The 57,336-nt window shown below is 46.7% G+C and carries 64 protein-coding genes, 1 riboswitch and 1 other annotated feature (2 of these 66 cut by a window edge); of the genes, 5 read left to right on the top strand and 59 right to left on the bottom strand.

The features are described 5' to 3' along the window. The 30 genes from ACFQ3W_RS08560 to ACFQ3W_RS08415 all read right to left on the bottom strand — a co-directional run. A protein-coding gene (locus ACFQ3W_RS08560; protein ID WP_379318610.1) for a hypothetical protein crosses the window boundary here: on the bottom strand, positions 1-154 show its 5' portion. 14 nt of this gene lie to the left of the window's left edge; 154 of the gene's 168 nt are visible here — the first part of the coding sequence; its start codon is at positions 152-154; its stop codon lies beyond the left edge, outside the window. 69 nt (positions 155-223) lie between these two features. Continuing rightward, positions 224-1,054: a CheR family methyltransferase gene (locus tag ACFQ3W_RS08555; protein ID WP_379318608.1), complete on the bottom strand. Its 831-nt coding sequence runs from the start codon at positions 1,052-1,054 to the stop codon at positions 224-226. Further along, complete coding sequence (ndk, locus tag ACFQ3W_RS08550; RefSeq protein WP_379318606.1) at positions 1,045-1,488, bottom strand: nucleoside-diphosphate kinase; 444 nt, start codon at positions 1,486-1,488, stop codon at positions 1,045-1,047. Before ndk ends, ACFQ3W_RS08555 begins: the two co-directional genes overlap by 10 nt. 109 nt (positions 1,489-1,597) lie before the next feature. Continuing rightward, entirely contained in the window at positions 1,598-2,572 is a 975-nt protein-coding gene (locus tag ACFQ3W_RS08545) for a polyprenyl synthetase family protein (protein WP_379318603.1), read from the bottom strand. Further along, complete coding sequence (locus ACFQ3W_RS08540; protein WP_379318601.1) at positions 2,569-3,435, bottom strand: menaquinone biosynthetic enzyme MqnA/MqnD family protein; 867 nt, start codon at positions 3,433-3,435, stop codon at positions 2,569-2,571. The genes ACFQ3W_RS08545 and ACFQ3W_RS08540 overlap by 4 nt, the downstream gene beginning before the upstream one ends. Beyond that, positions 3,416-4,036, bottom strand: coding sequence for a UbiX family flavin prenyltransferase (locus ACFQ3W_RS08535; RefSeq protein WP_379318599.1), 621 nt, complete (start codon positions 4,034-4,036; stop codon positions 3,416-3,418). Before ACFQ3W_RS08535 ends, ACFQ3W_RS08540 begins: the two co-directional genes overlap by 20 nt. Next, a complete protein-coding gene (locus ACFQ3W_RS08530; protein WP_379318597.1) occupies positions 4,036-4,908 on the bottom strand; it encodes a UbiA-like polyprenyltransferase in 873 nt (290 codons plus the stop codon). The genes ACFQ3W_RS08535 and ACFQ3W_RS08530 overlap by 1 nt, the downstream gene beginning before the upstream one ends. After that, positions 4,901-5,626 (bottom strand): demethylmenaquinone methyltransferase, encoded by a 726-nt coding sequence (locus ACFQ3W_RS08525; RefSeq protein ID WP_379318595.1) that lies wholly within the window; start codon positions 5,624-5,626, stop codon positions 4,901-4,903. The genes ACFQ3W_RS08530 and ACFQ3W_RS08525 overlap by 8 nt, the downstream gene beginning before the upstream one ends. Before the next feature lie 12 nt (positions 5,627-5,638). Next, complete coding sequence (locus ACFQ3W_RS08520) at positions 5,639-6,487, bottom strand: heptaprenyl diphosphate synthase component 1 (RefSeq protein WP_379318593.1); 849 nt, start codon at positions 6,485-6,487, stop codon at positions 5,639-5,641. A 129-nt stretch (positions 6,488-6,616) separates the two neighbouring features. Next, on the bottom strand, positions 6,617-7,156 hold the full coding sequence (locus ACFQ3W_RS08515) for a hypothetical protein (RefSeq protein WP_379318591.1): 540 nt from the start codon (positions 7,154-7,156) through the stop codon (positions 6,617-6,619). Between the two features lie 106 nt (positions 7,157-7,262). Next, positions 7,263-7,517 carry a trp RNA-binding attenuation protein MtrB gene (gene mtrB / locus ACFQ3W_RS08510; protein ID WP_379318589.1) on the bottom strand — a complete coding sequence of 85 codons (255 nt, stop codon included), beginning with the start codon at positions 7,515-7,517 and terminating at the stop codon, positions 7,263-7,265. A gap of 97 nt (positions 7,518-7,614) precedes the next feature. Then, a complete protein-coding gene (locus ACFQ3W_RS08505) occupies positions 7,615-7,887 on the bottom strand; it encodes an HU family DNA-binding protein (protein ID WP_059043418.1) in 273 nt (90 codons plus the stop codon). A gap of 349 nt (positions 7,888-8,236) precedes the next feature. Further along, positions 8,237-9,715 (bottom strand): stage IV sporulation protein A, encoded by a 1,479-nt coding sequence (gene spoIVA, locus ACFQ3W_RS08500; RefSeq protein WP_379318662.1) that lies wholly within the window; start codon positions 9,713-9,715, stop codon positions 8,237-8,239. A gap of 485 nt (positions 9,716-10,200) precedes the next feature. After that, positions 10,201-10,953 (bottom strand): hypothetical protein, encoded by a 753-nt coding sequence (locus ACFQ3W_RS08495; RefSeq protein ID WP_379318586.1) that lies wholly within the window; start codon positions 10,951-10,953, stop codon positions 10,201-10,203. A gap of 52 nt (positions 10,954-11,005) precedes the next feature. After that, a complete protein-coding gene (locus tag ACFQ3W_RS08490; RefSeq protein WP_379318584.1) occupies positions 11,006-11,353 on the bottom strand; it encodes a 2Fe-2S iron-sulfur cluster-binding protein in 348 nt (115 codons plus the stop codon). 14 nt (positions 11,354-11,367) lie between these two features. After that, positions 11,368-12,006 (bottom strand): hypothetical protein, encoded by a 639-nt coding sequence (locus ACFQ3W_RS08485; RefSeq protein ID WP_379318582.1) that lies wholly within the window; start codon positions 12,004-12,006, stop codon positions 11,368-11,370. Between the two features lie 64 nt (positions 12,007-12,070). After that, positions 12,071-12,250 (bottom strand): DUF2768 family protein, encoded by a 180-nt coding sequence (locus ACFQ3W_RS08480; RefSeq protein WP_379318580.1) that lies wholly within the window; start codon positions 12,248-12,250, stop codon positions 12,071-12,073. Positions 12,251-12,549: 299 nt separating this feature from the next. Further along, on the bottom strand, positions 12,550-12,822 hold the full coding sequence (locus tag ACFQ3W_RS08475) for a stage VI sporulation protein F (RefSeq protein ID WP_379318578.1): 273 nt from the start codon (positions 12,820-12,822) through the stop codon (positions 12,550-12,552). A gap of 81 nt (positions 12,823-12,903) precedes the next feature. Further along, complete coding sequence (locus ACFQ3W_RS08470) at positions 12,904-13,944, bottom strand: NAD(P)H-dependent glycerol-3-phosphate dehydrogenase (protein ID WP_379318576.1); 1,041 nt, start codon at positions 13,942-13,944, stop codon at positions 12,904-12,906. After that, entirely contained in the window at positions 13,937-14,548 is a 612-nt protein-coding gene (gene plsY / locus ACFQ3W_RS08465; protein WP_379318574.1) for a glycerol-3-phosphate 1-O-acyltransferase PlsY, read from the bottom strand. Before plsY ends, ACFQ3W_RS08470 begins: the two co-directional genes overlap by 8 nt. An 11-nt stretch (positions 14,549-14,559) precedes the next feature. Continuing rightward, positions 14,560-15,882 (bottom strand): ribosome biogenesis GTPase Der, encoded by a 1,323-nt coding sequence (gene der / locus ACFQ3W_RS08460; protein ID WP_379318572.1) that lies wholly within the window; start codon positions 15,880-15,882, stop codon positions 14,560-14,562. A gap of 233 nt (positions 15,883-16,115) precedes the next feature. Then, on the bottom strand, positions 16,116-17,351 hold the full coding sequence (gene rpsA / locus ACFQ3W_RS08455) for a 30S ribosomal protein S1 (protein WP_379318570.1): 1,236 nt from the start codon (positions 17,349-17,351) through the stop codon (positions 16,116-16,118). A gap of 130 nt (positions 17,352-17,481) precedes the next feature. Next, entirely contained in the window at positions 17,482-18,063 is a 582-nt protein-coding gene (locus ACFQ3W_RS08450; RefSeq protein WP_379318568.1) for a lysophospholipid acyltransferase family protein, read from the bottom strand. Beyond that, positions 18,060-18,767: a (d)CMP kinase gene (cmk, locus tag ACFQ3W_RS08445; protein WP_379318566.1), complete on the bottom strand. Its 708-nt coding sequence runs from the start codon at positions 18,765-18,767 to the stop codon at positions 18,060-18,062. Before cmk ends, ACFQ3W_RS08450 begins: the two co-directional genes overlap by 4 nt. A gap of 115 nt (positions 18,768-18,882) precedes the next feature. Further along, positions 18,883-19,092: a hypothetical protein gene (locus tag ACFQ3W_RS08440; RefSeq protein WP_379318564.1), complete on the bottom strand. Its 210-nt coding sequence runs from the start codon at positions 19,090-19,092 to the stop codon at positions 18,883-18,885. A gap of 93 nt (positions 19,093-19,185) precedes the next feature. Further along, positions 19,186-19,839, bottom strand: coding sequence for a flagellar brake protein (locus ACFQ3W_RS08435; RefSeq protein WP_379318562.1), 654 nt, complete (start codon positions 19,837-19,839; stop codon positions 19,186-19,188). A 168-nt stretch (positions 19,840-20,007) separates the two neighbouring features. Further along, a complete protein-coding gene (gene ypeB / locus ACFQ3W_RS08430; RefSeq protein ID WP_379318560.1) occupies positions 20,008-21,366 on the bottom strand; it encodes a germination protein YpeB in 1,359 nt (452 codons plus the stop codon). A gap of 300 nt (positions 21,367-21,666) precedes the next feature. After that, positions 21,667-22,356, bottom strand: coding sequence for a glutamic-type intramembrane protease PrsW (gene prsW, locus ACFQ3W_RS08425; protein ID WP_379318558.1), 690 nt, complete (start codon positions 22,354-22,356; stop codon positions 21,667-21,669). Positions 22,357-22,440: 84 nt separating this feature from the next. Next, a complete protein-coding gene (locus ACFQ3W_RS08420; protein ID WP_379318556.1) occupies positions 22,441-23,061 on the bottom strand; it encodes a genetic competence negative regulator in 621 nt (206 codons plus the stop codon). Positions 23,062-23,254: 193 nt separating this feature from the next. After that, the gene (locus ACFQ3W_RS08415; RefSeq protein WP_379318554.1) at positions 23,255-23,641 is read right to left on the bottom strand and encodes a hypothetical protein; all 387 of its coding nucleotides are present in this window, start codon (positions 23,639-23,641) and stop codon (positions 23,255-23,257) included. 96 nt (positions 23,642-23,737) lie between these two features. Here ACFQ3W_RS08415 and ACFQ3W_RS08410 point away from each other — a divergent pair, with 96 nt between their 5' ends. Further along, positions 23,738-24,640: a polysaccharide deacetylase family protein gene (locus ACFQ3W_RS08410; RefSeq protein WP_379318552.1), complete on the top strand. Its 903-nt coding sequence runs from the start codon at positions 23,738-23,740 to the stop codon at positions 24,638-24,640. A 53-nt stretch (positions 24,641-24,693) separates the two neighbouring features. On the opposite strand, the gene ACFQ3W_RS08405 is transcribed toward ACFQ3W_RS08410, so the two are convergent. After that, positions 24,694-25,053, bottom strand: coding sequence for a hypothetical protein (locus ACFQ3W_RS08405; protein ID WP_379318550.1), 360 nt, complete (start codon positions 25,051-25,053; stop codon positions 24,694-24,696). Then, positions 25,050-25,643, bottom strand: a complete 594-nt coding sequence (locus ACFQ3W_RS08400; protein WP_379318548.1) for a CPBP family intramembrane glutamic endopeptidase — start codon at positions 25,641-25,643, stop codon at positions 25,050-25,052. Before ACFQ3W_RS08400 ends, ACFQ3W_RS08405 begins: the two co-directional genes overlap by 4 nt. A 74-nt stretch (positions 25,644-25,717) precedes the next feature. Between ACFQ3W_RS08400 and ACFQ3W_RS08395 the strand changes: the two genes are divergently transcribed. Further along, positions 25,718-26,629, top strand: coding sequence for a hypothetical protein (locus ACFQ3W_RS08395; protein WP_379318546.1), 912 nt, complete (start codon positions 25,718-25,720; stop codon positions 26,627-26,629). A gap of 154 nt (positions 26,630-26,783) precedes the next feature. Next, positions 26,784-27,010 (top strand) — a binding site (T-box leader). A 348-nt stretch (positions 27,011-27,358) separates the two neighbouring features. After that, positions 27,359-28,948 (top strand): phosphoglycerate dehydrogenase, encoded by a 1,590-nt coding sequence (gene serA / locus ACFQ3W_RS08390; protein ID WP_379318544.1) that lies wholly within the window; start codon positions 27,359-27,361, stop codon positions 28,946-28,948. Positions 28,949-29,109: 161 nt separating this feature from the next. Here the strand turns inward: serA and ACFQ3W_RS08385 are convergent, their stop codons facing one another. The 19 genes from ACFQ3W_RS08385 to ACFQ3W_RS08295 form a co-directional block, all read right to left on the bottom strand. Further along, the gene (locus tag ACFQ3W_RS08385; protein ID WP_379318542.1) at positions 29,110-30,549 is read right to left on the bottom strand and encodes an ATP-binding protein; all 1,440 of its coding nucleotides are present in this window, start codon (positions 30,547-30,549) and stop codon (positions 29,110-29,112) included. Position 30,550: 1 nt separating this feature from the next. After that, on the bottom strand, positions 30,551-31,267 hold the full coding sequence (locus tag ACFQ3W_RS08380; RefSeq protein ID WP_379318539.1) for a response regulator transcription factor: 717 nt from the start codon (positions 31,265-31,267) through the stop codon (positions 30,551-30,553). A 61-nt stretch (positions 31,268-31,328) separates the two neighbouring features. Continuing rightward, positions 31,329-32,594, bottom strand: coding sequence for a c-type cytochrome biogenesis protein CcsB (gene ccsB, locus ACFQ3W_RS08375; RefSeq protein WP_379318537.1), 1,266 nt, complete (start codon positions 32,592-32,594; stop codon positions 31,329-31,331). Next, entirely contained in the window at positions 32,591-34,261 is a 1,671-nt protein-coding gene (resB, locus tag ACFQ3W_RS08370; RefSeq protein ID WP_379318535.1) for a cytochrome c biogenesis protein ResB, read from the bottom strand. Before resB ends, ccsB begins: the two co-directional genes overlap by 4 nt. Positions 34,262-34,280: 19 nt before the next feature. Continuing rightward, the gene (locus ACFQ3W_RS08365) at positions 34,281-34,808 is read right to left on the bottom strand and encodes a redoxin domain-containing protein (RefSeq protein ID WP_379318533.1); all 528 of its coding nucleotides are present in this window, start codon (positions 34,806-34,808) and stop codon (positions 34,281-34,283) included. A gap of 321 nt (positions 34,809-35,129) precedes the next feature. Next, on the bottom strand, positions 35,130-35,876 hold the full coding sequence (locus ACFQ3W_RS08360; RefSeq protein ID WP_379318531.1) for a pseudouridine synthase: 747 nt from the start codon (positions 35,874-35,876) through the stop codon (positions 35,130-35,132). Positions 35,877-35,956: 80 nt separating this feature from the next. Continuing rightward, the gene (locus tag ACFQ3W_RS08355) at positions 35,957-36,490 is read right to left on the bottom strand and encodes a spore maturation protein (RefSeq protein WP_379318529.1); all 534 of its coding nucleotides are present in this window, start codon (positions 36,488-36,490) and stop codon (positions 35,957-35,959) included. A gap of 6 nt (positions 36,491-36,496) precedes the next feature. After that, on the bottom strand, positions 36,497-37,126 hold the full coding sequence (locus ACFQ3W_RS08350) for a nucleoside recognition domain-containing protein (protein ID WP_379318527.1): 630 nt from the start codon (positions 37,124-37,126) through the stop codon (positions 36,497-36,499). 47 nt (positions 37,127-37,173) lie between these two features. Then, the gene (locus ACFQ3W_RS08345; protein WP_379318525.1) at positions 37,174-38,403 is read right to left on the bottom strand and encodes a D-alanyl-D-alanine carboxypeptidase family protein; all 1,230 of its coding nucleotides are present in this window, start codon (positions 38,401-38,403) and stop codon (positions 37,174-37,176) included. Positions 38,404-38,533: 130 nt separating this feature from the next. Continuing rightward, positions 38,534-39,025: a GerW family sporulation protein gene (ytfJ, locus tag ACFQ3W_RS08340; RefSeq protein ID WP_379318523.1), complete on the bottom strand. Its 492-nt coding sequence runs from the start codon at positions 39,023-39,025 to the stop codon at positions 38,534-38,536. After that, complete coding sequence (locus tag ACFQ3W_RS08335) at positions 38,998-39,681, bottom strand: DUF2953 domain-containing protein (protein WP_379318521.1); 684 nt, start codon at positions 39,679-39,681, stop codon at positions 38,998-39,000. The genes ytfJ and ACFQ3W_RS08335 overlap by 28 nt, the downstream gene beginning before the upstream one ends. 154 nt (positions 39,682-39,835) lie before the next feature. Then, the gene (gene scpB, locus ACFQ3W_RS08330; protein WP_379318519.1) at positions 39,836-40,465 is read right to left on the bottom strand and encodes an SMC-Scp complex subunit ScpB; all 630 of its coding nucleotides are present in this window, start codon (positions 40,463-40,465) and stop codon (positions 39,836-39,838) included. After that, on the bottom strand, positions 40,434-41,231 hold the full coding sequence (locus ACFQ3W_RS08325) for a segregation and condensation protein A (RefSeq protein ID WP_379318517.1): 798 nt from the start codon (positions 41,229-41,231) through the stop codon (positions 40,434-40,436). Before ACFQ3W_RS08325 ends, scpB begins: the two co-directional genes overlap by 32 nt. 100 nt (positions 41,232-41,331) lie before the next feature. Then, the gene (gene ribH / locus ACFQ3W_RS08320) at positions 41,332-41,799 is read right to left on the bottom strand and encodes a 6,7-dimethyl-8-ribityllumazine synthase (RefSeq protein WP_379318515.1); all 468 of its coding nucleotides are present in this window, start codon (positions 41,797-41,799) and stop codon (positions 41,332-41,334) included. Positions 41,800-41,865: 66 nt separating this feature from the next. Next, entirely contained in the window at positions 41,866-43,104 is a 1,239-nt protein-coding gene (locus ACFQ3W_RS08315) for a bifunctional 3,4-dihydroxy-2-butanone-4-phosphate synthase/GTP cyclohydrolase II (RefSeq protein WP_379318512.1), read from the bottom strand. 24 nt (positions 43,105-43,128) lie between these two features. Next, positions 43,129-43,806: a riboflavin synthase gene (gene ribE / locus ACFQ3W_RS08310; protein ID WP_379318510.1), complete on the bottom strand. Its 678-nt coding sequence runs from the start codon at positions 43,804-43,806 to the stop codon at positions 43,129-43,131. A 21-nt stretch (positions 43,807-43,827) separates the two neighbouring features. Further along, on the bottom strand, positions 43,828-44,937 hold the full coding sequence (gene ribD, locus ACFQ3W_RS08305) for a bifunctional diaminohydroxyphosphoribosylaminopyrimidine deaminase/5-amino-6-(5-phosphoribosylamino)uracil reductase RibD (protein ID WP_379318508.1): 1,110 nt from the start codon (positions 44,935-44,937) through the stop codon (positions 43,828-43,830). A 263-nt stretch (positions 44,938-45,200) separates the two neighbouring features. Further along, a riboswitch (FMN riboswitch) is annotated at positions 45,201-45,390 on the bottom strand. 104 nt (positions 45,391-45,494) lie between these two features. Next, positions 45,495-47,789: a beta-L-arabinofuranosidase domain-containing protein gene (locus tag ACFQ3W_RS08300; protein WP_379318506.1), complete on the bottom strand. Its 2,295-nt coding sequence runs from the start codon at positions 47,787-47,789 to the stop codon at positions 45,495-45,497. Positions 47,790-47,810: 21 nt separating this feature from the next. Beyond that, positions 47,811-49,043, bottom strand: a complete 1,233-nt coding sequence (locus ACFQ3W_RS08295; protein ID WP_379318504.1) for a dicarboxylate/amino acid:cation symporter — start codon at positions 49,041-49,043, stop codon at positions 47,811-47,813. 710 nt (positions 49,044-49,753) lie between these two features. Between ACFQ3W_RS08295 and ACFQ3W_RS08290 the strand changes: the two genes are divergently transcribed. Together ACFQ3W_RS08290 and tlp are read left to right on the top strand one after the other, a co-directional pair. Further along, a complete protein-coding gene (locus tag ACFQ3W_RS08290) occupies positions 49,754-50,236 on the top strand; it encodes a helix-turn-helix domain-containing protein (protein ID WP_379318502.1) in 483 nt (160 codons plus the stop codon). Between the two features lie 68 nt (positions 50,237-50,304). Further along, on the top strand, positions 50,305-50,532 hold the full coding sequence (tlp, locus tag ACFQ3W_RS08285) for a small acid-soluble spore protein Tlp (RefSeq protein WP_379318499.1): 228 nt from the start codon (positions 50,305-50,307) through the stop codon (positions 50,530-50,532). 80 nt (positions 50,533-50,612) lie between these two features. On the opposite strand, the gene ACFQ3W_RS08280 is transcribed toward tlp, so the two are convergent. The 8 genes from ACFQ3W_RS08280 to spoIIAB all read right to left on the bottom strand — a co-directional run. Next, the gene (locus tag ACFQ3W_RS08280) at positions 50,613-51,050 is read right to left on the bottom strand and encodes a peptidylprolyl isomerase (protein ID WP_379318497.1); all 438 of its coding nucleotides are present in this window, start codon (positions 51,048-51,050) and stop codon (positions 50,613-50,615) included. 176 nt (positions 51,051-51,226) lie between these two features. Next, positions 51,227-52,558 carry a diaminopimelate decarboxylase gene (lysA, locus tag ACFQ3W_RS08275; RefSeq protein ID WP_379318495.1) on the bottom strand — a complete coding sequence of 444 codons (1,332 nt, stop codon included), beginning with the start codon at positions 52,556-52,558 and terminating at the stop codon, positions 51,227-51,229. A 112-nt stretch (positions 52,559-52,670) separates the two neighbouring features. Next, a complete protein-coding gene (locus tag ACFQ3W_RS08270) occupies positions 52,671-54,323 on the bottom strand; it encodes a spore germination protein (protein WP_379318660.1) in 1,653 nt (550 codons plus the stop codon). Positions 54,324-54,353: 30 nt separating this feature from the next. Then, positions 54,354-54,779 carry a stage V sporulation protein AB gene (locus ACFQ3W_RS08265; RefSeq protein WP_379318493.1) on the bottom strand — a complete coding sequence of 142 codons (426 nt, stop codon included), beginning with the start codon at positions 54,777-54,779 and terminating at the stop codon, positions 54,354-54,356. Beyond that, a complete protein-coding gene (locus tag ACFQ3W_RS08260; protein ID WP_379318491.1) occupies positions 54,776-55,420 on the bottom strand; it encodes a stage V sporulation protein AA in 645 nt (214 codons plus the stop codon). Before ACFQ3W_RS08260 ends, ACFQ3W_RS08265 begins: the two co-directional genes overlap by 4 nt. Before the next feature lie 228 nt (positions 55,421-55,648). After that, positions 55,649-56,356: a purine-nucleoside phosphorylase gene (gene deoD / locus ACFQ3W_RS08255; protein ID WP_379318488.1), complete on the bottom strand. Its 708-nt coding sequence runs from the start codon at positions 56,354-56,356 to the stop codon at positions 55,649-55,651. Positions 56,357-56,564: 208 nt separating this feature from the next. After that, complete coding sequence (gene sigF, locus ACFQ3W_RS08250; protein WP_379318485.1) at positions 56,565-57,320, bottom strand: RNA polymerase sporulation sigma factor SigF; 756 nt, start codon at positions 57,318-57,320, stop codon at positions 56,565-56,567. Between the two features lie 11 nt (positions 57,321-57,331). Then, positions 57,332-57,336, bottom strand: the end of a protein-coding gene (gene spoIIAB / locus ACFQ3W_RS08245; protein ID WP_379318658.1) for an anti-sigma F factor. 424 nt of this gene lie beyond the right edge of the window; 5 of the gene's 429 nt are visible here — the last part of the coding sequence; its start codon lies off the right edge, out of view — the gene reads right to left on this strand; its stop codon occupies positions 57,332-57,334.

The following is a 57,336-nucleotide window of genomic DNA, read 5'->3' as shown; positions in this document are numbered from 1 at the left end:
GGTGGTTGTCCAATGTAATCGGCCGCCGCGGATCCGAAGGATAATCCTCAAGGATTCGCTTCAAGTGAGAACTTTCGATCCCGAGCACTTGGGCACATTCCTGGGGAGTTAGAAATCCCCGCCGATAAGCTTCGATGACTTTGCGCTTGTCCATAGCCTGACCTCCAAAATGACCCTGATATTCTCAAGTATTGGAAAGGAAAGGAAGGAATATACAGCGTATCTAAGCTTTTTTACGGTAAAAGAACGTCTCCCCAGCCTCAAGTCCGTATTGCCCCGGTGAGAAAATTTGCTCCGTGCTGCCAACGAACAACATACCGCCAGGTCGTAATGCTTTAGAAAATTTGTGATAAAGACTTTGTTTCGCTTCCTCGGTAAAGTAAATCATGACATTCCGGCAGACAATCAGATCAAACCCTTCCTCAAACGTATCGAGCAGCAGGTTTTGTTTCTTGAAGGTTACTGCCTTTTTCAGTTTGGCATCGAACCGATACATCGGACCTTCGGGCGTAAAATAACGCTCAGCCACATCTTTAGGAACATCCTTCAACGAACGTTCCAAATACATCCCTTCCTGCGCCTTGCCCAGAGCTCCGTCATCGATATCCGTTGCCAAAAGGTAAGTATTTTGCAGAAGTCCCTTATCCGCAAGTATCATGGACAGTGTGTACGGCTCTTCGCCCGTTGAACAAGCAGCACTCCACACCTTAAGTTTTGCTTTATCCCGAGATAGCTCGGGAAGGACAACATCCCGCAACACTTCCCAACGATTGGGATTGCGCCAAAATTCGGACACGTTAATCGTCATCTTGTCTAAAAATTCGTAAAATAGCGCTTTGTTGCTCATCATCGCTTTAAAGAACGAATCAAATGTCGGATAACCGTTTTTATTACGCAGCGTCGTCAAACGACGCTTCATTTGTGCTTCCTTATACTGAGCCAAATCAATGCCGGTATTCTTCTTGATGTTTTGGATAAAACCCAGGTAATCAGGATCCGCCGCTTCCTTGGTGTCTCCCTGTGGATTATCCGAGAAAAACGGTTTTAGATCCATGAGCTGACGCTTCTAGTATAGTTAAGTAATTCGTGCTGCGCGAAGAAGTTGGCGATTTCTCGTTCCGCGCTTTCCACTCCATCGGAACCATGGATCAAATTAAAAGGCGTATGGGCTGCAAAATCCCCTCGAATTGTTCCGGGAAGAGCCTCCGTCACTTTCGTCTTGCCAATTACGAGCCGAGACAAGGCGACGATATCGTCCCCTTCCCAAACCATGGCAAATACCGGCCCGGAAGTAATGAAGCCTACCAATTCATCAAAAAAGGGTTTTCCCTCATGCTCCGCATAATGCTTCTTAGCTTGGTCCTCTGTTGCTTGAACCAGCTTGCCGGCGACCAGTTGAAAGCCCTTGTCCTCGAACCGGCTAATAATTCTGCCGACGAGTCCGCGCTGTACCCCGTCCGGCTTAACCATCAAAAACGTTCTTTCCATGGTTCCCCTCCCGAAATTAATCAACATCGACTCATAAAATGATAGAAACACTCCAAAAAAGAAGGCGGTTTCATCTGCATTTTACCAGAAAAATACGAAAAAGGTAAGATCAATACGATCTTTTGTTGACAAAGAGGGCAATTTCTTGCAAATGAGCCCGAGCTTTATTGTCCGGAAGACACTTCAGCGCGTTTAACGCTTTTTGTATGAACCGATCAGCTAGCTCCTCGGCGCGGTGAATTCCGGGACTCGTACGAATCATTTCGATCGCCCGGGTGACGTCACCACTCCCGTCCCCGGCTTGAATGCCACGAATCTCTTTAAGCAGCGGTCCACGCAAGCTTGCCTCCTGCAATGCATATATGACAGGAATCGTAATATTTCCCTGACGCATGTCACTGCCCGGAGGCTTTCCTATGACCTTCTCCGTCCCGAACAGATCTAGCAAGTCGTCGCGGATTTGAAACGCCATTCCGACATTATAGCCATATCGGTAAAGCAAGGAGCTTACCTTAGCAGGAGCCTCGGCTGCCATGGCTCCAAGCTGACAGCTGATGGCGATCAGTAGCGCCGTTTTCCTGCGGATTCGGAGCAAATAATTCCGAACACTCTGTTCCGTATTGAAAAAGTCGCGAATCTGCTCCATTTCACCTATGGACATTTGCACCATAGCTCTAGCCAAAATACGGTGTATGTAAGGATTGTCGAGCTGAGTAACCTGCATGAGCGCCTTGGCATAGATGTAATCACCGGTATACATAGCAATCCGGTTGTCCCATTTTGATTTAACGGTCGGCTTGCCCCGCCGCGTATCTGCGTCGTCGATCACATCATCGTGAACGAGAGACGCCGAATGAATCAATTCCAGCGGCACGGCAATATACTGCAATCGCTGTAAATCGTATACCCCAAACTTTCCTCCAAGCAGCACAAAAATGGGGCGCAGCCTTTTCCCCCCCGCTTTCAATAGATGCAGGGACGTCTCTCCCAGCAGTTCATCATCGCCATCGATGCTCCGGTACAACTGCTGTTCGATAAAGTCCATATCCTTTTTCAAAGCACCGAAAATATCCAATAGTTTCATTCTTTCACCCGTGTCAGCGAATTATGACTCCATACGTTCATCTGTACTGGATGGTCCAAGAGCCCCATCTCATAAGCATATTTAAAGTATAACGCCAAACCTTCCCGGCGTTTATCTCCAAAATCATAACATAAATTATTAAAATAATGGTGCCAATAATCGGACGTCCCGCCGATCTCCCGGCATGCCTCCACAATCAGCGGGGTTAAGTCACTTAAACTTTTCGCCCGGCTCGCTTCAAAAGCGGCAGACACTTCGTCCAAATACTCACCGTGTGTTTCGGCGAATGTCTGCTGAACCGCCCACACCGCAAAGGTCATCCCGTAGCCGGTCCATCTTTTCCAGACTTCCCCCAAATCGGTAACGATATAACCATGATCTCGCCACGATGCCTCAATCGCATGGTCACCTATGAGTAGTGCGGCATCGCTCTCCGCCATCATCGACTCCAGATGAGGCTCACTATCCCAATACGTCGGTTTGCCTCCATAAGCCTTTCCCATAATGATCTTGAGCAGGTTCACCGACGTAGCCGAGGTATTCGTTAACGCAATCACTCCGTCTGCGATTTGTTCAGGCGGCTTTCTGGAGAACAGCAGTATCGAGTTTACCGGGCCATCCGAGCTTATGGACAAGTCGGGCAGGAGTAAAAAGCGTTCCGAACCGCAGCCGAAGGCAAAGGAAGACACCGGAGAAATATCCAGAGCTCCATCAAGCATCTGGCGGTTCAAAACAGCTGGCACCTCAGTCACCAACCGGCTACTCCGCGAAAGGGAGGAAGTATTAAAATGGTAAAAAACAGGCCATACGTTACTATAATTTATTTTTCCGATGAGGATGTCGTCATTCTCCCGGTTGTTCATTGTGATCCCCCCATCTCGTAAACAACGCGTGTTCGATTCCCAGATTGTCCAGCACTTTGCCAACCAAAAAAGAAACCAAGTCATCGATATTTTTCGGACCGAAATAAAAGGCCGGCATAGCCGGGATGATACGAACGCCGAGTCTAGCAAGCTTCAGCATATTCTCCAAATGGATAGCATGCAGTGGTGTTTCGCGAGGAACAAGCACGAGTGGCCTGCCTTCCTTAAGCATAACGTCGGCGGCGCGAGCCATCAGGTTGTCCGACGTTCCGTTCGCGATCGAAGAGAGCGTCCCCATCGAGCAAGGCATGATGATCATGCCTTTAGTAAGGAAAGAACCGCTGGCGATCGAAGCCCCGATATCGGCAACCGGATGATATACGACGGTTCCGGGAAAGCTGCCGAACTTGTCCCGCAGCAACTCCTCACGATCTGACGTACTCCAACCGAGCTCTTCCTTAATGACTCGCCAGCCTGCATTTGAAATCACAAGATGCACTAGGTATTCCATTTGCAGCAGCGTTTCTACTAATTTAATGCCGTAGATTGAGCCACTGGCACCAGTAATTCCAACAACGATCGATTTCTGTCTGTCCTCCATCAGTAATACCGCACCACCAAATCAATCAAAGTGAAACAGAAGACGACGATACTCAGCACTCCGTTCATTGTGAAGAAAGCGGTCTGCAGCCGGCTGAGGTCGCCCGGAGAAACGATGTGATGCTCATAGAACAGGATCAAGTAAGCGATGATCATGCCGGCGATATACCACCAGCCAAGATCAGTCATAAACAGAAGTGCGATAAATCCGAGTGCGGTGATGATATGAAACACTCTTGCGATTTTCAAAGATTTAGCGACGCCGAAACGCACGGGAATCGAATATAGTCCCTCTTTGGTATCAAACTCCACGTCCTGACAAGAGTATATGATATCAAACCCTGCGATCCAAAACGTAATTGTCGCATAAAACACCATCGCCGTCCAATTGACCTCACCGGTAACTGCGGCCCAGCCCCCTAAAGGAGCAAGCGCAATAGTGAGGCCTAGCACAACATGGCATAGCCAGGTGAATCTTTTAGTGTATGAATAAAAAACGAGCATAAAGACAGCGATGGGCATGAGCTTCATCGCAAGCGAGTTTAATTCGGCAGCGGCCCAGAACAGCAAGGCGAATGAAGCAATGATAAACACCACAACTTCTCCAATTTTGAGCAGTCCTGCCGGTATCGCTCGATTGGCAGTCCGGGGGTTTTTAGCGTCACTGACTCGGTCAATGAGCCGGTTTAACCCCATCGCTGCACTTCGGGCTCCAAACATGGCCAGCAGAATCCAACCGATTTGAGCCCAGGTCGGAAGCTCCTGACGAATGACGACGGAGCCGAGAAGAGCGCCCATAAAGGCAAACGGTAAAGCAAACACCGTGTGCTCAAACTTGATCATTTGCAGAAAAACACCTATTTTTCTAAACATGAGGCGTCTCCTTTGTTCCGATATGTAAGGCGGCAATCCCGCCGGTCAAAGGATACGCTTCAACTTTCTCAAGTCCGGTCTCCCGGAAAATCTGTGCTAATTGTTCGCGGCCGGGAAATTGGATGAGTGAATCCGGCAGCCATTTATATTGCTCGTAACGTTTCGCCACCAGTTTACCAAGCAGCGGAAGTACTTTCTGAAAATAAAAGTAGTAAATGCTCTTGAAAGGCTGCCAGGTCGGTTTGGATAGTTCCAGGCACACGACCATGCCGCCAGGCTTTACAACGCGTTTCATTTCCCGCAGCACCTGGTGAAGATCAGGTACGTTGCGAAGGCCAAAACCGATGGTAGCGTAATCAAACGTATTGTCAGCGAACGGCAAGTCCATGGCATTGCCTTGAATCAAGGTGATCGAATGGTCAAGATGGCTATCCAGAACTTTCCGCCGACCGAACTCCAGCATATTTTCGCTGAAATCAAGTCCCGTAATCTTTCCACCACTGGTCTTGGCCATACTGATCGTCCAATCGCACGTGCCGCAGCACAGATCGATCGCCGTATCACCCGGAGACATGTTCATTTTAGCCATCGTAAATTTCCGCCACGCTTTGTGGCGTCTAAAGCTCAATAGGTTGTTCATCATATCGTACTTCGGGGCGATGCTCTCAAAGACGGAATGAACAAACTGTTCCTTTGTTTCGGAAGATGAATTACTCATCAGCTTTCATACCTACCCTTCCTGCACGGATCGGCGTGCCGGCGAGATCATAGCGATAAACGGTTCTAGAATCGCCTTAATTTCCACACGGGCCGATTCCTTCTTGCAATCATGCAGCAGCGCTTGGACGCGATCGACCGATTGGCGAAGCATAGCCACTAGCTGCTCCTTGACATTGTATTTCACTAGCAGTAAGGTCCACTCCCGCTCCCCAAGCTTACGCCCGGAAAGGGTTTCTCTATCTTCGCGGGAACCGGTCTCCATAATTTTTAAGAAAGCATATCCTTGGCGGTGATGCGGTAGTTCACTGCTCGATTTGATCTCGTCAAGCATGACTTCACAGCGGCTCAGTTCGGCAAGTAATAGGCTCCAAATATTTTGCATCGACTTGTCCAGCAGCTGGGAGAAAGAAAGAAAAAGTCCCATTTTTACATGGACGCACTCTTTTAAATACTCCTCAGCCGGTAGAAGCATCTGCTTCAATTTGGTATATAGTTCTACTTTGAGCCTGTTTACTTCGCAGATGGCTGCGCTCATGGCCGATACCATCCCGATTTCTCCCGTCTTAGCAAGCAGATCATAGAACACTCCGCTAAAATAATCCCCGGCGAGTACCTTCAATTGCCGTGATCGCATGGATAATGTTTCATCGTCCATCTCTTCCCCGAGCCCAACCAAGTCATGGGTATCCATGCCAAGCTGAACGAGGAAGGCGGCTAACGCACAAGTTTCTGCAGATCCTGGATTTGAAGCCTCGCGGTCGTTCAAAAAGGTATAAAGCAAACGAACACGGGGCACCGGATACTCCGGAAGCGCCGTGTATGCTGAAATCATGTCATAGGCGACATATTTATTTGCCATTTCTGTTATGCGATAAGGTCTCATCCTTTGCCTCCGTGCCGCTGTACTTGCCATTTTGAATTTAAAAAATATGTCACAATCTTGTCTATTATAGCACATGTTTTTTCACTGCGCACAGTTGCTTCGTATCTATTCCTGATTGAATTGCTTCTTCCATAGATGCGTTTCCGTCACCCTAAGGCGCTGGCGCAGCGTGTCTGGTAGCTCCACGTTCCCCACCGAACGAAGCTGCGACATCGCCTCAGCAGGCCATTCATCCCGGCGGATATCGGCCGCCAGAAGTAAATATTTTGTCCCAAGCCACCGGTCCTCGGCCAGTAGCCGCAGCAGCAGCTGATCCACATTGCTCGTTCGATCAAAAGCAAAGGAAATCATTTCGGCCATTCCTTCATAAATGAGCTCGGCATCAAAGTTGTCCTCGGTTACCTTTAAATCAACGGATAAAATGCCGCGAGATAAATCAACCCGGGCGATCGGGACAGGAAGATCAAGCGCCTGCAAACCATCTACAAGATTGTCGCTCGTCAGTTCGGGAGGCTTCCCACCCGCAAAAACGGCCGACACATGTGCGGGCTTTCCGATTTTTTCGCCAAACCATGATAATGACGCCATAACCGGCGCACAGAGGAGCGTTAGGATGAACACCTGGATCATCAATTTATGCTTCATGGGGCAATCCCCCTTTATATTTGGAGATGATGCTTTTTGTAGCCCTAGTATACTTATACCCCATTGTACAAAGAAAAAAAGCAGGCTATGCCTGCAATTTAAAAAATCATTCTTCCGTGTCTATGATACCGTGCTTCGTATATACGATAGCTTTGCCTCGAACCTTCACTGCGGAAGTATGATCTGTAAATTGCGCGATCAGCACTTCGCCTTTATCCAATTTCTCCGTATGGTGGAATCGGGTGTCCTTCCCCCGGGTTAATCCAATGACGGTAACTCCTTGTTCTTTAGCCTTTACAACGAAATAATCGCCACTTGATGCACCTTGTTCTCCTACGCCTGCATACTGCTGATTCTCCATAGTTGGCGTTCTTCCCCTCTTATTAGCTTTCTTGATTAAAAGAAAAAGCCGTGAACGACAGCCCACGGACTTTTGCACGGAAGATATGTAGAAATCTTTATTTAATTCCGTCTTTGAGCGCTTTACCTGGTTTAAATGCAGGGATTTTGCTCGCAGGGATTTCGATTTCCTCTCCGGTTTGCGGGTTACGGCCTTTACGGGCGGAACGCTCGCGGACTTCAAAGTTACCGAAGCCGACCAGTTGAACTTTATCTCCGTTCTGAAGTGCCTCGGAAATAGCTTCGAAAACGGCATCAACTGCTTTCGTAGCATCTTTCTTGGACAACTCCGTGCTTTCTGCTACTTGAGAAATCAAGTCGGATTTGTTCATCTTGATTCACCTCCCTACTAAGGAAATAACACCACTTGATATTCTGTGTTTCCGTTTTACCGCAGAATATACGTTATTATCGTACGCAATACGTACAAATCCCCCCGAAAAAAGCTATTTTCCCGCTTCTTTAGGGGCGCGGAACAAATTTATAGTAATACAGCCCATGCATAATTTCAAGTTATTTAAGTGTTTTGAGCCTACTTTTTACAAAATGCACATATTACGGTCCATTTATTTAAAGGAATCCAATCGATAAATGAAACAACCGCACGCGGCCATTTCGGCACACGCACGGTTATTGAGGAGGAATTGCTATAGTAAGCTTCAATTTACTAGGGCGTTTCTCTTAAAGGATGATAGCGATCAAGCCGCCAGAACCTTCATTGATGATTCGACCAAGCGTTTCCTGCAGTTTGTAGCGGGCATTGTCAGGCATCATCGCAATTTTGCCTTGGATGCCCTCTCTTACGATAGAGTGAAGCGAACGCCCGAAGATATCAGATTCCCAAATTTTGATCGGATCGTTCTCAAAGTCCTGCATCAAATAACGGACCAGCTCTTCACTCTGCTTCTCGGTGCCAATAATCGGGGCAAACTCCGACTCTACATCAACGCGAATCATATGAATTGACGGAGCCGTTGCTTTCAGCCTTACTCCAAATCTGGAGCCCTGACGAATCAACTCAGGCTCATCCAGCGCCATCTCAGCCAAGGTAGGAGCGGCAATGCCGTAACCGGTTGTTTTGACCATTTCGAGTGCTTCGGCAAAACGGTCATATTCCCGCTTGGCATGCGTAAATTCCTGCATGAGCTGCAGCAAGTGATCTTTACCGCGAATTTCTACGCCAACGACTTCCATCAGAATCTGGTCATACAAATCGTCCGGTGCGTACAAATCAATTTCCGCTACACCTTGGCCCATATTCAGACCACTAAGACCAGCCCGGTCAATAAAATCGTATTCCATGAAATTTCCGACGACACGGTCAACATCACGCAGCCTGCGGATATCCTTCACCGTATCGCGGACAGAGTTCTCATAATTACTGCGGAGCCAGTGATTCTCATTCAGCACCATGACCCAGCTAGGTAGATTGACATTCACTTCGTGTACAGGGAACTCAAACAGCACTTCTCGCAGCACACCGGTTACATCCTCTTCCGTCATCGTCGCAGCACTTAGCGTAATGACGGGGATGTCGTATTTTGCTGCAAGCTCACCGCGGAGCTGCAAGGTTTCTTCGCTGTTTGGGTGCGTGGAGTTAATGACGAGAACAAACGGTTTGCCGACCTCTTTCAATTCTGCGATAACACGTTCTTCTGATTCTACATAGGAGTATCTTGGGATATCGGCAATCGTCCCGTCCGTTGTGACGACCACACCAAGAGTAGAGTGCTCTTGGATAACTTTCCGTGTGCCGATCTCAGCGGCTTCCTGGAACGGGATCGGTTCCTCAAACCAAGGTGTTGAGATCATACGCGGTCCATTCTCATCCTCGTAACCTTTTGCACCATCGACAGCGTAGCCTACGCAATCTACGAGCCTTACATTAACATCCAGACCATCTGCCACCTTGATTTGAACCGCGTTGTTCGGTACAAACTTCGGTTCGGTCGTCATGATCGTTTTGCCAGCCGCACTTTGAGGAAGTTCATCCACTGCGCGTTGACGATCTGCTTCATTTGCAATGTTCGGGAGAACGACAGTCTCCATGAAGCGTTTAATAAAAGTCGATTTCCCGGTGCGGACTGCCCCAACAACACCTAGATAGATGTCTCCTCCGGTACGTTCGGCAATGTCCTTAAAAATGTCCACTTTCTCCAATACCAATGATATCCCCTCCTCAAATTTCACCGAAGGAAAAATGCTCTCCGAGCATCCGCTTCGTTATTCACCATATTTTTCATCATCACTGCTACGGCAGGAGCGGCAGCTCCTCTTCCCCGTATCCGCCGCTGCAAGCCTTTTTGGAGGAACCTGAACGAAGCGGCGTTAACTCGTACATGCATTTGGACTAGTAACATCTTATGTACCAGATGCGGAATTATGACGGATTTAACCGTCCGAGCCCACTTTTTTTCCAAACCGCTGATTCGCCCCGAACAAGGCGCACATTTATCCGCCATACTCCATCTATATGATTCTAGCCCGCAAAATATGACGTGCTAGCCCTATAGTTACGCTGAAATTATGTATAAAAAAAACCTAGCGGATTCTAACCGCCAGGTTACTGTTAATAAGCAATCACATTTCTTTCGTTTAAGTTACAATTTGTGTATTTAAACTATCAAGCTAGTCTACTCATCAGATCAATCAAGCATAGGCACCGGTGCACCATCAATATAATGATATGGCAGCGACTTAACAGGCACATAAGCAGAGTATTCGATTAGCAGCTCCCGTAAGTCCATATCCTGCTTAGGGGTTGTCTTAGATTGATCAATGATCTGCATGATGTCAAATGCGTAATCCACATATACTTTCCCCTGAGCATCCATCAAGTAAGGAAGGGACTGACCAGAATATACGCTTGTCTGCTCATTATCCTTGGCCTGGATCTGCGACAAGTCCACCTTGAATAGTCCTGAATAGGTCTCAGCGCCGCCTTGCCCCGGCAGTTTTCCGCCATGCGAGGAGCGAAAAAGATCTACCCGCCGCTGCACGTCGTTTACTTTTTGAACTGTAACCAAATCAAGCACTTTCACCATAGGGTCGATTTCCTCATTAATGACGAGAAAATAAACGCCGCCACCTTCCTCGAAAGCGGCCTTCGGAATCTCATCTAAAAATCCCATTTGCTTCATCTTGCCGAGATCAATGCGGAACTTCTCATACCGCGGCGTTTCCGGTCCAGCTGTATAGATCGGGAGTATCCCTTGTTCTGACTGGAACCGATCCAGAGCCCGCTGTACCCGGTCAACACTTTCGGCATAGGACATAGGAGCTTGTTGAAGAGCCTGTTCCTGATACATACAGCCCGAAAGCAAAGCAATAAGGCTCCAGACAAGTGCAAAACGGCCGACTAGCCGAGCCCCCTGTCCCTTGAATGCTTGTGGAACCATCGATTTCAATCATCCTTTACCGGTGTTTTCTAAAAAAACCATAGCGTTTACATTACCAGAGGCTGTCATCTTCCTCTTTCGCTAGTTGTTTACGTATCGCAGCCTTGAGCGGATCCTCAGGCAGCTTTACTTGAGCTTGCCCTACAATTTTCGCCTGACATGATAGCCTGGTTCCTTGTTCTAGGAGCGGGCCGAGCTTACGTCGCTCTGAATCGGTGGGAGGCGTTAGAGCTGCGGCATATGGTTCATCCACTTGGACCTTACACATAAGACAGCCGGCAGTCCCCCCGCAACGAGTGGCAATATGGATTCGCGCTTCACGAGCTGCGCGTAACACAGTCGTCCCCGGTCTAACCTTGACGGTTTTGCCCTCCGGTAAAAAAGTTATTTGTACCTCCATATGTTGTCTCCCCCTTAATCCTCACTCGGACGATGCTCACGCCACGGTTGAGACAAAAGGGGGCGATCAAGTACTTCGGCCATTTTGGCGACGATATCGGCAGTCCATTCGTTACGCCGCAAAAGTACGGAAAGTAGTGGCAAATGACGATCCGGCTCCCTACGAATCACTTCGGCGATGGCTAAATAACGATCCGGACGCCCTCGAAGCATGTTAAATACAAATTCATGCGCAAGCGGCATGAGATGAACCTCCGCGTCATCCAGCCGATGAATGGAAGAATACTCGCTAAGCACCTCAGTGACTTCCGTCCGGTAAAAAGCACCCTGAGATCTGATTTCAAATCCGCCAACCAATTCGATCGTGAGCCCACCGCATTGGTAATGGCTGAGCAGGGACGTGTAAAACCCACTCTGATCCAGACGAGGCTCGTCTGTAGCTACTTCACTTAACCGCTTATGTAGAATTTTAGATTCCTCAGGATCGGCATAGACGTCTATATCTCTTGGTGCAGCCGCCAATTTTACGCCCCGCAGCCACAAACTGCAGCTCCCACCCAGCAGCCATTTACCGGCATCCTCTTTCCAGTAGGACGAGAGCACTTTTAAGGCATCAATTAATTCGGGATAATTATTCGTCAATTTATCTTTCATGCTTTATGATTCCCTCACTTTCTGTTCCCATCATAAGCCAGTCTATTTGTAAAAGAAAGACCACCTATGTAATGGAAACAAGACCAGTCAGAAATCCTGTCAACATAATGATGAACGCAAGCAGCGATAAAATCCCTTTGATGACTCCTTTAGTTTTGGTACGTGCAAACGTAATCAAAAAAACGGAAAGTCCCATAATCAGAACGGCAGCGATCGATAGCCACATTTTCGTCATTGCATCCATCAGCGTCATTCTCCTATTTTTTGAAATAATATGATCCATATTATAGCATTTTCCAGCATTTTAGGCTATGAGCCCTTAAAAACGCCTGATGGCGTTCTCAGAAATGGCTTTGACTTCTACATTGGAGGGATGGGTATGGGATTTCACCCCATACCCATTCCCTCTTCTGTTCTACTTTGAGAAGCCCTTCCACTTTTTTCATTGTCCGAAGTGAATCATCTCCGTCCGTTCTAAAAATTCTTTTCTTATAAACAAAGGCCCTGCAGCTTCATCGCCGCAGAGCCCATCTTTAGCCCAGTCTATTTTTTTATCATCATTTTCATTAAAGCTTCCATATTGGACGGATTCATACCGCTTTTTTTCACGGCGTTGACGATTTCAGAAATCGTGCTTTCCGTTACAGGCACCTTAGCCATCGCAGACACTTGCTTGATCAGCTTCCGTAATTCAGCTTCGCTATGCAGAGTTGATGGTTTTACAGTGCCGGCCAACTTCTTAACAGAGCCTTCTGAAATATTTTTGCCAGCTTTTTTATTGATGGCGTTCAGGGCCTCTTTGGATATTTTGCTCATTCTTTCGCCTCCTCCGCTGTCCTCTCCAACATATGTATGAGGAGGCGGTATAAAAGGTGAGTGAGTCTATCCAAATCGGGCTTAGGTGTGCCACTGCTCCCAAGTTTCCAGAGACATGACTTCCATCTCTGTTTTCCGGTCGCGTCCCATAAGTGCCTCAACGGCCGTTCTCGGGTCGAGCCCTTCAAACAACACATGGTATAGCTGGGTAGCAATCGGCATTTGCACCTGATATTTTTCGGAAATCGTATGGGCTGCCTTTGTGGTTCGAATACCTTCTACGACCATGCCCATCGAGCTTAGAACCTCATTTAGCGGTTTGCCCTCACCGAGCATAAATCCGGCACGCCAATTCCGGCTATGCCGGCTTGTTGCCGTTACAACAAGGTCACCGATTCCAGCAAGGCCTGCAAAAGTTAAGGGGTTCGCTCCCATCTCCACACCGATTCGCGTTATCTCGGCGAGCCCGCGTGTCAGCAAAGCAGCTTTGGCATTATCACCATAACCAAGACCGTCTGACATACCAGCACCAAGCGCAATGATATTCTTCAAAGCCCCCGCAAGTTCAACACCAACCATATCCCGGTTCGTATATACGCGAAAATATGGGTTCATGAACAAATCCTGCGCTAAATCCGCTTGTTTCTCCTCTTGGGAGGCAACCACAACCGTAGTCGGGCAGCGCTTCACCACTTCCTCTGCGTGGCTAGGTCCGGATAATACGACGATCCGCTCTTCGTCACAGCCAAGCTCCTCAGCAATCACGGTTGAAATTCGCTTCAGGGTTTCGGTTTCAAAACCTTTGGTGGCATGCACGACCAGCATATCCTCATGCCAATGCGGTTTTAGTGTACGGGCTACCTCACGAACTGCCGATGAAGGAGCCACCATCACAACCGCTTTGGCACCCGAAACCGCCGCTTCCATATCGGTTGTAGCCACCATACGGTTTGACAAGTCCACACCCGGTAGAAACCGCTCATTCCGGTGTTTTGTGTTAATCTCATCCTTTTGAGCTTCATTGTGCGTCCACAAAGCAACTTCCATGTTCTTGTCGGCGAGCACACTAGCGAGCGCCGTTCCCCAACTGCCCGCAACCAACACAGCAGCTTTTTCAGACAACGCGATTTCCTCCCTTTGCTCCCAGCTTATTTTCCTTCCCATGTATTATTTTAACGATGTTTGTGCGATGTCTCCAGAAGGCGAATACGCAGATAATCAAACTCGTCCAGAAATATGGGCCAAATTCGCCAGAGACCATAAGAAAGATCGGCGTCAAAAATACGAAAATCAATGAGCCGAGCGAAACGTAACGCGTAAGGAAAATAGAGGCTATCGCAATGATGCCGGCATATAGTGCCGGAAAGAAAACCAGTGTCGCCATTACTCCGATCGTTGTGGCGATGCCTTTACCACCGCGAAAATGGAAATAAAGCGGCCAGTTATGGCCCACAATCGCCGCGATACCGCAAAGCGCAGTAGTCCACTCGGCATTGCCTCCTAGCCAGCGTCCAATCCAAACTGCTGCAATCCCTTTTATAACGTCAAGTGCCAATACGAGGATAGCTGGCCCTTTGCCAAGCACTCGCAGCGTATTCGTTGCCCCAGCGTTTCCGCTGCCATGCTGACGAATGTCAATGCCCTTCAGTGCTTTTGCGAGAACAACGCTAAAGCTGACAGATCCTAGCAAATAACACACTACAACAGCTATTACGGGTAAAATCACTTTATTCTCCCCTAACCTTCATCAGACTTGCGCCGCGTAAACAAACGGATCGGTGTGCCTTCGAAATCGAATGCTGCCCGAATCTTATTCTCCAAATAGCGTTCATAGGAGAAATGCATCAATTCCGGATCATTTACGAAGATGACGATGGTCGGTGGCTTAACAGCTACCTGAGTCACATAGTTGATCCGAAGTCGCCGGCCTTTGTCCGTGGGTGGAGGATTGATCGCAATCGCGTCAGATACGACGTCATTAAGAAGATGCGTCTGAACACGTTTGGTATGTTGATCCGCCACATGTTGAACAACAGGAAGAAGCTTATGCAGCCGTTGCTTTGTTTTCGCGGAAAGAAAAACGATTGGCGCATAGGTCATGAACAGGAAGTGGTCACGGATCTTCTGCTCAAACTGGTGCATTGTTTTATCGTCCTTCTCAACCACATCCCACTTATTTACCACAAAAATCGAAGCCTTCCCAGCCTCATAGGCGTAACCAGCGATGTGCTTGTCCTGCTCAATAATTCCTTCTTCACCATTGATTAACACGAGGACAACATCAGCGCGCTCAATAGCTTTCATGGCCCGCATGACACTGTACTTCTCAGTCGTTTCATACACTTTACCACGCTTACGCATCCCGGCCGTATCGATAAGAACATAACGCTGTCCGTCCTTTTCGAAAGGCGTATCGATCGCGTCACGAGTCGTTCCTGCGATATCGCTAACAATAACTCGTTCTTCCCCCAAAATGGCATTCACCAGAGAAGATTTTCCGACGTTTGGCCGACCGATCAAGGCAACTTTAATGATGTCCTCATCATATTCTTCCTCTGCAAGCTCTGGCAAATTGTCGACGATCGCGTCAAGCAGGTCGCCAATCCCTGTTCCATGGCTGCCTGAGATGCCAATCGGATCCCCAAAACCCAAATTGTAAAATTCATAGATGTTGTCGGTCCGACCAATGTTGTCCACTTTATTCACGGCCACTACGATCGGTTTGCCCGAGCGGTAGAGTATATTAGCCACTTCCTCATCCGACGAAGTGACTCCGGCTTTAGCATCGCACATAAACACGATCACGTCCGCCTCTTCGATAGCAAGCTCTGCCTGCATACGAATCGATTTCAAAATTGGTTCTTCGTCATCCAATTCGATACCACCAGTGTCAATAATGCTGAAGGGCTTGCCGTTCCATTCCGAAGTCCCATAAATCCGATCCCGGGTTACCCCCGGCTTATCTTCGACAATGGCTAACCGGTCGCCGATAATGCGGTTAAAAATCGTAGATTTCCCCACATTAGGCCTGCCGACAATAGCCACTACGGGTCTTGCCATACACATACCTCCTAATTGCTATCTATACATACATAAACTGTTTGATGAACCACAAATATTTAAGCCTATATATATAAAGTTATCCTTATTTTCGTTACGATACACGTTAATCATCATAGCAAAAAAATGTTTAAAAGGCTAACGGGTCGAGCCCATCCAGCCAAGTATTACACAACAAAATCGGCGAACCCGTCTCTTCAGGGTTCGCCGATGTTCGAGCCTCTAAATCCGGCTTATTTCAATTTGCTCAGTTGATCGCCGAAGCGCTCTCCAAGCGTGATGCTAAGACCTTGATTGCTAAGTGAAACATTCGGGTTGTCGCCCAAATCTTCTTTTCTTACAGAACCGCCTTTAGATGGTTTTTCAGCCTTCGGCGTCGGAGCCGGTGCTTCTTCGGTTTCCTTGATGCTAAGGCTTACCCGTTTTTCGGAAGAATTCACGTCCAGTACCTTAACTTGAACGGTTTGGCCTTCCTTCAGCACTTCATGTGGAGTGCCGATGTGTTTATGCGAAATTTGAGAGATATGAACAAGTCCTTCAACACCTGGCGCGATTTCCACGAAAGCGCCGAAATTGACAAGACGTTTTACTTCGCCACTCACGATATCCCCAACGTGGAACTGCTCAGCTGCAGTATCCCAAGGACCTGGAAGAGCTGCTTTAATACTTAAGCTAATTTTTCCTTTTTCCGGATCAACTTTGAGTACTTTCACTTTCACTTTATCGCCTTCGGAGAGGACGTCTGCCGGTTTGTCCACATGGGTCCAAGCGATTTCAGAGACGTGAACAAGTCCGTCAACTCCGCCTACATCAACAAATGCTCCGAATTGGGTCAAGCGTTGAACAGTTCCTTCAAGAACTTGGCCTTCTTTCAATTCAGCCATTACTTTAAGTTTGTTTGCCTCGAATTCCTCGTCTAAAACGTCTTTTTGGGAAAGGATGACCTTATTGTTCTCGCGGTCAATCTCTTTGACTTTGACGCGAAGAGTACGCCCTTTGTAATCGCTGAAATCTTCGACAAAATGACGTTCAACCATCGATGCCGGAATGAAACCGCGAACGCCTACGTCCGCTACGATGCCGCCTTTTACAACGTCAGCAACGGTAACCTCGAACGTTTCTTGGCTTTCAAAACGTTTAGCCAGCTCATCCCAAGCGTTTTCGCTATCGATCGCACGTTTGGAAAGAACGAGACGTTCTTTTTCGTCGTCAATGCTAACGACTTTCGTTTCCACTTCTTGGCCAACCTGAACGGCGTCAGAAGCGTTGTCCAGATGAACAGAGGACAGTTCGCGAATAGGAATTACACCGTCATATTTATATCCAATGCTTACGTAAGCTTGGTTGTCCTCGATTTTGACAATCGTTCCTTTGACGGTGTCCCCTTTTTTCAAGGAAACGATTTGTTCCATCTCTTCCTGGTTCGCCACTTCCGCAGCTTCCTGAACATTTTTTGTTTCTTCCGACATGTCAATAACCTCCTCAATTCAACTACCCATTTATTTAAACCCGCTTGATGCGAAGTTCAAAACTAGTTCTGTCATATAGCTTTCCAAATGTCCCCTACCTTCATGCATAAATCAGTTCTAAGAGTAACAATTAGCTGTTCTTCTTAAGTTCTGCAATCGCGGACATGATTTTCTCGGTCGCTTTCTCGGCTGCATCCGGCACACCGGACTCTTTAAACTCCGTCAGATCAACGGGCGGCCCATAGACAACCTTCATTTTCTTGAACATTTTATAATGGCCGATAATGGCAACCGGAACAACTGACGCATCGCTCCGAAGAGCAAACGTAGCAGCTCCTCTCTTTCCGATGCCTCCCTCGTCGCCCTTGTTTCGAGTTCCTTCCGGAAAAATCCCCATCACATGCCCCGTACGAAGCAGCGTTAGCGATGTTTTGATAGACTCTTTGCTTACGCCTCCACGTTTAACAGGAAATGCTCCGAGTTCTTTAATCAGCCAGCCAAAACCAAAGACATCGAATAATTCCTTCTTAGCCATAAAGTGCACTTTACGTTTCAGCAAGATACCGATAGTTGGAGGGTCCAATAAACTAAGATGATTGGAGCAGAGAAGGACGCCGCCTTCTTTCGGAACATGCTCTGATCCGATAGCCTCCAAACGGAATAGCACTTTGTAGATAATGCGCAGTACACTACGACAAAAATTGTAAATCATCTTTGCTCTCGCTCACTTCCATAGGTTCTGCACAAGGAAACAATACGTTCGGTCACTTCATCAAGGGTCATTTCCGTTGTATCCATCAGAATTGCATCCGTCGCCTGACGTAGAGGTGATATTTCCCTTTCCTGATCAAGACGATCCCGTTCAGCTATATCGCGTACAAGCTGTTCAAACGTAATTTGGTTATGTTCTTTCATTTCCTTGTATCTCCGGTGCGCCCGTTCTTCTACGCTTGCGATCATATAGATCTTGACCTCAGCATCAGGAAGCACCGTTGTCCCGATATCACGCCCGTCCATGACGACGCCTTTGCGCAAAGCCATTTGCCGCTGAAGAGAGACAAGTCTGCTCCGCAGCCCCTCGATTTGCGCATATCGGGATACCATTGCGTTAACTGCTAGAGAACGAATTTCGTCCGTTACCTCAGCACCGTTAACCCACACCTGTTGTCCATGTTCGCCGGGTAACAAGTCAATGTCCAGATCAGGCACGATTTGCAATATCTTATCCACTTCATCCGGACTTACGCCTAGCTTCTGGAAATACCAAGTTGCTGCCCTATACATCGCGCCGGTATCGACGTAGACGTATGACAGTCTGCCAGCTACCATTCTGGCAATCGTGCTCTTACCTGCCCCAGCAGGACCGTCGATCGCGATGTTGATCTTATCTTGAGCTGTTGACGCCATGCTTGCCAAAGGGGCATTCCTCCTCAAACACTTTCTCAAGAAAAAAGCAGGCATTGCCTGCAACGTGAAAATTATACCACAGATAGCAAGGGGATGCAAAAGATAAAGATCGGTTCGGCCTTATTTAGCCGCCGATATTCCGGTGAATCTGTACGCCTTCATGTTTATCAGCCGAAGAAAGGAAGTGGCGAAGCTCCGGTACACGCAATGCTAATTGAAACAGGCAAAGAGCCGCAAGCAGCCCGAGAAGAGCTCGTTTCATCCACCTTTCAGCACGATTGGAAAATTGTATAAACAAAGAAGTAAAGACTTCATCATCCTTAGCATGACTCATCGCGCAATCTCCTTTTTTTCCAATATGGGTCTACGAGGCTACTGTAATATCAGCTTGCCCAAATTTGGAAGCAAAGAACCGATTAGCCGGACTTTAACGATCTCTGAAGTCAAATTGTCGTTCAAAGCAATAGCGAATAATCTTCTGACGCTCCATATCGGAAATGCTGATAAATTTCAGCATAACCATAAGTCGTCCTGTATCAAGCTTCTTGATGCGTACAACCTCGGCTTCGAATGGAACATGTTCAATAGTTCCGTTCTTATACGGAATCAACAGCCAGCAAAACAGTTGTTCACCCTGGACCACCTTGAAGTGCCCTTGGTAAGTGAAAGAAACACCGCCGCCGCTGACATCTTCCGTATACGTTACAAACTGGTTACCGTCTTTCATCTTAATAGCGATTTCCAGTTCAGCAATCACGCGCAAAAAATGCCGCCGCTGGATTTTCGTGATCGACTCTGGCTCAGGTTTACGAATTCTAACCAATTGTACAACATCGTCTGCAAACCCAAGCACATATGTATTAAAATAGTTTTTTATCCCGGCCTCGGTTAAAAAATAGACAGAAAGTTCGTCACCGATGTATAGCTTCTTCATGCGCCCGCTACCGCTCTCAATTGGCACTTCAATCAAAAATGATTCTTCTTCTACGTCCGCGATCCGCGATTTACATTCCTTTTTCTCATCTGGTTTATCCGAGGTAGCCACCTGAATGTATACGAGATCGTTCACTTTAGGAAACAAGTTCCCCACCGCCCTATTATGGTTGTCTAGCTAATTACTATCTGATTATAGCATGTCGTAGGGAGCGTTGTGATGGAATTTTGCATAACAATAAATTAGCGCAAGCTGTTGGGCAGATAAGCCCTCATGCTCACGCTATCTTTACGAAAACAGGTATACAGACTTTTTTTAGGATTGAACAGCGTTTCCGTTGCTCCGTACCTCTTCAACAATCTCTTCATTTCCGTTCTCAGCATTAATGTATATCCGGTATTGTGAACCATTGATTGAGCCGCCAAACTCGTAAGTAAGCACCTTGTCCGACTGATCGTTCTCAATAAGAGCAAGTCGGTTGTATTTCTCCTTATACTCCGAATTTAAAAACTTGCGAGCCTGCTGCAGCGTCAATTTGGGAGCTTTGATTTTTGCCCGATTCCCATGCTCGTAAACGTAATCGCTAGCCTGAAGACCAGTGACCTGACCATTATCCAAAGCTACTCTAAGTGTAACTTTTTCAGGGTAAATCAGTACATCACCTTGCTTGCTAACAAACGTGAAATTACCTTCATTTCCAAACTCATCGTAAGTAATTGGTGTAAGATTGGTATACCCTTTATTTACAAGAAACTCATCTGCTCTCGCTCTTGCGGTTTTATGATCTACAGCTTTTGGCCCAATCGGTCGAATGTAGGTATACGAAATCAGATGTCCGCCATTTCTGGTAAAATCGAGAGTCCATGATTCCCCGTCGTGCATTCCTTTCACATTAGCCGTGTAGGAGGCCCATTCAGTCCCGCGGCCGTTTTCGACCACTTGGATAGCGTTGCTATCCTTCACGTTCGTGAAAGCAGCTGTCTTCTCTTTAATATCCTGGATGGTGGTAGGTTTGCCGTTAAGTTTTTTTACCGAGCGTTTATTGTACATGCTGGAAATCGACGGTCCCCAATCCAGCTCTGGATATTCACCAACCCGTTTATCCACGGTTTTGAATCCGTCTATAATTGTATTGTCCCGCGGCTCTCTCTCACTAGCCAGTGCTGTCTCTACATCCATCCAGCGAAGCCGGTTACTGATAACTTTATTTTGTACTCCCTGCAAATCTTTCGATATTTGAGCGGAGCTTTTGTATAGCTCGTTCAAGTTTTTTACCTCGTTCGCACTGAGCGGCTGCTTGGTCATATCACGTACAGCCACCTGGTAAGAAAACTTGGAAATTCTAGACAGAAACTCTTCGGTCTTGTTGAATGGCAAAAGTGCCAGTGGAAGCTGGTTAATTTCATTCTGAGCCTCGCTCGTGATGCGCCATACATTGACCAGCCCTTTGCGCTGCGATCCGGTCGAGGCGGAATGTACCGCCAGCGTATTCCCTAGTTCTGTATGGAGCTTATCGACATGGTAAGATAAATCGTGAAAAGCACGCTGGTATTGGTTTTCAGCTTTAATCAGTATGGAGTTTTTCTCCTGATTTTCTTGATACCCCCACACCAGAGCACCAATCAATAGCACGGTAGCAACCGGAAATAATATAGCACTCAAACGTTTATACATCAGTCACGCTCTCCCTTCTTCAACTGGTTGAATTTAGTTTGACATGAAGAAAGGGACTTTATGCATTTATAATGGAGCATCTTCCTCAATTTCAAATTCATTGCGATTGTCGCATATGCATTGCTTGAATCCTGTTTCTATGCGACCCCGCTCTTTTTTTCCACGAAGCACAAATCGCTCTCCACATGATTTGCATATTATCTTTACCTTTACGCGCATGAAAAAGGCACCCCTTTCCAGTTTCAAGCCGTAAACACGGCCTAAATCAACTAGAAATAGGATGCCCTAATTTGCTGCTGATTAGTCTTGACCCTTTGCGCTCGTAAGACGAAATGGCGAACGGTTATTGGCACGATACATCTTTCCTATTCCTCCATACCATAGGAAAGCCATTAAAGGAACGATATACCAGAGCCAATATTGGGTTAAGTTGTTTAATATCCAATCGTAAACCCCGTGCCAGAACAACGGGATCAGTAGGGAGTACAGCAAAAACTTTCGACTTCTCCAGCCATCGGAAAATTTAGCTCGGCCTAAATAATACCCCATCATGACACCAAACATCGCATGTCCCGATACCGGCAAAAGTGCTCGAACTAATAAAGCTCCAATGGAAGCGTGACTGGCAAAAGCATAAATGACGTTTTCCACAGTCGCAAATCCGAGTGAAATAGCGGCTGCATACAATATACCATCATAGGGTTCGTCGAACTCCGTGTGATTGTAGATCATATGGAACAGAACAAACCATTTCAATACCTCTTCTACGCCTGCAGAAATGCCAAACGCCGTTATGAGCGGACCATCGCCCAGCCAGATCGTTAGTCCGCGTTGAATGATCATAACGGGTAAAACGATTAAAAAACCTAGCAAAAACACTTTGATGACCATATGCAGTGGTTCGGAATCATACTTGTCCTTGAGATAAAAATAGGTTAGCAAAGCGATACCGGGAGCCACCGCTGCAGTCGCAATCGAGAGAAAGAGCAACGGTTATCCCTCCTCACTAGCCGCTCGCTGTTCCTGTCTCTTGTGTATCATAATCAAAACCACATCTTTCGCCTGGCTCAAAGATTAATCCTGACGTTTGAAATGGCTACAAATGACCTCGATGGCATTTTGAGCCATGACGAGATTTCCATACTCTTCTAGCATCGCCGTGGTTACGGAGGTAGCTTCGCCAAATTCGGCTAACACCGCAATCAATGCGGGATGTTTTCCTTCTTCCAACTCGTCAGGTTCTAGCTGAAGAACCCATTTCCCATTGTATTTATACAGTCTGCCGGCGTTTTGAAGCATGGGCTGCAGAACGTGAGCTGCTTCGATCAGGTTTTCAAAATCGTCAAACGAATACAATATTGTATCGCTTTGTTCCAGCGTCACTTCCATCTCATAAACTTCTTCCGGCAGTTCATCCTCATAAGGCGATCCGATCCCGTGATGATGGTGATCGTACTTTCCGCGCGTCACTATAACGACCATTCCTTGAGCGGGAAGGGCGAACACTTCGACAGCCAAAGGTCCGGTGGCGTCAAAGCCCACTTCATTATAAGCCTGATCCATCATTTCAGTGAACAGGTCGTGGACTTTAGGAATTTCTTGCCACATGTCCTCTTTCTGAATACCGCGTTCGCTAAGATCGTCAAAAGTGAGGAAAATCCGTATCTTATCCTGGCCAAGTCTTTCTATCTTCATACAGGATCCTCCTCTCTATGCCGTGTAATAACAGATTATGAAACCTGCTGTAATGTGTGCTGGAAATGGTTCTTTGTATGTATGTTATCATTTATTCCCCCTAAATGCACGCAATAAAAATAGACAAAAAAGAATCATTTCCCGCCGCTTGTCAAGCCAGCAGAAAATGATTCTTAATATGGAACTTCCTTCCTTAAAGTCCGGGAATAACAGTATGCGTCTCTTTAAGAATGGCGTCGACTTCTCGGCGAACATCCGCGTTCGATTTGATGAAATCTGTGATTTGCTTCAGACGGTATTCCTTCGAATGATTCGAATCTGTCTGAGATACCGAACTGGGATACACCTGGGCATTCCCTGCCCCATTAACCTTTGAACTGGCTGCGGTATTAGGTCCCTGCTGCGATGTTTTGGACATATCAGCATCGCTGCGATGGTTTCGTCCCATGGAGAGCCCCGACATGTTAAGCGCAGAGCCTACCCCATTCAGTGTGGACATGACTCCATACCCACGCCGGGACGCCCATATCGCGGCTACAGCCCCAATTAACATCCCACTGAAAAATGAGGAAGATTTCACCCAAAAAACCTCCTTAGATATGTTAAAATCAACTGTAGTGTTCGCGGTTTTTAGCCATCTCATGCGGCATAAATACAGGAAAGAGAGATGACCCCTTTGCTTAACAAAAAAGTCCTGCTCATCGCCGCCGCTTGTGTGCTCCTCAGTTCATGCGGCCAGTCAAATTCTTCAGCCCCTACTAGCGCTTCCCCGACGAAATCTCAAGAAAAAAGCTCCATTTCCAGCCCCGCGGCTGCAGCACCGGAGTCAACCTCGAATGAAAAAGCGAAACAGGCAACCAAGGGTCAAGCTGATTCTAAAGAGGAGAGCCCCGGCAAGGATAGCGCCAAGGTGGCGGAAGCCGAAGTCAAGCCGCTGTATCATCTTAATAAAGCGTATAACGTCGTACCAAATGACAAAGAAACCAACAAAAAAGTGGTGCTGCTGACTTTTGACGACGGTCCGAAAGAGAAAGAAATGATCGACGGCCTTATAGACACTCTTGATAAACACGGAGCAAAGGCGATATTTTTCGTGAACGGTTACCGGGTTAAGGAGCACCCGGAACTGCTCAAGCTCATTTACGACCGAGGTCAAATTATTGGAAATCATAGCTGGGACCATATCGATTTAAAAAAACAATCTGCAGCAAAAATGCGTAAACAGATTGAAGATGTTCAAAAAATTGTGAAGGATACAACCGGAGAGGCACCGAAATTTTTCCGACCCCCGTTTGGCTCCGGAAATGACACAACCCACCAGATCGCTAAAGATAATGAGCTCACTTATACGACCTGGTCTAACGGTTCTTTGGATTGGGATAAGAAAAGCAAAAACAAACCCGAAGCCGTCATTCAAAATGTTTTGGATCAGCTTCACCCCGGAAGCAACATTCTAATGCATGAGCTTCCATGGACGGTTAAGGCGCTGGACGATCTTCTTACCAAACTTGAAGCAAAAGGCTATAGCTTTGTCGATCCCCTGACTATCGGTCCTGCAACCGAGACTATGGTAAAATAAGCCTTGAATTTCAGACGAGAAACAAACAAGGTTGCTCAAAAGAGCAACCTTGTTTACAATCCGTTTCGTTTACCCCACGGTGAATCGCTGAGTCCCCACCACAGCAGAAATATCATGATAATTACAAAAATATACAAAAGCGAGTTATAAAACCACTTTGTTAACTTCAGTCGCTGCGAAGGAAACATTTCCTTGCGAGTCGGCAGCTTCTCGATATCCGGCTCACCCTCTACCGTTGTGTCCAATTTGTACTCAGCTTGGAGCATCTCGTAGGTCGTTCCAGCCTCTTCCATGGGATTTTCATTTTCTCTAGTTGTAGGTTTCTGTGCATTCTCCTTAGATCCTCGACGGTTACCATGGCGGCGGCCTGACCGGCTACCGTTTCGATCTAATCGGCTCAAACGTTCGTTCATGACTCCCTCCGAAATTTAATCACTAGCCCAGATACTAAATCAATGAGAAAGTGACACAATATTGGCGTCCATAATGTCCCTGTTTGTAAATAAATAAAACCGAGGCCGTAACTGCTGGCAAACACCCATCCCGTTGGTATCCAATGCCTTAAATACCTAACGTGAATAGCGGCAAATAATATGCTTGTCCAATAAGGGCCAAAGGCATGCTGAATCGCTCCCCGAAACAACAGCTCCTCGCATAGGGCTACCACCGCCGAAATGACGAAGATATGCCATACAGGACGGCCTCTGAATAGTAAAGCATTAATCCCCCCGTCGTCCATGCTCTCTTCGGAGATAAACTTGGAAAGTAGCATGTCTGCGAAGAACATTACCGCCGCCAAGCCAGCCCCCCAATACAGAAAATGAATATTTTTCGGGAAAGACAACAAATCGATTGGATTTCTTTTCTGAAAAAACAAAATGATCAAACCGATAAAAAGAGTAAGGCCTTGTGTCAAATATAAATTAATGAGTAGCAACCGATCATCAAGCTGACTGGGATCGACTTTTTGAATTTTCACATTGCCGATTTTGAATTTTTTCATAGTATTTGTCAAACCCTGTCCTTTATTATTAATTCTACTACCCCCAAAATCACAATGGTTAGGAGCATCTTATCATGGAACGTAAAAAAAACCGGGTTGAACTGCTTTTTATTATTGGATTTCTCTTTACGCTCATCATAGCTTTTGGTACATTTTTCCTTGGTCTTCGGATCGGAATGGATAAGACGGAAGCAAAATATGCGTACTTAAAAACGGTTCCGCCTGAAGACGAAACCTCAGTCTCGTATCAGCAGCAGGATTTGGTGACATTCTACTATATCGTATTCCAGCCTTATCAACAGTTCAAAGAAGATTATCTGGCCTATGTCGACGAAATCAGCCGCAATAAGTCTCATTCCGAAATTAACGACAAACTTAAAGAAATCCGCCAAACCGCTGACAAGCAATATGAGCAAATAGCTGCCCATTCGATTCCCGACTCCTCGCCCTTGCTGAAAGAAGCTCAGACGGATTTCTTAAAAAGCCTAAAACTGTTCAAAGATAGCATCGGTCAGGTCAAAACCGGCGATCTAAGCGGCTCAACCATTGCCGACATGTTAGCAAGTAATACTTTCACGAAAAATGCTAAATCATTCGGTCTACAGGCGCAAAAGAAATACTATTCTTCCATCCTTAAATGGACAGCCAAAACGAACAGCAATGTTCCGTCAAACATTAGCTACAGAAACGATATATCAATTCAGGAATGGTCAAAATTTTCACTTTCCGTTAAAAACAAAATGGTCACTGACATTATGACGAATGACAAGCTATTTGTGTCTTATCTCCCGCAGGACCTTACCGCCAAAATTGATCAAATGGTTCAGAGTGGAAAAGCAAAATCCTTGAAGCTTAAATCTGTGCCCGCCATTGTGAAAGTTCTCACAGAAACTGAAGCTGTCAAGGGTAAAGAGTTCTCCAAATGGAAGTCAGCTTATTACTCTTCCGAGTCTTTACCTGAACTGCCTTTCTTTACAGAAGACTAATTTCGACATTATCAAAATCATAACTAAAAAACAGGGTGGATTCAAGTTTCCCTCATATATGCGCTAGGCAGACACGGTGTTTATGTAATTTTATATGATGTCGGGGTGTTGACACCTTTGACGGACCATGATACATTATGAAAAATTACATTTGAAGAACACTTTGAAGGAAAAAAGTTGTCAGAAAGCTTCCAGAGAGCCGGTGGTGCTGCAAACCGGTAGCGGAATGACACCTTTAGCGCTCCTGAGTTACTGCGTTGAATCGTTAGTAGGCGCAGTCGGAAGAACTCCGTTATCAGTCTGTCAGTGATGACAAATGAGGCTGCTTCTGTAAAGATGCAGTGAATTAGGGTGGTACCACGATTAACTCTCGTCCCTTACTACGGAAGTAGTATGCGGATTGAGGGTTTTTTTGTTACCCTTCTATTTTCGGCCGAAGGAAGTGTATCAGACGGGACCTTCTAAACATCATCCTTTCGTGCAGTACAACTGTAACGGAAAACAGCAGTAAACTTAAGCTTATGCTTCCGAAGAAAGTTTTGTACGTAGAACTTTCGGAGAAGCCTTGCTATACAAAACTTAAAGCTTATGCTTCCGAAGAAAGTTTTGTACGTAGAACTTTCGGGGAAGCCTTGCTATACAAAACTTAAGCTTATGCTTCCGAAGAAAGTTTTGTACGTAGAACTTTCGGGGAAGCCTTGCTATACAAAACTTTTAGGAGGGTCAATCATGTTTAAAGTGTTAGTATCGGATCCGATTAGCGATCTGGGGATTCAACAATTGGTAGACGCAAGCGATGTCGTAGTTGAGAAGAAAACAGGGCTAACCGAGGACGAATTGGTGCAAATCATCGCCGAATACGACGGCTTGCTTGTACGCAGTCAAACTAAAGTCACCGAGAAAATCATGAACGCTGGGACTCGCCTAAAAGTCATCGGTCGCGCTGGTGTAGGGGTAGACAACATCAACCTTGAGGCCGCAACTAAACGCGGGATTATCGTCATCAACGCGCCGGATGGCAACACGATCACCACGTGTGAGCATGCTTTTGCCATGATGATGGCGTTGGCTCGCCACATTCCTCAAGCTTATGCAAAAACGATCCAAGGACAATGGGACCGCAAGTTTCTTGGCGTAGAGCTGCGTAACAAAACACTTGGCGTACTCGGCATGGGCCGGATCGGTAGCGAAGTGGCCAAACGCGCAAAAGCTTTTGGCATGGAGATTATGGGCTATGATCCGTTCCTGACGGCAGAGCGGGCTGATAAACTTGGCATAAAGCTGTCGACTGTCGACGATATCGTGAGAAATGCAGATTTCATTACAGTGCATACTCCCCTTACACCTGAAACTAAACATATGATTGCACGTCCGCAATTCGAAGTCATGAAGAAAGGTATGCGTATCATCAACTGTGCCCGCGGCGGTGTTGTCGATGAGCTTGCTCTCGTCGAAGCAATCGACCAAGGAATTGTAGCAGGAGCTGCCTTCGACGTGTTTGAGAAAGAACCACCGGAGGCCGACCATCCTTTCCTCCACAATCCGAAAATTATCGTTACTCCGCACCTTGGTGCTTCTACCGTTGAAGCTCAGGAGAATGTAGCGATCGACGTATCGGAGCAGGTACTGCATATTTTGCGGAACGAGCCGTTTAAAAATGCGGTTAATATGCCTCCAGTAGCACCTAGTGTCATGAATAAGCTGCAGCCTTATTTTGAGCTTGGCGAGAAAATCGGCATCTTTGCCGCACAGCTTAACAATCAGGCCGTACACGAAATTCACGTAGACTATGCTGGCGACCTTGCTGAAGTGGATACACAACCGCTCACTCGCTATATTATTAAAGGTGTGTTGTCCCGCCATTTTGGCAACGACGTCAACATCGTCAATTCCATGCACCTGGCAAAAATTCGCGATATCAATGTGGTTGTATCTCAGGCTTCCGCTACGAAAGGCTTCACCAACCTAATTACCTTAACGCTTAAAACACAGGACGGCACCGAACGTCGAATCGCCGGTACGAGCCTGAATGGCTATGGTGCTCGGATCGTACAAATCGACAAGTTCCCGGTAGACGTAGCTCCAGAAGGTCACCTAATCTTTATCTCCCATAATGACAAACCAGGCATTATCGGAAATGTGGGTACCTTGTTAGGCAAAAACGATGTCAACATCGCTTCCATGCAGGTTGGCCGCAAATTGGTCGGCGGAGAAGCGATTATGGTGCTGACCGTGGATAAAGAGGTAACCAAGGAAGTATTGGTTGATTTGACTAAAATTCCTGATTTGAACAAAGCGTTGCAGCTCACATTTGAATAATAACTTTTAACGTTAATGTCAAACAGCGCGAGTTTAGGGATTTCCCCCTTCATTCGCGCTGTTTATGTTATCTTACTTTGTACGATTGTTCCACGATGAACAAGATTTATCTGCGGCATTCAACAAAAAAACATCCTTCTTGCAAAGGATGTCTTGATATACTACGATAATTGCACCTTTTCGACAGGGAGTACGATATGAAAGGTCGTTCCTTTGCCGACTTCGCTTTCCGCATGGATTGAACCGTGATGCGCATCGATAATGTTCTTCACAATCGACAAGCCTAGTCCGGTTCCTCCGTTTTCTCCGCGTACCCGGGCTTTATCAGCCTTATAGAAGCGTTCAAATATGAACGGTAAATCATCGCTTGGAATACCAACTCCGTTATCGCTGATCGTAATATGCAGCTCTTCTCCCCGGTCGTTCTGCTCCGTTCCGGCCCAAATGAATACAGCTCCACCTTCTGGGGTATGCCGAAAGGCATTGTCGAGTAAATTTGTTAGTACCTGCTCCAAACGATCCTCATCAGCTTGAACCACAAGCTTGCTGTTAGCAAGCTCCAGCTTCAGGTCTACTCCATTCTCTTTAGCCCGTACCATAAACTTGCGGTACATGCGTTCGGCAAGCTCCCGGAAATCCAGCGGGCCAATCGCCATGTCAATGTGGCCAGCCTCCATACGGGCAAGGTCGAGCAAATCACGAACGAGTCTGCCCATACGCAGGGATTCATCATGGATGACCTGCACCAGTTCAGCGCTTTCCTCTGGAGAAGTGGCCATACCGTCCAAGAGAGCTTCACTATATCCTTGCATCATAGACAGAGGTGTTCGAATTTCATGTGATACATTGGCTACGAAATCGCGGCGCATTTTTTCGAGACGCACCTCTTCGGTAACGTCCCGTAATACTGCAACTGCCCCACGAATTTCTCCATCTGACGCAAGCGGAGCCATATGGACCGACCATACGCCTTTCATGACATGGACGTTCATTCTCTGGTCGCCTTCCTGAGCCAAAACACGCTGGAACATCGGAAGCAGCGGCTGTGGAATGTACTGTCCATGGCCTGCAGAATCCGATCCCACCTCCAACTCTGCTTCGGGAAGATCCATCCACATGTTCAGTATCTGATCTCCTGGTGGATTGGTAAGAATCACATAACCTTCACGGTCTAGGGTGATGACCGCATCATTCATGCTGCGGAGTACGCTGGATAAATGCTCTTTCTCATGCTTCAGGCTGCGAATTGTATTTTCTAGTTCCTCAGCCATATGGTTGAACGTATTGGCTAACTCTCCGATCTCATCACTCGTTCTTAAAGAGAGTCGCGTATCATATTTGCCTTTACGGACCGAATCTGTCGCCTGGATCAGCTTCTGCATCGGCTGCGTTATTTTTGTGAATAAGAATAAGGCGAAAAAGGTTGTAAGTGAAAAACCGATCATACAGACGATAACGAACAACCTTTTGACAGCTACCGAGTTGGTAAAATTCGTATCGATATACGGCAACAGAAATAAGCCCATCAGCATCATCACACAAGCTACAAGGCAAATAATCGTAATCCAGAGCTTACCGACAAGCGTTCTCCAAAAATTCACTTTATTTCGCTACCTCCAGCTTGTAGCCAACTCCCCACACGGTCGTGATCATTGCTGCCGATTCAGGGGACACCTTGTTCAGCTTCTCGCGGAGCCGTTTCACATGCGTATCCACCGTGCGCAAATCACCGAAAAATTCGTAATTCCACACGTCTTTCAGTAATTCCTCACGTGAAAATACTTTATCCGGTGAAACTGCAAGATAATGCAGCAACTCGTATTCTTTTGGGGTTAAGCTAACTTCTTGACCACTAGCTGTTACACGGTGAGCATCGTGCTCGATGATAAGATGAGGGAACACGATGTTGTTGCTCGTCCCGCTTTCCTTGGTCAAATAGGCAGTCGCCGAAGCACGGCGCATGATCGCTTTGACACGGTAAATGACTTCCCTAGGACTAAACGGTTTGACGACATAATCATCGGCACCGACTTCGAAGCCCTGTACTCGGTTAATCTCTTCACCTTTCGCGGTCAGCATCAATACGGGTGTCGCTTTAATTTGTCTTAACCGATTGCACACTTCAACACCGTCGATTCCCGGCAGCATCACATCAAGAAGAATGAGTCCGTAATCTCCGGAAGTCGCTTTTTTCAAAGCGGTTTCTCCATCCTCTGCCTCATCGATTTCATAACCTTCTTTTTCCAAGTACATTTTCAGCAGCCGGCGAATACGTTCTTCATCATCGACTACTAGAATGCGGTTTGCTTGATCTGACATTAACAACAACCCCTTCATCATCTTCCCCATACACTTGAGCAGTCTATATGGTTGATTGCAATTAATCGGTGCCTGCGTAGGAATGTAGGCCGGCAATAATCAGGTTAACCCCTACTAATGTAAACATGACAACCAAAAAACCTAAAACGGCGAGCCAGGAAGCTTTACGCCCCTGAAAGCCTCGCGATAAACGAAGGTGTAAGTACGCACTGTAGAACAGCCAAGTGATCAGCGCCCACACTTCCTTCGGATCCCAACCCCAGAACCGCCCCCAGGCCTGCTGTGCCCATATCATGGCAAACACCAGTGCCCCCAGCGTGAAGATAGGAAAACCGATCGCAATCGATCGATAGCTGATTTCGTCCAATACGTCCGGAGAGGCTCCGCGTAAGGCCGGAGCAATCACCTGACCCAGTGGCTTGCGGATGATAAGTCTAAGCAGCAAATAAAGCACTGTACCCGTTAGTATAGCCCAAATAACGGTATTCAGTTTACGCCCCGCATTGGCTCCCTTCATCCATGATGGTGCCTCGAACAAAGGTTTTTTCATCCCGAGGAACGACTGCATACGTTCGGGCTCGCTTTGATGCGGTGCCACAATAGGCGGAAGTTTATAAACTTCTTTCGTTACTATTGTACTATTTTGTTGTACTTGGCTGTCAATCCTTGTCTGATTTTGTATAAAAACCGCTTCATATCCGGAAGCTCGGAAAGAGAAAACGGAAACAATAAAGCCCAATACTATAATAATAGAAAAAAGCGTAAATTCAAGCCACCATTTTTGCCGACGTGATATTTTGTCCGATCCACGGAAATCTATCGTACGTAATAAGTACATTAGACCTGCGATAAAACCGACCGCAAAAAAAGATTCGCCAGTCGCCGCAAGAGTTACGTGAATATAAAGCCAAATCGAACGTAGCGAAGGAATCAGCGGTTGAACGTCCTGCGGAAATACCGCTGCATAGGCCATGATGATGATCGCTAGCGGGAGCGTGAACATCCCGATTAATATTTTTCGATACATTAAGAAAACGACCGTAAAAGCTATCATGATCATCATCGATAAAAATGTCATGAACTCATACATGTTACTGACGGGAACATGCCCACTATAAGCCCAGCGTGTACCGCAGTATATTAAATGCGAGATTAAGCCGAGTGAGGATGCAGCAAAAGAAATACGCCCCCACTTTGCTTCATGCCGCTCAGGATCATGATTTCGCCACGTTTTTCCGGTAACGGCAATAACATAAAAAATAAAAGCAGCACAGTACAGAAAAAATGCACACATAAAGCCTATTCGGCTAATTTCCAAAAAGTTCATGGATGTTCTCCCCCGTTTTCCAAAGACTTCTCATCCGCTTCCACGCCCATCGCTTGCAAGAACGAGGAAACCTCCCGCCGCATCCCAAACCAATTTTTCGTCGTGTGCCCGCCAAGAGTAAGCACCCCACCGTCAATGCGAAGCCAGATCCTGCGATGCTGCCAATAGAACCCGATGATTAAACCCAGCATTACAATTGAAAGTCCAAACCATACGAAAGGCATCGCTCGGTCAATGCGGATATTCAGATAACTTGACGCGCTAATGAAATCCACATCCTTCATGCCAGAGACATCCAGTTCCAGTTTATTTTGCAAACCGCCCAGCTTCTCGTTGATCGCATCCTGCTGAAAACGGGCTTTGTCGATCTGTTTTGGAAAATAAATATACGGTGCGCCCTCAGCCGGTAGATCCGGTCCTTTCACTCTAAAGAGAAAAGCCGGCGCGTTTGGCTCTCCCGATTTTGAAATCGGCTGACCTTGTTCATCCAAGGAAAAATCCATATATTTGCTAGTTAATTCAAGCGTATATGGGCCAAGTTTGAATTCACGTTGCGGGTTCTTCATATCCAGCTTGAACTTGCCATACGACTTTCCTGTTTTCTTGTCCACCAACATAGGCTGAACCGACCGGAGCTTCGGTGTTAAGTTGAAATCAAACTGATATGCCTTGAGTCCTTTGTAGCTTAAAGGATCGTTAACCTGAATTGGATGGCGCATGACTTCCTTCAGCTTCGGCTCCTTGCTAGGATCATCGCAATTAGCCGTGCATTCATATAGTACTGCTTTCGTCTCGAACAACTTCGGAACGACCTTGCCGGTCCCTTTGAAGTCATTGGACATTTCCGCATCACTGTAATATTCGACCGTAAATTTTTCGTTTTTCAAAAATAAATTAGTATCAGGAATCCTCGTAATTTCGCCTTCAGGAAACCAATAATGTTTGTCCAAATGCAAGCCCGGAAGCCCGCGGAATAGCACTGCCAGTAAAAAGATGATCAGTCCGATATGAATCACGTAAGGGCCCCAGCGGCTGAATCGCTGCTTCTCGGCAAGGAGCGAGCTGCCTTCTGTATATACCCGGTAATGTTTCCTGCGAAGCGGCTCCACGGCCCGCTGTACCCAAGCCTCGGCATCCTCACCAACGCTGCCTTGATAAACGATTCTCTGACGGGTTAGGAATGAGGGATGCTTACGTACTTTTTGCTTTGAAAGCGCTTTGTATAATGGCAGCACTCTATCCAGGCTGCAGATGACGAGCGAGGCTCCGATCATTACCAGCAGCAGAATGAACCACCAGGATTCATAGGTATGTGATAGCCCCAGCTTATAATAAATATCGCCAATCGTTCCGTACTTCTCTTTGTAATAAGTAGAAGGATCAAAATTGATGAAGTTGCTCTCTTGTTCAAAAATAGTACCGAATATTGCCCCAATCAGTGTAAAAATGATGAGGTAGATGGCTACCTTCACCGAAGAAAAAAAGTTCCATACACGGTCAATGACATTCGGATTAGCCCGCTGTGAGCGCCGAGCCGCTCCGTCGTACCTCATTTCCAGCAATTCGCCGGGATTGCTGCTCTCATACAATGGTTTCCCGCAAGCTTCGCACAGTACGGTTCCTACTCGGTTCTGGTGTCCACATTCACATTTTGTATTTTCAATCATACTCGGCTCCTCCCCCCCTTCAAGGATTCACCAGCTGCCTGATTTGTTCATCCAGCGTTTCCAGGTTCAGCTCGCCCTCATGGATCGAGGAAATTTTACCTTTCTTATCAACGAAAAATGTTGTCGGCATCGGCACTACTCCGTAATCACGGACCGCTTTATTGTCCGTATCGAACAGAATTGGGAAATCTGCTCCAGTCTGTTTCGTAAAATTCTGTACCGTCATTTCATCTTCACCGGTGTTAATTCCTAGGATAACGACGCCTTGATCTTGCCATTTCTTCCACTGGGCTTGAAGAGCCGGCATCTCCTTAACGCAATAGGTACACCATGTAGCCCAGAAATTGATAACGAGTGCCTTACCTTTATATTCATCTAGTGTATGTACTTTGCTGTCCAGTCCAAGCAGCTTGATTGCAGGAGGTTTGTCGCCTACGATCGGTTTCCCCCCGTCACTGCCAAATACGACAGAGCCGATGGCATATCCGCCAAGGACGACGATTAAAGCTAAAATGACGATTTGAATCGGCCGTCTCGCTTTACCCATATACCATTCCCCTTCAGTGAAATTTGTCATAATTATTGAACAAATCGTGAACATCCTATGAACATTATATCGAATATTGCTATGATTTCAGCTAGGGGAAATATGAATATTGTGTGACAGGCAAAAAGGGCGGTGAAAAAGAGGTGACTTCGAGAAAAGTTTGGGCTTCCGCTTTTTAGCTCCAATTTTCTCTTCGTTACCTTGATCACCGCCCTTTTGGTGCTGTGTGGTGGGCAGTAAAAAAAGGCAACTCCGAGAAAAGTTTGGGCTTTCGCTTCTTAGCTCCAATTTTCTCTTCGTTACCTTGTTTACCGCCCTCTTTTAGCGTTTGGAGGATGGGGTGGAGATTGTACGGGCTTGTTTGTACAGACCTTCGATTTCTTCTTTCGTAAGATGGCGGTAAAGGCCCCGTTTCAAGTTACCGAGATACAGGTCTCCGAATGATATTCTTTTTAGCTTGGTCACCGGATGCGAAATAGCTTCGAACATTCTTCGCACCTGGCGGTTTCTTCCTTCATGGATCGTTATCGAGATGGTGGCGAATTTTCCTTCAGGATCAATGTCCTGGTACTCCACCTCGGCTGGATAGGTCATGCCATCTTCCAGCATAATTCCCTGCTTGAGCTTGTCCAGCTCTGTACCATGCGGCACGCCCTTTACAGTTGCGTGGTAGGTTTTCGGTACATGATGCTTCGGATGCGTCAGCAAATGGGCAAATTCGCCGTCATTGGTTAGCAGGAGCAAACCTTCCGTATCATAATCAAGCCGGCCTACCGGATAAACCCGCTCCGATACACCCTTTAAATAGTCGGTGACGATTTTTCTTCCTTGGGGATCCGAAGCGCTCGTAATAACCCCTTTCGGTTTGTTAAAAACGAGATACAGCTTCTTCTCCGCGCCGATTCTTTTCCCGTCGACGGTAATTACATCCACGGCCGGATCCGCTTTGGTACCCAAGGTCGTTACGGTTTCTCCGTTAACCTGAACCTTGCCGTTCAGGATCAATTCTTCACATTTCCGGCGAGAAGCGACACCTGCTCCGGCCAAAATCTTTTGCAATCTTTCCATATTCGATTAGTCACCTCATACTCATGATACCCATAGGACCTTAAAATCACAATAGCGGTGGTAAGATTGAAAATTAGCAATTAGCTGAATAGTAGCAAGCATACTGCAATCGCCGCCACAAAGCCGACAATGTCGGAGAACAAACCGACCTTCAGTGCGTAACGCCCATTTCGAATCCCAACGGCCCCAAAATAGACCGTGAGAACATAAAGCGTAGTGTCGGTGCTGCCCTGAATGGTAGAAGCGATCCTTCCAATCATTGAATCCGGGCCATACGCTTTAATTAATTCGGTAGTAAAGGCTAAGGAGCCTGTGCCGGTCAAAGGCCTTAAAATGCCCAGAGGAAGCACCTCAGCAGGAACGTTCAGCCTCTCTAGAAGTGGAGCAACCCATCCGACAAAAAAATCAAGGGCACCGGATGCCCGAAATACGCTGATCGCCACCATCATACCGACGAGGTGAGGAATAATTCCAATCGCGGTGGAAAACCCGTCCTTTGCCCCATCGACGAAAGTGTCATAAACCGGGACTTTTTTAAAATAGGCATAAAGGGGTATAAATGCAATCATCACAGGAATGGCCCAGGTCGAGACAACATTAATCCAATCCAGCAAGGCCACTCACCTCTTTGACGGCGACAATATAGGCTGTGTTGGACGAGGAGGTTTACGGCTCATGCTACGCCCGCGGTACCACCTGTCTGCCATAATTGCCGCCATTGTTGCAATCGCCGTGGCCAGCAGTGTAGAGCCTACAATTTCTGCCGGATTTGCAGAATGAAAATTGATGCGAATCGCTATTAAGGTCGTCGGAATCAGCGTAATGCTCGCTGTATTAAGAGCAAGCAGTGTACACATCGCTGGGGAGGCGCTCTCTTTGTCGGGATTAAGCTCCTGGAGTTCCTGCATGGCTCGAATGCCCATCGGAGTAGCCGCATTGCCCAATCCCAGCAAATTGGCGCTCATATTCGATAGTATGTAACCCATTGCTGGGTGATTTTTCGGTACATCTGGAAACAAATACGATACGAGGGGGCCAAGCAGCTTGGAAATCGCTTTGACCAACCCCGAATCTTCAGCCAACCGCATAATTCCAAGCCAGAATACTAGAACACTGATTAATCCGAAGCATACTGTTACGCCTGTCGCAGCCCCGTCAAAAGCCGCCTGCGTTACCGTACCAATTTCCCCCTTGGCTGCCGAGAACATAAATCCAATTAACAACAAAGCAAGCCATATTTTATTGACCATAACATCTCCCTCCCCTTCCCTCTCCATCCGCACGGGTGGTGGCATTTTTAATTGGAAAACAGCATCGTTTTGATGATTTTGCCGAATGAGCCCCCCCACTCTTCAGGAAAAATGATCCGTTTGCCATTCCTTAAGCCTGAGCCCAGACTTAAACTCTTCTCTCCAATCTGACCTGACCAGGTTTCATCGGTCTGATGGGGAGAAGGCCTGCTCCCCTCCTCGTAGACAGGAACCGTGCCGATCTCTTTTCCATTTAAAGTAATAACAATCTTTCCACAGTAGCCGAATGATGCCACAGTTGCTCTGTTTAGCTTCAGCCTTCTCTCCAGCTTACTCTCCTCACCCTTCGCTAAGGGAAAGCTGAAACCCGCCCCGGTAACGAGACCGTTTTGAATAGCCTGACCGTCAGTAATAATGTTGTTTAGCGGATATTGTGCGAATCCGAAATCAAGTAAATTTCGGTGATCATTCCAATCATCGCCATCATTAAGTGTTACAACAGCGAGCTGCTGTCCGCCACGCGTCGCAGAACTAACTAAGCAGCGTTTAGCGATTTTCGTATATCCGGTTTTGACCCCGTCCGCTCCTTCATAAAAGCGAAGCATTTTATTTTTGTTTAGCCATTTATAATCCCAAGGGTCGTTCGGGTTAGGGGCTCTTTTGCTGTTCGTGCGAACGATCTCCTTAAAATGTGGATTCTTTAAAGCATAAGCGGTTAGCTTGGCCATATCGTTGGCTGACGAATAATGACCTTTATCATCCAGCCCATGCGGATTTTGAAAATGGGAATACTTTAGCCCCAGCATTTTCGCTTTTTCATTCATCAGATAAACGAAGCCCTCTTCAGAGCCTCCTACATGCTCCGCAATAGCGGTGGCTGCATCATTACCCGATCGTAGCATTAAGCCGTATAACATGTTCTCAAGGCTCATCTCTTCACCAAGCTGTAGATACAAGGAGGAGCCTTCTTTGGCATACGCATTACGCCCTACCGTAACCATATCCTCCAATTTTCCGTGTTCAATGGCAACGATGGCAGTCATAATTTTGGTCAAACTGGCGATGGGTAACTGCTCGTCCCCTCGATAGCTATACAATATACGTCCAGAAGTCACGTCGATTAATGCGGCAGCCTGGGCGTGAATCAAAGGGGGCGTGGGGGCCGGCGCTGCAAACGTGGCTTGTACCCCAACAGTTTGAAGTATGAACGCTAGGATGGTCACACGAGCTCCCCAGCTTAAAGTTGAGCGTAAGTTCCGAGCTTTTGTTATTCTCATAGTTGGTTTCCTCCGGTTAAATGTAGCAAGCTACTTGTACACTATATGCGTCGTTCTGTTAGGTTATGTCCAAGCTCTTTTGCCAAAAAAAGATCCTTCCCGGGTTCCCGGAAAGGATCGAACGGTCGGTTTACGCAAACGGATGAACGTTGTGATTGGGATTGGGGTTAGTTTGCTGTGCTACGTTCTGAGCCGATTGAGTAGCCACCATCGTTGCATTCGTAACATTGTTGTTGTTCGGGAACATGGACTGGATTTTGTCGATGAGGTTCGGTACGGTATCAATGATTTTCTCTACCAAATGGGTTTGATTATCCAGCGGCACAATGTGCACGCCCGTTTTTCCTACGACAAGAAAGGCAATCGGATTGATGGAAACACCGCCGCCGCTACCACCCCCAAAAGGTCTGGCTTTTCCTCCCTCGGTGTGCTTTTCGTGATTACCTTCAATGTTAAAATCACTACCACCGGCTGCAAAACCAAAACCCACGCGGCTAATCGGCAAAATTACACTGCCTTCCGACGTTTCGACCGGCTCACCGACTATGGTGTTTACATCAACCATATCCTTGATATTCTCCATTGCCGTTTGCATTAATCCTTGAATAGGATGGTCCACCATTTCTTCACTCCTCCCTTCACTTTTAACACGCGAACTATAAGTACCAGTCCAGCATATATAGCATATCCGCACCGAATTTCGGCTATGCAGCGGATTTCCGTGGAAAATAACGGCTTGCCCCCAAATTCAGGAACGACAAACAGCTTGGGGCGTTTAGTCAGACGTATATACCCGGTCAACCAGCCGACTAAAGTGGCTTTGACTCCCCAAAGCGCTCCGGTAAGCGTTGCCGTATGGGCAGCATCGTCCAGCCCAACATTTGTAGACCATTCGAGTTCCCGGAATGTCAAGCGGCGGAGGGTACGGTGCAGCCACCTCTTAAAGCCCTTGGTCGCCGCCAGCATAATCCGAAATTCATCAATCCATGTATTGACCTTGTCCTTATCTATGGATTGCTGTTGACTCGACGTATGCCCTTTGAGCACATTATCGCTTCGATCCTGCTCAAACAGCAGACCTTCTTTCCAGTTTCTCATGAGAATGGAAGGCACCTGATAATGGATAGAGACGAAGCCGTACAGCATCTTCACATCGATCAGTATGGTATCGTCCCGGTTATTTTTTAAAATAGTCAATTGTAGAGTAATTTTAGACAGCAAAATCAAGGCTACTATAAGCAGCAGCAGGATCAGGATGCCTCCGAGCCAAATCCACACGGGAAAGCCCTCCATACCTATCAGATAAAATTCTTATTGTAGTATGGCTTTTGCGGAAGGATAAAATTCGCTAAGACGGTTTTATTGTAAAAAAATAACCTCCGGCTTCCACAAAGAAAGTACGGAGGTATTTCGTTAAGCTTGTTTTTCTATTTTATTCTTCAATAGGAGGTTCCGGTCCTTCACTGTCGACATCGTCAAAAGTAAGCTGCTGCTCCTCCAGCTTTTGAAACAGCAGGTGGGTTTCTTCCTCCAGCTGATCCGCATTTTCAAATTCGGCCAGATCTGGCAAGTCCTTAAGGCTAGCTAACCCAAAATAATCGAGAAACGCCTTCGTCGTTCCATATAGAATCGGACGTCCAATCGCTTCCGCCCGTCCTACTTCCTCGATTAAGTCTTTGTTAACAAGCGTATGGATAGCCCGCTCCGACTTGACCCCTCTGATCTCCTCGATCTCAACCCGTGTAATCGGCTGCCGATATGCAACAATTGAAAGGGCTTCAAGCGCTGCCTGAGACAAGGAGGAACGGGATGGAGAATAGGCCAGCCGCTCGAAATAAGGGGCGTGCTCCGGTAATGTGGCTAGCTGATAGTTCCCGGCGATCTGGACTACCTGCAGCCCCCTTTTGGCCCGCTCAAAGGACGACTTCATATCAAGCAGCGCATCCGAAATCACTTCAGGCCGCTGCTCCGTCACCTCCGCAAGCTGTTTCAGGCTTAACCCCTCTTCCCCTGCCAGAAACAGCAATCCCTCAATAATCGATTTCAAGTCCTGAAAATTCATCAGCCTTTCCTTCCCCTCTCCATTCCATCACAATATCATCAAACAATTGGTTCTGATAGCAGACGATTTGTTTCATCTTCATGAGTTCCAATATAGCTAGAAAAGTTACAACGATCTCGTGCCGGTACATGTCCTTATGCAGAAGCTTTGAAAAAAGTAAGCGTCCCCCTCTTCCCGTGTGCTCAAACGCTGCTACAACTTCTTTGATCCGGTCTTTAACCGAAATTTCATCACGGTGAATTCTCGCTACAGTATTACGCTTTACAGCTCTCCTAAGCGCCTTTTGAAAAATGGTGATCAAATCGGCAGCGTGCAAGCCTTTTACCGGGTTCTCCTGTACATCAGGCAAAAAAGGACTTAAATCCTCCGGCTCCTTCGAGAAAATCAGGCTTCGTTCCCACTCACGTTCATGTAAATGCTCCGCAATTCCTTTATATTTACGATATTCGATCAGCTTACGGATCAGCTCATCGCGCGGATCTTCCTCATCCTCCAGCAAATAATCAAAATCGTCCTCAAATTCAATAACGGGCGGTTTGGGCAGTAACAGCTTACTCTTCATAGACAGCAAAGTCGCCGCCATTACAAGAAACTCGCTGGTAACCTCCAGCTCAAGTTCCTGCATGTCGTGCAAATATTCGAGGTACTGATCGGTAATTTCGCTGATTGAAATATCCTTGATGTCTATCTCTGCCTTATCGATCAAGTGCAATAGCAAATCCAGCGGGCCCTCGAAAGTTTCCAGCTTGTACAATACAGTCGTCAATGAACATCCTCCACCCGTAACCAAACATATGTAACAATTTTAACGTAAAAATGAAAAAAGTAGTACCCCCGAGAAGCGAGGATACTACATTTAATAAGCACTATTTTAACTGTTTCGTCAAGTTCGCCATTTCAATGGCTGCCATCGCAGCATCCCAGCCTTTATTGCCTGCTTTAGTGCCCGCACGCTCAATAGCCTGTTCGATATTCTCTGTTGTCACGACACCGAATATTGTTGGTACACCGGTTTTCAACCCAACCGCGGCCACGCCTTTCGCAACTTCGTTACATACGTAATCATAATGGGTGGTTGAACCGCGAATCACAGTGCCAAGGGTGATGACTGCGTCGTATTTCCCACTTTCCGCCAACTTCTGAGCTGCGAATGGGATTTCGAACGCGCCCGGAACCCAAGCAACATTGACCTCCTCATCTTTTGCACCATGCCGCTTGAGAGCGTCGAGTGCGCCCGAAAGCAGTTTGCTTGTAATGAATTCGTTAAAACGACCTACCACGATCGCATATTTTAAACCTTCCGATACTAAATGCCCTTCAAATACGTTTGCCATTGATCATCTTACCCCTTTGTATTGGATTGTTATCAAAAATGTCTACATATATATCATAAAAGCAGCTTAGCTATGGGCCGATTCATCTTGCTCCAAATCATCAAACCGGAGCAAATGGCCCAGCTTGGCTTGCTTCGTATGCAGATACTTGGAATTGTCCTCGTTTTCTCGGATTTGAATCGGAACGCGCTCAACGACTTCCAGGCCATATCCTTCTAGCCCTTTGATTTTGCGCGGATTGTTAGTCATCAGGCGAATTTTACGAACGCCCAAATCCTTCAATATTTGCGCTCCGATACCATAATCGCGAAGGTCTGCCGGAAATCCTAGCTTAAGATTCGCGTCAACCGTATCGAAGCCCTGCTCCTGCAGTTTATAAGCCTTCAATTTATTTATGAGCCCGATGCCTCGTCCTTCCTGACGCATATACAGCAGAACACCGTTTCCCGCTTCCTCAATCTGCCGGAGCGCAGCTTCAAACTGCGGACCGCAGTCACAGCGGTGTGAATGGAATACATCACCGGTAAGACATTCGGAATGAACACGAACCAGCACCGGTTCCTCGCCGTTGATTTCACCTTTGACCAAAGCAACGTTTTCTTTGGAATCGACGTCATTGGTATAAGCGATTGCCCGGAATTCGCCGTAATCGGTCGGCATACGTACTTCGACCTCACGGTTAACAAGCTTTTCCTTCTCATTTCGGTAATGGATAAGGTCTTTGACGCTGATCAATTTAAGATCGTAAGTCTTTGCAACTTCCACCAAATCTGGCAATCTGGCCATTGTGCCATCTTCTTTAATCACTTCACAGATGACCCCGGCTGGGTAGGCACCGCACATCCGGGCCAGATCAACCGCAGCTTCGGTATGTCCTGCACGGCGAAGCACTCCACCTTTTTTGGCGATCAGCGGGAACATATGGCCAGGGCGGCGAAAATCCGAAGGCTTGGCATTCGGATCCATAATTCCTTTAACGGTCAACGAACGCTCGTAAGCAGAAATTCCCGTAGTCGTATCTTTATGGTCAATCGAAACCGTAAATGCGGTCCCGTGGTTATCTGTGTTTTGCGCAACCATCGGCTGCAGCTCCAGTTCTTCAGCTCGCTCAGCTGTAATCGGCAAGCAGACCAGGCCACGCGCGTGCGTGATCATGAAATTAATGACTTCCGGTGTGGCCTTCTCCGCAAGGGCAACAAAATCTCCTTCATTCTCCCGATCTTCATCATCAACGACGATAATTACTTTTCCTCGCATCAAATCGTAAACTGCATCTTCAATCCGGTCGAGTTTAAACTCGCTCATGTTGTATCCCCTCCTATAGTTCTTTTACACAAAACCGTTTGCGGCAAGGAACGACATATCAAGACCCTGCTTATTTCCCTGGGCTTCGGCTTCCTGTTCGGTAGTTTCCCTTCCGTGTCTCAGCAAATGGTCCACATACTTGCCAAGTATATCGCACTCCAGGTTAACCGTATCTCCACCCCGCTTAAAGGCCAGCACCGTCTGCGCCAGCGTATGCGGAATGATCGATATCGTAAATTTTCCGTTAGCTGCGTTAACCACTGTAAGGCTGATGCCATCAACAGTTATCGAGCCTTTAGGGATGATGTATTTAAACAAGGATGGATTAGCCGGAGCCACTTCGAACACGACCGCGTTTTGGTCTTTCGTCATACCCATAATCGTGCCGACCCCGTCCACATGTCCCTGAACGATGTGGCCCCCAAACCGTCCACCCGCGGCCATGGCCCGCTCCAGGTTTACACGGCTACCCGGCTTCAATTCCTTGAGGTTCGTATTGCGGTATGTCTGCGGCATGACGTCAACCGTAAAAGAGGAAGCGTCATAGGAAGTAGCTGTGAGGCATACACCATTAACGGCGATGCTATCACCGATCTTTATGCCGTCAATAATATGGCTGGCTGATATCCCCAGCAGCATGGCTTCGCCTTTACGTCCAATCGATTTCATCGTGCCGATTTCCTCAACAAGTCCGGTAAACATGGTTCACTCCTCCTTTGCCTATTATTTATCTCCGCTCCAAACCGGAATCCCCCGGATACAGATATTATCTCCGATTTGCTCGACTTCCATTTCCCGCAAGGAAATGGCGTCCTGCATTAGGTCGTAGCCATCGAAGACGAAGCTGCTTGGTGCGTTAACTCCGCCGATCAGCTTCGGCGCAAAGAATAGCACTACTTCATCGACAAGCTTGCCTTGCAGCAGCGAACCATTAATATGACCACCACCCTCTACAAGAACGGAAGATATTCCTTGCTGACCAAGCTGCTTCAACGCAAGCTGCAGATCCACCTGAGCATTATCACCACAATAAATGAGCTGGATGCCGTGTTCAGTAAGGTAAGCCGCTTTGTTCTGATCGGCTTGCTCTGTCGTCAAAATCACTGTTTTTGCCAGGTTATCGTTCAACACCTTAGCTGTCGTTGGAATGCGAAGCTTAGAATCGACGATCAGTCTAATAGGAGAAAGTCCCGGTACAGACAGTCTTGTCGTTAGCTGGGGATCGTCCGCTATGATCGTGGATACGCCAACCATTATCGCCTGGTGACGGTGCCGAAGCGTATGCACGAGTTCGCGTGAGCCTTCATTAGATATCCATTTGCTATCCCCTGTTTTTGAAGCGATTTTACCGTCCAAAGTGCTTGCCGTTTTAATTGTTACATAGGGAAGACCGGTAGAAATAAACTTAATGAACTTACGGTTCAGCTTTATGGCCCGTTCTCGTAGCACGCCAGCCTTTACTTCGATGCCGCTGTTTTGCAGCATGGCAATTCCTCGGCCAGCAACCTGAGGATTGGGATCCTCACAGGCTACTACAACCCGTTTTACTTTCTCTTGGATTAAACGTTCGGCACAGGGAGGAGTCAGACCATAGTGGCTGCACGGTTCGAGGGATACATAAACTGTACTCCCTTCCGCATTTGACCCGGCCATATTAAGTGCATGGACCTCGGCATGCGGCGTCCCTCGCTGTAGATGCGTTCCAAGTCCGACGAGCACCCCATCCTTAACGACGACGGCGCCCACGACTGGATTTACCCCGGTCTGACCTAAAGCCCGCTCAGCCATATCCAGCGCGAGTCCCATGTAATACTCGTCATCGATCACATTCATTTGTTCTCACCTCCGCGTACTTAATTATCCGAAAAAAATAAATAACCCTGCCGCATTTGAATCCGGCAGGGTGTTATGAGAGCTGTTATACGCATATGGAAAAGAGCTGACGACGATAGCAATTAAGGCTCGTCAATAATGACGATACCGTGAGCCGCCGTTTTCCAAGCCTCCACATTCAAGTAACATTGTGAAATGTGGAACTTGAAAAGTTAACCTCTTTTAGTTTCTACACACTCGTTTTGATCCGATATGTGCTCCGCGTCTTCCTTCTCCCATCCAGACTATACTGTCGGTCCCGGAATCTCACCGGCTCAGCCATATGTAGACAACCTTAAATTCCACATACGGGTCACGGACTTGTGCTACCTGGGGGATACTGTGCCAAAAACGACTCAAGCCCAAGAAGCCATTACCGTCGGTAGGGAATTACACCCTGCCCCGAAGGATTGTAGCATATTTTATTCGTTTCCTATGACTATCTTTATTGATCCCATAGGCTCTGGGGTAATGTTACCACCACAAAATAAAAAATGCAAGGACTCTCGCTCAAACCTCTATTCCAAAAACTTAAAATAAGTGTGGTATCTCTGATCTTGGATTTGATACAGCGGAACAAAGCATATGCCGTCTAGGGAAAAATTCAAATCCCCATCCAATTTTTTCATTCGCTGCACGAATTGTTCCTCGCTGTATGGCCAAGTAATGAAATCCTGCCTCTCATCGATAGCTGCCAGAACGTAAGGCCCGTAAAAAACGCTATTAATTTGAGAATCATCCGGAGTGCTTATCAATCTTAAAGAATAAGGAATGATTAGTTCTACCTTATCGCGATCCCATACTTTTTGAATTTGAAGATATCCGTCCACATGGTTGGGGGTGATCTGGACATCATTTAACTTTACTGTGATAGAACGTTCTACCCACTCGGGAATTCTGAAGAGGATGTTTAATTCTTTCCCGCCATCAATAAAAAACTGCACTGTTTCGGAGAATTCCCCTCTATATCTTTTTTGGGATACGGTTATCTCTCGCTCTTTCCACAGTAAAGTAGACGGAATGTACAGGTTGACAAACAAGTTATCTCGGCCATGGAAATAAATGCTATCCTGGTATTTGAAATGGTTTTCCAGACCGGTTCCGTGACAACAAGTATTCTCATGGGTATCGAATTTCTTGCATGAACCCGGGGCTAGAGGCATGAAATAAGTGCTCCCCCCCTCCACCTTCTTACTGTTTTCCGTAGCCAGGATGTGATTATAAACGGTTCTTTCATAATAGTCCATGTATTCCTTTTTAGGTTCAAAACAGTATAATTCTTTTGTCAGCTTTAACATATTGTAGCTGGCGCAAGTTTCTGCGGTTTTATCAGTTAAATAAGCATCAATCTTGCCGGACTCCCTGAACATTTCCGTTTCTCCAACGCCGCCGATTTGATAAGCATGGTCTTCTGTAACCATATGCCAAAAGTTTTGAGCGACTGCATAATAGGATGGCTCCCCTTCGGCCTCAAATAGTTTCAAAGCGCCGATAATTTGCGGAATATGTTGATTGGCATGCATGTCACCGAGAGTGTCCATATTTTCCTTCATAGGAAATAATAATTTCTGATTATCAAAGTATTTTGCGGTTTCCAAGTAATTTTGGTTGTCCGTTATAAGGTACAGATCCGTTAAAAGCTCGTTCAGACCGCCAAATTCTCCCGCAATGTACAAAGACCACATTTTCTGTTGCTGCTCTTTGGAGAGCCTGCTTAACCGGTGGTGGACCCAATCCCCTAGCCGGATGCAAATCTCCAAGGCACTTTCATTCCCGGCCATGGTGTAGCAATCCAACAGACCTGCCATAATCTTATGCAACGTATAATAAGGAGCCCAAATCGTCGGGTACGTGGTGAACTGTTCCAATAAATCGAATTGTTCCTCCGAGTAGGCGCTTAGAAACCCAGGATGAAAGCCGGGCAACCGGGACATTACGTTTTGACATTGGCCTAATTCGTTAATCATATAATCTATTTTATTTTTTATGGCCGAATGTCCCCCTGTTGCATTATAAGCAAGTGCTAAAGCGGATAGATAATGCCCTGTCGTATGCCCTTTTAGGTTGCATTCCGGAGCGTCCCAGCCAGTCATAGGCTTTGCGCCCCTGACATCCAAATTGGCGGCTGCCCTAAAATTGTAGAGCATTTGATCATCATCCACAGATAACAGATACTGCAATGAACGATTCATCGCCGCTCCAAATTCGGTATCCGCCTCAAGCAATACGCTTTGTCCGCCAAAAGCATGTACTTTTTTGGCATGCGGGATCATTTTCTCAGCTTCATGCACCACTTCAACTTTCGCTTCAGCTTTCCAGCCAGTATCTTCTACATCGCCTTTGATAATAAATACGCCCGTTTTCTCATAACTTTCTCTTTCGATCGGCTCCCAAGATACATTTTTTACCGTCCGGCTTCCGGTATCGTTTTTGACTACAACGACTACCGGCAATTCCGGCTTTAATCCTGCTTGCGTTCGGATCTGGACAGGATATACTTTAACGATCTCAGCTTTATACTCTTCCTCCAGCACTGTGACATCAAAGGTTCTCTGTATGGTTTCCCCTTCAAATGTTACGGTTGCCACCAAGGGAACGATTCTGTTTCCAACGCCATGAGACGGTCTTGTAACCTTGCCTCCATGGCTTAAAAAGAGAATTTCTTTAGATTCCCAAACAATCGATGAGCCATTCTTTCCCACGGAAGGCAGTTGTAGATCCGTATCCACAGTATGCAAATTGCCAATATAAATGCCGTCGCAGTCAAGTTCCGCCATCTCCAGCCGTCGCGTCTTTACATCTTTCCCATCCATATTCGTACATCCTCTCTTATCTTAAGCTTCTTTTAAATTTCCAATTTTGTCTTTTACCCAGTTCTTTCCTTCAACAATTCGCGAAATGACCATACATATAGCCGGGTCACCCGTTACGTTTACCATCGTGCAGAAAGGATCTGTAATCGTGCCCATAATCACAAGAATCGGAACCGCTTCCATAGGAAATCCAAAAGCAGTACAGATAAACATCTCTCCAATAAATCCTCTGCTTGGGATCGTACCCACAATAATTCCACTGATCAAAGCAACGATAATCGCCGTAGCTATATCGGCCGGCCCCATCGTCATGTTAAAAATACCGAACAAAAACACGATCTTTATGATTTGTACAGCGACAACCCCGTTTTTATGAACGCTTGCCCCAAGCGGAATAATGATATCGCTAATTTCATCGGGGATTCCCATATCCTTGGCAGCCAGCCGATTGACTGGGATGCAAGCCGTACTGCTGCAGGTTCCCATGGCAGTCGTCAGCGACAGCCAAATATTTTTCCAGAACCGCTTCAATCCAGTTGTGCCTCCGCCGTAATAAGAAGCTATCACCGAAAATAAAACGAAAAACAAGATACAGAAAACGGAGTAAATGATCGAAGCTCGGGCCACGGACCAAACTACCTGATTACCTACTTTTCCGATTAATGTAGCGAAATAACAGGCAATACCGATGGGAGCGTAGTACATGATAATAGATACGACTTTGTTCAATACTGCGGATAAGCTGTTTAACAGTTTGACAACAGGCTCTCCCATCTCCCCGATCGAGCTTACGGATATCCCGAATAAGATGGCGAAAACAATTAGTGCCATCATATTTTTTAATGAGAGCAATTCTACGAAATCGGAAACTGTAAACAATCTGACAAAATCCAAAGAGCTGCCTGCAACTTGCGCCGCTTTCCCTAAAGTGACCTGCGAATGCAGGGCCGGATTAAAAATGAGGCCGCTGATCAGCGCCAATACAGCAGTAATTAAGCCCGTAATAACAATCACCATAAAAAAGATGCCCAGGATTTTTCCTAATTTCTTCAAATTGGTCATGCTGGCGATCGAGCTGGCAATCGACACAAAAACTAGCGGAACGATAATACAAAACACCAGATTCAGAAATATATCCGCAAAGGGCTGCAATACGGATGAGCGTTCGCCAAGAATTGTACCGGTAATCCCGCCTACCAACACGCCTGCCAACAAAATAATTGAAAACTTGTAATTTTTTAAAACATTCAGCATTGTTGTTCTCACCTCATGAAGTTGTTTGTGTTAGATTAATGCGCTTTCAAACTTTTCTATCGTCGACGAAATAAAAAGTTTATAAACTAAGTATGGGAGGAAGGGTCGATTTTTTAAATTATTAAAATTAGCAAAAAATATATCATTATTAACTTGTAAAATATGATATTATGAGCATTTCTTATTCTTCCCTATACTCGGCAGGAACTGGAATTGACTTTTATCATTGATTTCTTGCCATTTGCCATGGTATTTATAATAAAACAAAATGAACATAGGAGTTTTGGAATGTTATATATCAATTTCAGTTGCCCTCCACTGCCGCACTTTATTGTTGGAGGTATTTCACTCTTTCGGAAAGGCGATATTCATGAACGTCGCATTCTAAACAATACCTTTGACTTAATCTTCGTATTTACTGGCACACTTTATCTTGAGGAAAATGGGCAGAAATATGTAGTGAAGCCCGGGCAATTTTTAATTCTGTACCGGACAATCTGCATAAAGGATACAAATCATGTACAGATGACACTACATTTTCCTGGATACATTTTTACACGACAGGCAGTTTTTCTTATTCGGAAAGTCCGATTTCCCATGTACCCACCAAGATGAACAAACACAAATATTATAAAAAAGATACCTTTTATATTTCGCTGCCTCAGTACGGGGTGATCGATAAGAGCTTTCACGATGTCCTAAAAAGCCATATGGACGATATCTCTCAAGTCAAAATCGATAAGTATCACAATGAAAAACGGTTCTACTCTTCCACCATTTCGCAAATACAATATCAACAGTTGTTTCTTAAAATACTGACTATTTTTTGCGTCAATGAACGTTCGGATGAAAAAGACGTCGCGGCGGAAATTTATGATCTTTTTACTTTAAATTATCAGCAAAATTTTGCCTTAAGCGATTTGGCTGCACAGTACGCCTTTCATCCCGCGCATATTATCCGATGTGTAAAAAATAAATACGGTATGAGCCCGTTGCAACTGCTTTTATCAATTCGCCTCAATAAAGCGAAGCAACTATTGGCTGATCGCGATAAAACAGTGAACTGGATTGCGGCTTCCGTTGGTTTTTCCGATACGTCCTACTTTTGCAAACAATTCAAAAAGGCAACCGGAGTGAGCCCATTGGAGTATAGAAAAATCACTTCTCAAACGGGCCAGTTCTCCAGTGAATAAATGATGCCGAACAAGGTAATCTTAATCTCGATATCAATCACAAAATTTCTGCCCAGGAGGAATTGAACGTGGCAAAACCAGACGATCGCTCCGATAATGTCGACAAACTGCAAAGAAGCATTCAAAATACGATCGAGAACTTCCGTGAAGGACAAGATTACTTAAGCGAGCACGCCGATGAAATTTCCGGCGAGGAGAAAGAGCAAATCGAGGAGAAAAACAAAAAGCGATTGCATGCCATCGAGGGCTTCCGGGAAGAAGTTAAGGATGAGGCTGCACATCAACGAAAAAAATGAAAAAGGGTGTTCGATTGACCGGCCGTTTAAGCCGGCTATCGAACACCTTTTTCAATAGAGCTTATTGATCTTGATCTAACTTAAGCTTCGTTCCAAACAGAAACTTCTTTCATTTTGTCCCCAGGGCGGATTTGATCTACATATTCCATGCCGGAAGTAACCTTACCGAACACGGTATGTACCCCGTCAAGGTGCGGCTGTGGTTCATATACGATAAAGAATTGGCTGCCGCCTGTGTCTTTACCGGCATGGGCCATCGAAAGAACCCCACGCTCGTGCTTCGTTGTATTTGTTGCGGTTTCGCATTTGATCGTATAACCAGGTCCACCCGTGCCATTGCCAATGGGACAACCCCCTTGTGCTACGAATCCTGGGATCACGCGGTGAAACGTAAGTCCGTTATAAAAGCCGGTATTAGCCAGCTTCTCGAAATTAGCTACCGTACCAGGCGCTTCCTCCGGTAGAAACTGAATTTCTACCTCTCCGCCTTTTTCCAAAACGATTTTACCTTTTTTCATATTTAGGTCACTTCCTTCTTCTTTTTCTAAGGCTCATTGGGGTTTCCCCCTTATTTTCTAAGACAACCTATTCCAGTGTACTAAAAAAACGCGCCGTGGGCAAAAAAACAGGACTCCACCCGAAATTTTTCTTCGTTTAAGAAAGATATCGGGCAGGCCCTGCAGCGCAAAACCATTTATTTATAAGACGGCTCCTTAGTAATTCGTTCCGGAATCACGTCACAGGATATCAAGTCCTGCAAGGTCTCCCGTTTCACAACCAGATCACCGCGTCCATTATGCACAAAAACGACTGCCGGGCGGCGAATCCGGTTGTAGTTGCTTGCCATTGCGTAGTTGTAAGCCCCCGTGCACGCCACAGCGAGCAAATCTCCGCTTTGTACCTTTGGGAGCTCAGCATCCCAGATCAACATATCGCCGCTTTCGCAGCATTTGCCGGCGATTGAGACAGTCTCCTCGGCAGCGTCATTCCCGCGGTTTGCCAGCATGGCTTCGTATTTAGAACCGTACAGAGCCGGACGTGGATTATCTGTCATCCCGCCATCCACAGCAACATATTTCCGAACTCCAGGAATATCCTTGCTCGTACCTACCGTGTAAAGCGTTGTTCCGGCATCACCAACAATGCTGCGACCCGGTTCAACCCAAATTTCCGGAAGCTGTGTATAGATGCCAGCGAAATACTGCTTCACTGCATCCGTAATAGCACGGACATAATCGGATACTAGAAGCGGCGTATCTTCATCCGTGTAGCGTATACCAAACCCACCGCCTAGATTGATCACCTTGAAGGTGACGTCAAGACGTTCCTTGACATCAGCAGAAAATGCCGCCACCCGCTCGATTGCTAGCTGGAAGCCTTCCACCTCAAAAATTTGCGAACCGATGTGGGAATGAACTCCCAGCAAGTTCAAATTCAAACTGCGGGATGCTAGCTCAACTGCTTCAAACGCCGAGCCGTTACCGATATCAAAGCCAAATTTGGAATCTATTTGTCCAGTAGAAATATATTCATGTGTGTGAGCTTCAACCCCCGGCGTAACGCGAAGCAAAACATTAACGGAAACGCCTTTATCAGCGGCAAGGGCTTGAAGCATATGAAGCTCAGTAAAGTTATCTGCTACAAAACAGCCGATTTTGGCTTCAATAGCCATTTCCAGTTCATCCATTGTCTTGTTGTTACCATGAAAATGGATTCGCTGTGCTGGAAATCCTGCTTGAAGAGCCGTATATAGCTCGCCCTCAGAAACAACGTCGAGGGACAACCCTTCCTCTTCGGCCAGCCGGCACATTGCCATGACACAGAATGCTTTGCTGGCGTAGGCAACCTGGAAAGCCAGCCCCGATGCTTTGAAAGCATCCATATATTCACGGCATCTTTGCCGAACAAGGGCTTCATCTACGATGTAGAGCGGCGTGCTGTAGGTTTGCTTTAGTTCAACTGTATCGCAGCCGCCGATCTCGAGATGGCCTAATGCATTGATTTTGCTGGTACCGTGTAAATACATCCTATGCAGTCCTCCACTTTCAAATTTTACATCAGTATAGCAAACAACCGATGTATGAAAAATGGACTTTTGTGAATATCATTTGTGTTATTTGTAAGACAAGCAGACCTGTCTAATTTTTACGCGGCATACGCGTTCTGTCCCTAGTTTTGTTAATTGACGGTCTTTGTTTAGAGGTTAGTACAGGTACACGGAACAAAACCGCCAGCATAGCCTTTGCATTAAATGGTATAAATGGCCACAGGTAAGGGGAGTTGTACGACCGGCGCATTGTCAGAAATAGGACGAATGCAGTCAACCCAATGATGAGGCCCGGTGCCCCAAATATCGCTACCGCAACCAGTAAAGCCAATCGGACAACCCGGTTAGCAAGTCCCAATTCATAACTCGGAGTCGCAAACATCCCGATGGCGGCCACAGCCATGTACAGAACTACCTCATTAACGAAGAGTCCTGTCTTTACAGCGATGTCACCGATCATGATAGCCGCGATCAAACCCATTGCAGAGGCAAGCGGTGTCGGCGTATGAACTGCAGCCATCCGCAAAAGATCTACGCCGAACTCTACGAACAAGAACTGGGCGATGAGCGGAATTTTAGCCATTTTTTGCGGACCGATGAAGGCTAAGGTAGCTGGCTTATACTCCGGATGGATGACGACAAGCAGCCAAAGCGGAAGCAGAAACAGAGAAGCAAAAATTCCTAAAAAGCGGACCCAGCGCAAGTAGGTTCCAATAAAGGGCGTTTGGCGATTCTCCTCCGCATGCTGACACAAATCAAAAAAAGTCGTTGGCAAAATCATTACACTTGGCGATGTGTCTACAAATAGGACGACCCGCCCCTCTAATAAATGCGAAGCCACCACATCGGGGCGTTCCGAGTAGCGAACAAGCGGATAAGGATTCCACCTTCCTCCATGATCGATCGCTTCCTCCAGTTGCTTATCCGCTAAGGGAATTCCGTCAATGTTAATCGCCTTAATCTTTTCCCGAATAGAATCAACCTGCGTTTTGTCTACAATATCGTCGATATAGGCAATGCACACATCGGTTCGGGTTCTCCGTCCTACACTGATGACTTCAAACATAGCCCCGGGATCGCGCAGACGTCTCCGTACCAGTGTAATATTGGTGACCAAGGTTTCGGTGAAGCCATCGCGTGCCCCTCGGACAACCCGCTCCAGTGTCGGTTCTTCCGGACTACGAACCGGATAGGAGCGCGTGTCCATCAGAATCGCAACCTGCTCCCCTTCAACGAACAAAGCGCTCATTCCGGTCATCACCTTGTTAATGACGACGCTCAGCTTCTCCGTTTTTTCAACTTGCATATGGGGTATATACAATTCCATAAAGGAGCGTATCGCGCTGGCAGATAAACTGTCCGGCGTCAAATAAGTGAGCCGCTTAATGATTTGCTGCAAAATCTCGGATCTGGCAAAGCCGTTGATATAAAACAAGCCCGTTCGCTTGCCGGCAAAGGTCATTTCATGAAAAATGACATCGAAGCTGCTTCCTAATCCTACCACTTCCTGCAGCGTAAGCTTGGTGGTAGTCAGACTTCGGCTGATGTCGTCGTTCTTCTGCCAATACCGGATCGATTCTTCCACAGAGTTGGACATTTCCGACTCCCTTTTTCGCTTCATGGACGGTCGGCCCGGTCCGCTATCCTTCTGCTCCGTTTTCTCCGCTCCACCCGGTTCGAAGTCAGGAGCCGAATGCAAGTGGTCCTGCCCCTCCTCCATTGAGCCATGATGCTCTTGATCCATCATCGTCCTCTCAACCTCCATAGCTTTGATTTAGGGTCTGTAAACAAACCATTCAAATAGCGAACCGGCCATTTTACCAAGTACCATTGCTAGCAACAAGCCGAATAGATACCTTTGCATATGTAATCTTTTGGCCAATATAGGCAGTACGTTCAGCACCTCCGTCAAGGCGGCCGCCAGCATTCCAACGAAAACCCCGTTGAACAAACCGACTACCCCACTCAGCAACCAGGGACCTGTGATTTTCCAGTTCCAGAAATCGGCTACCGTACCGAGAACTGCCCCGCTGATCATCGCCCCCTCGTACCAGTGAACTTTATCATAAGAGCGAGTAACCTGCGCGAGTCTTGGTATCATGTCCAGCACAATGAATAACGCAATGACACCGCCACCTACAGCGATACCTCCGGCTAAACCGAAAAAAACGGTTAACGTCTCCGATACGCCAGGCATCATTTCGCTTTCCCCTTCTTAAGCTGCTCGGGGTGCATTTTTTTAAATTCCTCGGCAATCACATACTGATTGAGGTTGTCCTGGTATAAGAACATTTCAACCTCAAGCGGCGTTGGCTCCTCATTCCATTTTTTCTTGAACAAATGATTAAAAAAGACGATCATCCCAAATCCGATGCCTACAGAATACGCACCTTGAAATAAGTAAGGATGGTCATCCTTAACCCCCGTGATCATTTCAACGATACGAACCTGTACCTCCGGCATGCTGACATCGGCATGAAAATTCATAATCGTAAGCGCCGCACCAAAAAAAAGCAGCAGCCAAACGAGACCAAACAGGATCAATGATGGTTTCTTCTCTCTCTTGATCATCTCCACTAGAACTTGAGGTTCTCCGATAAACTCGATCTGCAGCTCTGGGAACTGTTCCTTGATGGTGCTAATGACTTGAATCAAATCGATAACGATTAGGTTCCCGTCGTGATGCTCCGGCTGAACAAGCATGAGATCTAAAATCTTGGCCTCCAGCTTCGGCTCAGCCAGGACCCTAGCGACGTCCCGCAACCGAATGGGGTTACCTGCCGGAAGTCCCACTTGCTTGCGAAGACGCAGATAGATGATAGAAGCGGATTTATCCTCCATTCAGATCACCTCTTGGTTGCGTATTGCCCATAGTATGCCAAGTCAGGATGGCCTTTACTCTTAACTAAGAGATAAAGGAGTTCCATGGAATACGTTTCGTGCAGGATAAGTCGAACTCCAATGATGGGACAGCAAAAAAACAGACCAAGCGGGGTTACACATAACCCTTGCTCAGCCTGTTCCTATTACATGCTTAGTTTCAATCTATACTTGAACCGCTCTGCTCATTTACAATGCGACGGCCGTATCAAGCGCAACTTCCATCATCTCGTTGAACGTCTTTTGGCGTTCTTCCGAGGTCGTTTCTTCGCCGGTTAGCAAATGATCGCTCACTGTCAAAATCGTCAGTGCGTTCACTCCATACTTAGCAGCTAGCGTATAGAGTCCAGTTGTTTCCATCTCAACGCCAAGTACGCCGTACTTCATAAGCAGTTCTGTAACGGACTTATCGTCCCGGTAGAACATGTCCGAACTAAATACATTACCGACATGCAGCTTCAATCCTTTTTCCACAGCCCGATCGTACGCTGCCTTTAGCAGAGAGAAGCTAGCGATCGGAGCAAAGTCGTAGCCGCCGAATACATGACGATTCATACTGGAATCGGTGCAAGCAGCCTGTGCCAAAATGACATCACGTACATGGACATGCTCCTGCATCCCGCCACAGGTGCCAACGCGAATCAAATTTTTAACGCCATACTCTGAAATGAGCTCGTTGACATAAATCGAAATGGAAGGGATGCCCATTCCAGTTCCCTGAACGGATACTCTTTTCCCTTCATATGTACCTGTAAAACCAAGCATGCCACGCACTTCATTATAGCAAGTGACATCGCTCAAGTACGTTTCGGCAATAAATTTCGCTCTTAGCGGGTCGCCCGGTAACAGTATCGTTTCCGCGATATCCCCTGATTTAGCTGCAATATGTACACTCATTGTTTAGAATCCCCTTATAGTGAAATGTTGGATGACACATACCTATTATATAGGATACGTCAGATTGCGTACATGCATAAGGCAGAAAATGATCCACCGAACAATTGCATTACCCAGCCACATAAAAATCCCCTTTAGGTTAACTCTGTCGGAAATCCTCCGAACACGGTTAACCTAAAGGGGTTGTTCTGTTACAGCCTTCTTCGGATTATTGTGCGATTTGATCTCGGATGCTTTGCAGAATCTTCTTTTCCAGCCTGGACACCTGTACTTGTGAAATGCCAAGCCTTAGGGCCACTTCGGATTGCGTCTGGTCCCGATAATACCGCAGGTAGACAATAAGCCTTTCCCTGTCGGACAGCCCGTCAATCGCTTCATGTAACGCCATCTTATCAAACCAACGCTCCTGTGACTCATCGGCGATCTGATCCATCAGCGTTATCGGGTCCCCGTCATTCTCGAACACCGTCTCGTGAATAGAGGCCGGCGGTTTGTTCGCCTCTTGAGCAAATACGACATCTTCCGGAGTGACTCCGAGCTCCTCGGCTACTTCCTTCACGGTAGGCAGACGGTTCAAACGCTTGGACAGCTCATCCTTCTTCTTCCGAACTTTATTAGCCATCTCTTTGAGCGAACGGCTAACCTTAAGCGTCCCGTCGTCACGTAAAAAGCGTTGAATCTCGCCGATAATCATCGGCACGGCGTAGGTTGAAAACTTGACATCATAGCTTAGATCGAATTTGTCCACCGATTTAAGCAGGCCGATGCAACCGATTTGAAACAAATCTTCGGGTTCGTAGCCCCGATTCATAAACCGCTGCACAACAGACCAAACCAGCCGAATATTGCAGTTGACCAGTCGGTCCCTGGCAGCGTGATCCCCGGATTGACTCAGGGCGATCAACCGTTTAACTTCCGTGTCGTCCAAAAACTCTCTCGAGGTTTGCTTCACTTCGGCATCCATAGATCCAACCCCTAAT

The sequence above is a fragment of the Paenibacillus puldeungensis genome, from assembly GCF_042678945.1.
GTDB lineage: Bacteria > Bacillota > Bacilli > Paenibacillales > Paenibacillaceae > Fontibacillus > Fontibacillus puldeungensis.
This window is presented reverse-complemented; position numbering and strand designations above follow the sequence as displayed.

Bases quoted from the DNA above. Each gene is read 5' to 3' on its own strand.
- ACFQ3W_RS08555 (WP_379318608.1), bottom strand. From the start codon at position 1,054: ATGGATCTAAAACCGTTTTTCTCGGATAATCCACAGGGAGACACCAAG.
- ndk (WP_379318606.1), bottom strand. From the start codon at position 1,488: ATGGAAAGAACGTTTTTGATGGTTAAGCCGGACGGGGTACAGCGCGGA.
- ACFQ3W_RS08545 (WP_379318603.1), bottom strand. From the start codon at position 2,572: ATGAAACTATTGGATATTTTCGGTGCTTTGAAAAAGGATATGGACTTT.
- ACFQ3W_RS08540 (WP_379318601.1), bottom strand. From the start codon at position 3,435: ATGAACAACCGGGAGAATGACGACATCCTCATCGGAAAAATAAATTAT.
- ACFQ3W_RS08535 (WP_379318599.1), bottom strand. From the start codon at position 4,036: ATGGAGGACAGACAGAAATCGATCGTTGTTGGAATTACTGGTGCCAGT.
- ACFQ3W_RS08530 (WP_379318597.1), bottom strand. From the start codon at position 4,908: ATGTTTAGAAAAATAGGTGTTTTTCTGCAAATGATCAAGTTTGAGCAC.
- ACFQ3W_RS08525 (WP_379318595.1), bottom strand. From the start codon at position 5,626: ATGAGTAATTCATCTTCCGAAACAAAGGAACAGTTTGTTCATTCCGTC.
- ACFQ3W_RS08520 (WP_379318593.1), bottom strand. From the start codon at position 6,487: ATGGCAAATAAATATGTCGCCTATGACATGATTTCAGCATACACGGCG.
- ACFQ3W_RS08515 (WP_379318591.1), bottom strand. From the start codon at position 7,156: ATGAAGCATAAATTGATGATCCAGGTGTTCATCCTAACGCTCCTCTGT.
- mtrB (WP_379318589.1), bottom strand. From the start codon at position 7,517: ATGGAGAATCAGCAGTATGCAGGCGTAGGAGAACAAGGTGCATCAAGT.
- ACFQ3W_RS08505 (WP_059043418.1), bottom strand. From the start codon at position 7,887: ATGAACAAATCCGACTTGATTTCTCAAGTAGCAGAAAGCACGGAGTTG.
- ACFQ3W_RS08495 (WP_379318586.1), bottom strand. From the start codon at position 10,953: ATGGTTCCACAAGCATTCAAGGGACAGGGGGCTCGGCTAGTCGGCCGT.
- ACFQ3W_RS08490 (WP_379318584.1), bottom strand. From the start codon at position 11,353: ATGGAGGTACAAATAACTTTTTTACCGGAGGGCAAAACCGTCAAGGTT.
- ACFQ3W_RS08485 (WP_379318582.1), bottom strand. From the start codon at position 12,006: ATGAAAGATAAATTGACGAATAATTATCCCGAATTAATTGATGCCTTA.
- ACFQ3W_RS08480 (WP_379318580.1), bottom strand. From the start codon at position 12,250: ATGGATGCAATGACGAAAATGTGGCTATCGATCGCTGCCGTTCTGATT.
- ACFQ3W_RS08475 (WP_379318578.1), bottom strand. From the start codon at position 12,822: ATGAGCAAAATATCCAAAGAGGCCCTGAACGCCATCAATAAAAAAGCT.
- der (WP_379318572.1), bottom strand. From the start codon at position 15,882: ATGGCAAGACCCGTAGTGGCTATTGTCGGCAGGCCTAATGTGGGGAAA.
- rpsA (WP_379318570.1), bottom strand. From the start codon at position 17,351: ATGTCGGAAGAAACAAAAAATGTTCAGGAAGCTGCGGAAGTGGCGAAC.
- ACFQ3W_RS08450 (WP_379318568.1), bottom strand. From the start codon at position 18,063: ATGATTTACAATTTTTGTCGTAGTGTACTGCGCATTATCTACAAAGTG.
- ACFQ3W_RS08440 (WP_379318564.1), bottom strand. From the start codon at position 19,092: ATGAGTCATGCTAAGGATGATGAAGTCTTTACTTCTTTGTTTATACAA.
- ypeB (WP_379318560.1), bottom strand. From the start codon at position 21,366: ATGTATAAACGTTTGAGTGCTATATTATTTCCGGTTGCTACCGTGCTA.
- ACFQ3W_RS08420 (WP_379318556.1), bottom strand. From the start codon at position 23,061: ATGAAGATAGAAAGACTTGGCCAGGATAAGATACGGATTTTCCTCACT.
- ACFQ3W_RS08405 (WP_379318550.1), bottom strand. From the start codon at position 25,053: ATGAACGAACGTTTGAGCCGATTAGATCGAAACGGTAGCCGGTCAGGC.
- ACFQ3W_RS08400 (WP_379318548.1), bottom strand. From the start codon at position 25,643: ATGAAAAAATTCAAAATCGGCAATGTGAAAATTCAAAAAGTCGATCCC.
- ACFQ3W_RS08395 (WP_379318546.1), top strand. From the start codon at position 25,718: ATGGAACGTAAAAAAAACCGGGTTGAACTGCTTTTTATTATTGGATTT.
- serA (WP_379318544.1), top strand. From the start codon at position 27,359: ATGTTTAAAGTGTTAGTATCGGATCCGATTAGCGATCTGGGGATTCAA.
- ACFQ3W_RS08380 (WP_379318539.1), bottom strand. From the start codon at position 31,267: ATGTCAGATCAAGCAAACCGCATTCTAGTAGTCGATGATGAAGAACGT.
- ccsB (WP_379318537.1), bottom strand. From the start codon at position 32,594: ATGAACTTTTTGGAAATTAGCCGAATAGGCTTTATGTGTGCATTTTTT.
- resB (WP_379318535.1), bottom strand. From the start codon at position 34,261: ATGATTGAAAATACAAAATGTGAATGTGGACACCAGAACCGAGTAGGA.
- ACFQ3W_RS08365 (WP_379318533.1), bottom strand. From the start codon at position 34,808: ATGGGTAAAGCGAGACGGCCGATTCAAATCGTCATTTTAGCTTTAATC.
- ACFQ3W_RS08360 (WP_379318531.1), bottom strand. From the start codon at position 35,876: ATGGAAAGATTGCAAAAGATTTTGGCCGGAGCAGGTGTCGCTTCTCGC.
- ACFQ3W_RS08350 (WP_379318527.1), bottom strand. From the start codon at position 37,126: ATGGTCAATAAAATATGGCTTGCTTTGTTGTTAATTGGATTTATGTTC.
- ACFQ3W_RS08345 (WP_379318525.1), bottom strand. From the start codon at position 38,403: ATGAGAATAACAAAAGCTCGGAACTTACGCTCAACTTTAAGCTGGGGA.
- ytfJ (WP_379318523.1), bottom strand. From the start codon at position 39,025: ATGGTGGACCATCCTATTCAAGGATTAATGCAAACGGCAATGGAGAAT.
- scpB (WP_379318519.1), bottom strand. From the start codon at position 40,465: ATGAATTTTCAGGACTTGAAATCGATTATTGAGGGATTGCTGTTTCTG.
- ribH (WP_379318515.1), bottom strand. From the start codon at position 41,799: ATGGCAAACGTATTTGAAGGGCATTTAGTATCGGAAGGTTTAAAATAT.
- ACFQ3W_RS08315 (WP_379318512.1), bottom strand. From the start codon at position 43,104: ATGAGCGAGTTTAAACTCGACCGGATTGAAGATGCAGTTTACGATTTG.
- ribE (WP_379318510.1), bottom strand. From the start codon at position 43,806: ATGTTTACCGGACTTGTTGAGGAAATCGGCACGATGAAATCGATTGGA.
- ribD (WP_379318508.1), bottom strand. From the start codon at position 44,937: ATGAATGTGATCGATGACGAGTATTACATGGGACTCGCGCTGGATATG.
- ACFQ3W_RS08300 (WP_379318506.1), bottom strand. From the start codon at position 47,789: ATGGATGGGAAAGATGTAAAGACGCGACGGCTGGAGATGGCGGAACTT.
- ACFQ3W_RS08295 (WP_379318504.1), bottom strand. From the start codon at position 49,043: ATGCTGAATGTTTTAAAAAATTACAAGTTTTCAATTATTTTGTTGGCA.
- ACFQ3W_RS08290 (WP_379318502.1), top strand. From the start codon at position 49,754: ATGGACGATATCTCTCAAGTCAAAATCGATAAGTATCACAATGAAAAA.
- ACFQ3W_RS08280 (WP_379318497.1), bottom strand. From the start codon at position 51,050: ATGAAAAAAGGTAAAATCGTTTTGGAAAAAGGCGGAGAGGTAGAAATT.
- lysA (WP_379318495.1), bottom strand. From the start codon at position 52,558: ATGTATTTACACGGTACCAGCAAAATCAATGCATTAGGCCATCTCGAG.
- ACFQ3W_RS08270 (WP_379318660.1), bottom strand. From the start codon at position 54,323: ATGGATCAAGAGCATCATGGCTCAATGGAGGAGGGGCAGGACCACTTG.
- ACFQ3W_RS08265 (WP_379318493.1), bottom strand. From the start codon at position 54,779: ATGATGCCTGGCGTATCGGAGACGTTAACCGTTTTTTTCGGTTTAGCC.
- ACFQ3W_RS08260 (WP_379318491.1), bottom strand. From the start codon at position 55,420: ATGGAGGATAAATCCGCTTCTATCATCTATCTGCGTCTTCGCAAGCAA.
- deoD (WP_379318488.1), bottom strand. From the start codon at position 56,356: ATGAGTGTACATATTGCAGCTAAATCAGGGGATATCGCGGAAACGATA.
- sigF (WP_379318485.1), bottom strand. From the start codon at position 57,320: ATGGATGCCGAAGTGAAGCAAACCTCGAGAGAGTTTTTGGACGACACG.